Annotated in this window: 43 protein-coding genes (1 of these 43 running past the window's edge); 23 read left to right on the forward strand and 20 right to left on the reverse strand. The window is 50.0% G+C overall.

The window, feature by feature from the left end; all coding sequences use genetic code 11:
- Nucleotides 1-659: 659 nt before the first annotated feature.
- Nucleotides 660-920 (forward strand): phosphatidylserine decarboxylase, encoded by a 261-nt coding sequence (locus CX664_RS27555; protein WP_244910689.1) that lies wholly within the window; start codon nt 660-662, stop codon nt 918-920.
- Nucleotides 913-1197, forward strand: coding sequence for a phosphatidylserine decarboxylase (locus CX664_RS27560; protein WP_244910690.1), 285 nt, complete (start codon nt 913-915; stop codon nt 1195-1197). The genes CX664_RS27555 and CX664_RS27560 overlap by 8 nt, the downstream gene beginning before the upstream one ends.
- Here CX664_RS27560 and CX664_RS18290 read toward each other — a convergent pair.
- Nucleotides 1190-2329 carry a hypothetical protein gene (locus tag CX664_RS18290; protein WP_146000132.1) on the reverse strand — a complete coding sequence of 380 codons (1140 nt, stop codon included), beginning with the start codon at nt 2327-2329 and terminating at the stop codon, nt 1190-1192. The genes CX664_RS27560 and CX664_RS18290 overlap by 8 nt on opposite strands.
- A 421-nt stretch (nt 2330-2750) precedes the next feature.
- Between CX664_RS18290 and CX664_RS18300 the strand changes: the two genes are divergently transcribed.
- Nucleotides 2751-2966 (forward strand): hypothetical protein, encoded by a 216-nt coding sequence (locus CX664_RS18300; protein WP_101748120.1) that lies wholly within the window; start codon nt 2751-2753, stop codon nt 2964-2966.
- A gap of 66 nt (nt 2967-3032) precedes the next feature.
- Complete coding sequence (locus CX664_RS18305; protein ID WP_146000133.1) at nt 3033-3821, forward strand: hypothetical protein; 789 nt, start codon at nt 3033-3035, stop codon at nt 3819-3821.
- 112 nt (nt 3822-3933) lie between these two features.
- On the opposite strand, the gene traF is transcribed toward CX664_RS18305, so the two are convergent.
- Nucleotides 3934-5094, reverse strand: coding sequence for a conjugal transfer protein TraF (gene traF / locus CX664_RS18310; protein ID WP_101748122.1), 1161 nt, complete (start codon nt 5092-5094; stop codon nt 3934-3936).
- Between the two features lie 645 nt (nt 5095-5739).
- Here traF and gshB point away from each other — a divergent pair.
- From gshB to ruvX, 4 genes are all read left to right on the forward strand, one after another.
- Nucleotides 5740-6672, forward strand: coding sequence for a glutathione synthase (gene gshB / locus CX664_RS18315; protein ID WP_101748165.1), 933 nt, complete (start codon nt 5740-5742; stop codon nt 6670-6672).
- A 161-nt stretch (nt 6673-6833) separates the two neighbouring features.
- Entirely contained in the window at nt 6834-7724 is an 891-nt protein-coding gene (locus tag CX664_RS18320; protein WP_101748123.1) for an energy transducer TonB, read from the forward strand.
- A gap of 73 nt (nt 7725-7797) precedes the next feature.
- A complete protein-coding gene (locus CX664_RS18325; protein WP_101748124.1) occupies nt 7798-8370 on the forward strand; it encodes a YqgE/AlgH family protein in 573 nt (190 codons plus the stop codon).
- A gap of 18 nt (nt 8371-8388) precedes the next feature.
- Nucleotides 8389-8838, forward strand: a complete 450-nt coding sequence (ruvX, locus tag CX664_RS18330; protein ID WP_101748125.1) for a Holliday junction resolvase RuvX — start codon at nt 8389-8391, stop codon at nt 8836-8838.
- 104 nt (nt 8839-8942) lie between these two features.
- On the opposite strand, the gene CX664_RS18335 is transcribed toward ruvX, so the two are convergent.
- Nucleotides 8943-9368: a hypothetical protein gene (locus tag CX664_RS18335; protein ID WP_101748126.1), complete on the reverse strand. Its 426-nt coding sequence runs from the start codon at nt 9366-9368 to the stop codon at nt 8943-8945.
- 41 nt (nt 9369-9409) lie between these two features.
- Nucleotides 9410-10195, reverse strand: coding sequence for an NRDE family protein (locus CX664_RS18340; RefSeq protein ID WP_101748127.1), 786 nt, complete (start codon nt 10193-10195; stop codon nt 9410-9412).
- A gap of 83 nt (nt 10196-10278) precedes the next feature.
- Here CX664_RS18340 and CX664_RS18345 point away from each other — a divergent pair, with 83 nt between their 5' ends.
- Complete coding sequence (locus tag CX664_RS18345; protein ID WP_101748128.1) at nt 10279-11079, forward strand: carbon-nitrogen hydrolase family protein; 801 nt, start codon at nt 10279-10281, stop codon at nt 11077-11079.
- A 237-nt stretch (nt 11080-11316) separates the two neighbouring features.
- Here CX664_RS18345 and CX664_RS18350 read toward each other — a convergent pair whose 3' ends face one another.
- The 3 genes from CX664_RS18350 to hemB form a co-directional block, all read right to left on the reverse strand.
- On the reverse strand, nt 11317-11952 hold the full coding sequence (locus CX664_RS18350) for a hypothetical protein (RefSeq protein WP_101748129.1): 636 nt from the start codon (nt 11950-11952) through the stop codon (nt 11317-11319).
- A gap of 304 nt (nt 11953-12256) precedes the next feature.
- Complete coding sequence (gene ppk1 / locus CX664_RS18355) at nt 12257-14446, reverse strand: polyphosphate kinase 1 (RefSeq protein WP_101748130.1); 2190 nt, start codon at nt 14444-14446, stop codon at nt 12257-12259.
- Nucleotides 14447-14672: 226 nt separating this feature from the next.
- Nucleotides 14673-15680: a porphobilinogen synthase gene (gene hemB / locus CX664_RS18360; protein WP_101748131.1), complete on the reverse strand. Its 1008-nt coding sequence runs from the start codon at nt 15678-15680 to the stop codon at nt 14673-14675.
- Between the two features lie 156 nt (nt 15681-15836).
- Between hemB and CX664_RS18365 the strand changes: the two genes are divergently transcribed.
- Nucleotides 15837-17975: an FAD-dependent oxidoreductase gene (locus tag CX664_RS18365; protein ID WP_101748132.1), complete on the forward strand. Its 2139-nt coding sequence runs from the start codon at nt 15837-15839 to the stop codon at nt 17973-17975.
- A gap of 38 nt (nt 17976-18013) precedes the next feature.
- On the forward strand, nt 18014-18742 hold the full coding sequence (locus CX664_RS18370) for a hypothetical protein (RefSeq protein WP_101748133.1): 729 nt from the start codon (nt 18014-18016) through the stop codon (nt 18740-18742).
- Here the strand turns inward: CX664_RS18370 and CX664_RS18375 are convergent.
- From CX664_RS18375 to nagB, 6 genes are all read right to left on the reverse strand, one after another.
- Nucleotides 18737-19225, reverse strand: coding sequence for a hypothetical protein (locus tag CX664_RS18375; RefSeq protein ID WP_101748134.1), 489 nt, complete (start codon nt 19223-19225; stop codon nt 18737-18739). The two genes, CX664_RS18370 and CX664_RS18375, sit on opposite strands and share 6 nt — an antisense overlap.
- Nucleotides 19226-19589: 364 nt before the next feature.
- Nucleotides 19590-20816: a sterol desaturase family protein gene (locus tag CX664_RS18380; protein WP_101748135.1), complete on the reverse strand. Its 1227-nt coding sequence runs from the start codon at nt 20814-20816 to the stop codon at nt 19590-19592.
- 225 nt (nt 20817-21041) lie between these two features.
- Nucleotides 21042-21947, reverse strand: a complete 906-nt coding sequence (locus CX664_RS18385) for an ankyrin repeat domain-containing protein (RefSeq protein WP_101748136.1) — start codon at nt 21945-21947, stop codon at nt 21042-21044.
- Between the two features lie 605 nt (nt 21948-22552).
- A complete protein-coding gene (locus CX664_RS18390) occupies nt 22553-23770 on the reverse strand; it encodes an ROK family transcriptional regulator (protein ID WP_101748137.1) in 1218 nt (405 codons plus the stop codon).
- The gene (nagA, locus tag CX664_RS18395) at nt 23767-24957 is read right to left on the reverse strand and encodes an N-acetylglucosamine-6-phosphate deacetylase (protein ID WP_101748138.1); all 1191 of its coding nucleotides are present in this window, start codon (nt 24955-24957) and stop codon (nt 23767-23769) included. The genes CX664_RS18390 and nagA overlap by 4 nt, the downstream gene beginning before the upstream one ends.
- Before the next feature lies 1 nt (nt 24958).
- Nucleotides 24959-25759 carry a glucosamine-6-phosphate deaminase gene (nagB, locus tag CX664_RS18400; protein ID WP_101748139.1) on the reverse strand — a complete coding sequence of 267 codons (801 nt, stop codon included), beginning with the start codon at nt 25757-25759 and terminating at the stop codon, nt 24959-24961.
- 242 nt (nt 25760-26001) lie between these two features.
- Between nagB and nagE the strand changes: the two genes are divergently transcribed.
- From nagE to CX664_RS25845, 6 genes are all read left to right on the forward strand, one after another.
- The gene (gene nagE / locus CX664_RS18405; protein WP_101748140.1) at nt 26002-27783 is read left to right on the forward strand and encodes an N-acetylglucosamine-specific PTS transporter subunit IIBC; all 1782 of its coding nucleotides are present in this window, start codon (nt 26002-26004) and stop codon (nt 27781-27783) included.
- The gene (gene ptsP / locus CX664_RS18410) at nt 27780-30344 is read left to right on the forward strand and encodes a phosphoenolpyruvate--protein phosphotransferase (RefSeq protein WP_101748141.1); all 2565 of its coding nucleotides are present in this window, start codon (nt 27780-27782) and stop codon (nt 30342-30344) included. The genes nagE and ptsP overlap by 4 nt, the downstream gene beginning before the upstream one ends.
- Nucleotides 30345-30574: 230 nt before the next feature.
- Nucleotides 30575-33067 carry a DMSO/selenate family reductase complex A subunit gene (locus CX664_RS18415; RefSeq protein ID WP_244910691.1) on the forward strand — a complete coding sequence of 831 codons (2493 nt, stop codon included), beginning with the start codon at nt 30575-30577 and terminating at the stop codon, nt 33065-33067.
- 21 nt (nt 33068-33088) lie between these two features.
- The gene (locus tag CX664_RS18420) at nt 33089-33724 is read left to right on the forward strand and encodes a DMSO/selenate family reductase complex B subunit (protein ID WP_206679327.1); all 636 of its coding nucleotides are present in this window, start codon (nt 33089-33091) and stop codon (nt 33722-33724) included.
- 2 nt (nt 33725-33726) lie between these two features.
- A complete protein-coding gene (locus CX664_RS18425) occupies nt 33727-34575 on the forward strand; it encodes a dimethyl sulfoxide reductase anchor subunit family protein (RefSeq protein ID WP_101748142.1) in 849 nt (282 codons plus the stop codon).
- Between the two features lie 391 nt (nt 34576-34966).
- Entirely contained in the window at nt 34967-35362 is a 396-nt protein-coding gene (locus CX664_RS25845) for a hypothetical protein (RefSeq protein WP_146000134.1), read from the forward strand.
- A 1079-nt stretch (nt 35363-36441) separates the two neighbouring features.
- Here the strand turns inward: CX664_RS25845 and CX664_RS27100 are convergent.
- On the reverse strand, nt 36442-36870 hold the full coding sequence (locus CX664_RS27100) for an HNH endonuclease family protein (protein ID WP_206679326.1): 429 nt from the start codon (nt 36868-36870) through the stop codon (nt 36442-36444).
- A gap of 703 nt (nt 36871-37573) precedes the next feature.
- Between CX664_RS27100 and CX664_RS18445 the strand changes: the two genes are divergently transcribed.
- Nucleotides 37574-39178, forward strand: coding sequence for a glycosyltransferase (locus CX664_RS18445; RefSeq protein WP_101748146.1), 1605 nt, complete (start codon nt 37574-37576; stop codon nt 39176-39178).
- On the opposite strand, the gene CX664_RS18450 is transcribed toward CX664_RS18445, so the two are convergent.
- Nucleotides 39179-42457, reverse strand: a complete 3279-nt coding sequence (locus tag CX664_RS18450; RefSeq protein WP_101748147.1) for a hypothetical protein — start codon at nt 42455-42457, stop codon at nt 39179-39181.
- Between the two features lie 454 nt (nt 42458-42911).
- Between CX664_RS18450 and CX664_RS18455 the strand changes: the two genes are divergently transcribed.
- The 3 genes from CX664_RS18455 to CX664_RS18465 are packed head-to-tail and all read left to right on the forward strand — an operon-like array spanning nt 42912 to nt 46842.
- On the forward strand, nt 42912-45341 hold the full coding sequence (locus CX664_RS18455) for a DMSO/selenate family reductase complex A subunit (RefSeq protein ID WP_101748148.1): 2430 nt from the start codon (nt 42912-42914) through the stop codon (nt 45339-45341).
- Between the two features lie 20 nt (nt 45342-45361).
- Nucleotides 45362-45997, forward strand: a complete 636-nt coding sequence (locus tag CX664_RS18460; RefSeq protein WP_219622232.1) for a DMSO/selenate family reductase complex B subunit — start codon at nt 45362-45364, stop codon at nt 45995-45997.
- 2 nt (nt 45998-45999) lie between these two features.
- Nucleotides 46000-46842, forward strand: a complete 843-nt coding sequence (locus tag CX664_RS18465; protein ID WP_101748149.1) for a dimethyl sulfoxide reductase anchor subunit family protein — start codon at nt 46000-46002, stop codon at nt 46840-46842.
- A 281-nt stretch (nt 46843-47123) separates the two neighbouring features.
- Here CX664_RS18465 and CX664_RS18470 read toward each other — a convergent pair whose 3' ends face one another.
- The 4 genes from CX664_RS18470 to CX664_RS18480 all read right to left on the reverse strand — a co-directional run bounded on the left by CX664_RS18470 (nt 47124) and on the right by CX664_RS18480 (nt 52706).
- On the reverse strand, nt 47124-50318 hold the full coding sequence (locus tag CX664_RS18470; protein ID WP_180966545.1) for a PilC/PilY family type IV pilus protein: 3195 nt from the start codon (nt 50316-50318) through the stop codon (nt 47124-47126).
- A gap of 194 nt (nt 50319-50512) precedes the next feature.
- The gene (locus tag CX664_RS18475; RefSeq protein WP_101748151.1) at nt 50513-50923 is read right to left on the reverse strand and encodes a hypothetical protein; all 411 of its coding nucleotides are present in this window, start codon (nt 50921-50923) and stop codon (nt 50513-50515) included.
- Between the two features lie 37 nt (nt 50924-50960).
- Nucleotides 50961-51119, reverse strand: a complete 159-nt coding sequence (locus tag CX664_RS26550; RefSeq protein ID WP_180966546.1) for a hypothetical protein — start codon at nt 51117-51119, stop codon at nt 50961-50963.
- Between the two features lie 60 nt (nt 51120-51179).
- Entirely contained in the window at nt 51180-52706 is a 1527-nt protein-coding gene (locus CX664_RS18480; protein ID WP_101748152.1) for a hypothetical protein, read from the reverse strand.
- Between the two features lie 501 nt (nt 52707-53207).
- Between CX664_RS18480 and CX664_RS18485 the strand changes: the two genes are divergently transcribed.
- Both CX664_RS18485 and CX664_RS18490 read left to right on the forward strand, forming a co-directional pair.
- Nucleotides 53208-56891 (forward strand): ankyrin repeat domain-containing protein, encoded by a 3684-nt coding sequence (locus tag CX664_RS18485; protein WP_146000135.1) that lies wholly within the window; start codon nt 53208-53210, stop codon nt 56889-56891.
- A gap of 16 nt (nt 56892-56907) precedes the next feature.
- A complete protein-coding gene (locus CX664_RS18490) occupies nt 56908-57480 on the forward strand; it encodes a M20/M25/M40 family metallo-hydrolase (protein ID WP_101748154.1) in 573 nt (190 codons plus the stop codon).
- Between the two features lie 131 nt (nt 57481-57611).
- On the opposite strand, the gene CX664_RS18495 is transcribed toward CX664_RS18490, so the two are convergent.
- Nucleotides 57612-57671, reverse strand: partial view of a hypothetical protein gene (locus tag CX664_RS18495; protein WP_146000137.1) — the end only. It continues 1788 nt past the right edge of the window; the window shows 60 of its 1848 coding nt (coding positions 1789-1848); its start codon lies beyond the right edge, outside the window — the gene reads right to left on this strand; its stop codon occupies nt 57612-57614.

Here is a 57671-nt window from a genome sequence, read left to right on the forward strand (position 1 = left end):
TACAGTAATATGCCTTTACTGGGTGCTGAATAGTTACGATATATCTTCTGAACCTTTTACCTCCGCAGGATTATTATCTGAAGTAGGGGCCTGATGACTCTCTTTCAGAGAGGATGTGCTTGCTCGAATATCCACAACAATTCCACCCAATACGTTGTTTGACTGTTAGTAAGTTCTGGACCAAAAAGCGCAACCAATTGTAAATATGTGAAATTTATCCTGACAAAAAATTAAAACACCTCTGCTTTTTGACAGCCAGAAAATATCAGGAAATGCTAAGAGCAGATGGCTTCAAATGCATCAAAAATCATAGTGTAGTATGGAGCTCCATTACTTTCCAAATGAAATCTGGTAATTGAAATAATTTTAAAATCCTGAATTCAGGTATGGATAGAGGCGGTGCTGGTATAAGTTGGAAACACACGATATCCGGTAATGATTATAAACAACCGACGATCATGTCAGTGCTTCAGGGAGTGGGCGATACAGGCATGGCACAGTCAGGCAGGCGAACGAAATCTGGGGTCAGGTTTTTCTTTTTGAAAAACAAATGTCGTTTATCATAACTACTGATGTACAAACAAAGACCCGCCCCCACACTTCTTACTTTAATGCACAAAGAAAGACCTGACACCAATTCTGTTTTGCAATTCTGTTTTGTGGAATGCCAGATTCCATGGTTCACAAATGGCCTGATTCGCTGGGCTATCGATCGCTACCACGTCAATATGAGTGAAGCGAAACGGGAAGGCGCTGAAGAGTACCGTCACTTCAACGACTTTTTTACCCGGTCATTAAAGGAGGGAGCCCGTCCTTTACCCGAAGACCCGGAGATGATTGTCAGCCCGGCCGATGGTGTCATCAGTCAGATGGGGGATATCAAGAACGGCAGAATATTTCAGGCCAAAGGCCATGACTAAAGTCTGGTCGAACTGCTGTGGTGATCTGGAGCTTGGGCAGGAATTTATGGGGGGAAAGTTTGCCACCATTTACCTCTCCCCGAAAGACTACCATGGTGAGGCGAGCCAGTCGGTTGAATTAAGCCGTGGTGATGAACTGGGCCGCTTCAAACTGGGGTCCACTGCGATTGTGCTCTTTGGCAAAGACCAGATTGAGTGGCTGGAAAACTGGCAACCCGGCCTGTCGATCAAGATGGGGGAGGCCCTGGCCCGGGTCGATGCTCCTGACATCAAATAGTGCCTTCTTTATAGTGGGGATTTTTATCACATAGAGCCTGGTATTCAGAACCTCCGGGAGCGTAACGAATCCGTGTCAGGAACTCAGTTGCTGAAAGACGTGTGTTCTGCCCCCCTCTACATTCGACCAAATCATCCTCCCGGGAAGGTGCCGTCGTTTCCGGATTGATCAAATCGCTAAGGAAGGCAACTTTTTCGCTGTCAGGCCCAGGGCTATGCAGGGTATGCCAAAAAATGCCGAGAGTTCCGGTTAAGCACTCGGCCACTTTATCGGCTAAATACTTTTCATCATCCGTTTTAACCGTATATCCACCTGCTTCATGACTTTGAATTTCCTCCATCAGAATGTATCTTGGGTCGATTAACGGTTCAGGATAATCAATACTCCTTTCTGCCTCGGCAGGTAACCATTGTTGTTTAGGTTCATTGAAATATTCAAACACGTCGATCCCTGGCTTAAATACAGTGGGTTTAAAAATATTATCCTCGGCATATTTCATAAGATGAACGATTACCTTGTGATTAGCGATGTAATAAAGATGATCAAAACTCAGGTGAGGTGTTTGATTGAGCGCAGATTTACCAGTGGTGTGATGGAGAGCATTTTTCACGTCGTCAATAGAGAGGCCATCGTCATACATACGTTGTTTTGCTGACTCAGTTAAACGGACCGCTCTATTGGGGTAGGCGACATAAAATACCGGTAAGGTTTTACATGCCTTTAACTCTTCATAGGTCTTGAGCCTGATTTGATCGGTCAACTCCTTTGGTGATAACAATAAAGAGTGAGGGCTGGTCATTTTCCGGGCAGGGATTTGTGACGGTTGTCCTGACACAACGGAAGATGACATTGGGGATTGAAAAGAAACTGTCGTATGTTGTTTAACGTGTAACGGCTCAATTTTTCCTGACAAAAAGTCAGTTTCTGCCATTGCTTTAGCGATTTTAGTGAGTGGTAGAAGATCGCATGTGGAATCTCTCGGTCTTTTTTGATCAGTTACTTCAACGTCTCTCCCTGAGAAATATGAAGGACTTGATATATTGTCTGAACCTTTTACCTTCGCAGAATTATTATCTGAACCAGGGGCCTGATGATTCTCTGCCGGAGAGGATGTGCTTGCTCGAATATCCACAACAATTCCACCAAATGAGTTATTTGATTATCAGTCAGCTCTGGACCAATCAATTCCGGACCAAAAAGTACAACCAAATGAAAATATTAGTGACTTATCCTGATAAATAATTGAAGCACCTCTACTTTTGTACAACCATTAAACATCAGTGAGTGCTAAGTACAGATGGCTTTAAATGCACAAATAAAGACAGTATAGTATGGAGATTCATTACTTTCCTCATGAAATCTGGGAATTGGAATGATTTAAAATTCTAATTTATTACTAACGTTCACCTTTAAAACAGCTCCACTCATTGCCTTTTCTGACTTAACTAATTATCATCCGCCTCAAACCTGCCGACAAGGCATCAACCAATTAATCTGCTTTTTCAAATTCCAATAAGTAGAAAATATTATTATTCGAGATTGTATGTGTTGTTATGTCTCTACCTGTTAAGGCAAACTTTCAACTGGTTAATACCGCAACGGATGGCAATGCTCTGCCATCAGTAGAAGATGCTAACGGGATTAACTCCAGAAAATATACGGAATATTTATGCCATGGTGAATCTGAAGCAGCCACCCTGGTTTCATCATTTTATCATAACCTTGGCTTGACTATACGTGTTATTGATGTAAATAAAATATTGGCTTAAAAAAAAATTACCGACTTTGCCACATTGAAAGAGAAAACAATGGAATGCCGGGATGAATCATTATTCGTGGCTTGCTCCTCAGGCCATGTCAGCCTTGATGGTTATTTACTGCATCAGCCATTATTGCAAAAGGTTGATCTTGCCAGCATCACCGGGGGCTGGCATCATCACACCGGTGTCAACCCGTTCTCACGTAAATACGGCCTGTCGGTTGATAACGATAAACGACGGTTACGGATTGAACGGGCACCCGAGCCTTATGTGTGCCTGCGCGAAAGTCTGGATGACCTGGTGCGGCTCGTTATCGCGCAAAAAGCCGGGGTTCAGCCCTGCTTTGCGGAGCATTCCAGACACAAGGATAGTACTAGAGCACCGGATTGCTGGGACCCGGGTATCGGCTTCGCCGGTGCCTACCGAAAGCTGCACAATGAGCAGGAGCTGCGGCAAGTTCGGTTACCCACCATGACCCTGAAGGAAAAGATTATTGTCGTTGCCGAGGAACTGCCCAGCCTGGAAACAAAATGGCTATCGTCAGCTACCGGCAGGGCTTTTAAGGCAGAGATCAGGCGACTGCAACAGAAGGGCATCTTGCCTGCCATTGGTACGCCGCGACAATATGAGCTGGAACAGATACTCAAACAACCGGACTGTATCGGCGCTAAGATACTTAATGAGCGTGAGCTTGCGGTGGTGGCTGATGACCATGAAGGGAGAGTCTTTTACCGAATGGTGCCAAAACGACGCAAAAGGCAACGCGCCGGGCCTGATAATGACGCCGGTCGCCACAATACCGGCCCTGCCCCTAAACGACGGAGGAGTAGTTTTATACAAACGTCCGCTGTAATTATGCCTTGATATATTTCATTAGTTGTCAAAAATGCCACAGAAGTTACACGAGCGTGTACGTCTGTGGCATTTCCCCGGGTTCATCCTTTCACATGTTGTTATAGTAAATTGCGGCCCTGGCTTAGAATTTTGCACTGAATTGCAACGCACCGCCGTAGGTATTATCCTCGCCCACCATAACCGCCACATTCAGGCCAAACAAATCCAATGGCGACAAGCCGACACCGGCTGTCAGCACATCCCCTGAATTATCTGCAAGGTCAGTCCGGTAGCCAGCCGAGAGGCGTGCTTGCTCCCAGAAGTCCAGGGTAATGCCCAGACTTGCATAGCGACTCTCCTGAACAGCGCCGTAGCCACCGGTCGAGGTAAGCTGCAGGTCACCCATGACGGACGCGATACCGTAATCCACACCCACACCAGCCGTTAACTCAGGCTCTACCTTATACTCAGAGGTTGAGTATTTTGACTTATAGGCTTTGCCAATCAGGTTTTTCGCCGTAAGACCAAAAGACAGTATATTATTCAGTTGATAGGCGGCTCCAAGGTCGATATTGAAGTTACTGTGACTGGACTCTGTATCCAGCAGAGCATCATCATCGAATGCCGCAACGGCCTCACTGTAGTCGATCAATGTTATTTGCTGGTATTTGAGCACTCCACCAATATTCAACTTGCCAGGCAATTCGGTGCTTACTTCATTGGCGACAGCGATACCAACGTCAACAGTCATTACGGCGCTGGCTTCAACCTGGGTTTCCAGATCATCGACCGTTACAGCACTGCTATTACCGTTGGTTATGGCATCTTGTATATCATCCCTGTCGTCAGTGCTAATCTCACCAACTCCTGCCGACATTTTCAGCACACTGCTCACATACAGGCTTGCTGGCATAACACTGTTCGGAATAGCAATAAATCCATTCCCTCCAGCTTCGACGCTCAGGTATTTATTGGCCAGGTTATCTAAAGAGTCCAGAGCCAGTTGCGCCTTTGCCTGATAATCACCATTCAGGTCACCAAGTGCATTCACGGCATCAGATGCTTTGTCGGCTGTGTCGACCAGATCATCTTTATCCTGTAAAAGCACGCCAAAACCAAGATTCACACCAAGATCATCATCCTGATCAAAGGACGCCAAATGCGCTGGGTTGAGAATATGCTGTGTGTAATCCCCGGCAGCCACTCCAGCGCCACCTTGAGCTATTGTCTTGGCATCAAACGCCTGAGCAGCTCCGGAGAGAAAGACGGCTGTGGTCGCAACGGCTATTTTGTTAAGTTTCATGAAATGCTCCCTGCTTTGTTAGTTTTATTGTTGTCCGTTATTACCAGACTATCACGGCACAAAGAGTATTGGCAGGTTATTGATGGTTGAATAAAAGCAATGGATCCGGCATTGGTCTTTTATAAAAACGACACAGCATTAGTACTCAACCAATAAAAATGATTTTTATATTTCTTTAGTGATCTGGCTTCTGGTAATAGATTCAAAATGTAAATTTATGATGTTGATTACATCTGCATCACTTTTAATACGATAAAACGAATCAACAACGCATTATCCTATGTCGTGTAAAATAGCAAGATGTCAAAAGGTAAGTGGGCCATATTATTTATTTTTGTATCACCAATAATAAGATTTTGCAGAATGGTTAGCTCATGCGGTAAATAAGGAGCTCTCAGCCGCAGTGATTGACTGTTCAGCATATTTTGAGCAATATGTGAATCCATCAGCGGCCAGTACCACTCGATTATTTTTCGTTGCTTGTCTGACATACAACTCGCCAAAAAGTTCATAGCAATAACGCTCAGCAGACACTGAAACGCAATGTCTTTATGTTCTGATGTTTGGAAATAGAGAAGTTAACCTGAATCCTGCTGGATAGTATAAAAGGTATATATTGTGAAAGCGTTGAAACTCGGCATTGTGATGGATCCTATAGCCTCCATCAATTACAAAAAAGACAGCTCCCTTGCCATGCTGCTGGCGGCCAGTCAGAAAGGCTGGCAGCTGTTTTACATGGAACAGGCCGACCTTTATCAGAAAGAAGGTATTGCCATGGGCAGCGTTAAGCCGTTAACCGTCAATGCTGATCCTGAAAACTGGTTTGTACTGGATGAGCGCCGGGAGATGCCGCTGGATGCACTGGATGTCATCCTGATGCGCAAGGACCCGCCCTTTGATATGGAGTTCATTTACAGCACTTACCTGCTGGAGCAGGCTCAGGCGGCAGGTACTCTGATTGTGAATAACCCCCGCAGTATTCGTGACTGCAACGAAAAAATGTTTGCCACACTGTTTCCACAGTGCACGCCTCCGGTGATGGTTTCCCGCAGTCCAAGGCTGCTGAAAGAGTTTGCGGCCGAACATGGTGAAGTGGTGCTGAAGCCGTTGGATGGCATGGGCGGCAGTTCTATTTTCCGGACCCAGCCAGATGATCCGAACTTAAGCGTGATCCTGGAAACCCTGACGGAAATGGGCCAGCGTCAGGCCATGATTCAAAAGTTTATCCCGGATATTAAATCCGGTGACAAGCGCATCCTGATGATCGATGGGGAACCCGTCCCGTACTGCCTGGCGCGCATTCCTGCTGCCGGGGAACTCCGGGGCAACCTGGCCGCAGGAGGTAGCGGTGAGGGACGCCCCCTGAGTGAGCGGGATCTGTGGATTGCCCGTCAGGTAGGGCCAGAGCTTCGCAAGAAAGGCCTGATCTTTGTCGGGCTGGATGTTATTGGCGACTACCTCACAGAAATCAATGTTACCTCACCGACCTGTATCCGTGAGCTGGACAACCAGTTTAAACTCAATATCGCCGGTCAGTTGATGGATAAGATCGAGGAAAAACTCAAGGCCAGGCCCTGACCAGACGATTATTCTATAGACTGTTTTTTTCCAGCAGAATCTTGCCTATAGTCTTAAGTCGGTCAGCCTCCCGGGAGCCCTTTGATAGAAGGGCTTATATTGTAGTAATCAGGACGGCTCTGCCATCGGGCTTTACCAGGGAAAGCAGTAATCAGAAAGCTATGACTCAGCCAGCGACCATTTCATCAGCAGCAGTATCGACGGCAGACCGTCTGGGTTTTACCCTTTTTATGGCGGGGGTTCTGCACGTTCTGATCGTGCTGGGCGTAACGTTTAGCTTTAATGACAAGCCTGCCCCTCCGCCAACCCTGGAAGTGACTCTGGCCAGCTATCAAAGCAAAGAGAAACCCAAAGAAGCCGACTACCTGGCCCAGATCAATCAACAGGGCAGCGGTACTCTGGATGAAAAAGCATTACCCTCCAGTGATCAGCAGGCACAGTTTCAGGAAGACACCATCAAGGAAGTCCAGCCACAGTCACAAACCGCGGCTCAACCAGAGCAAACCGTGACAGAACAGACCCGTATTACCACCAGGGCAAAGAGCCAGCAGCAAGTTTCGGCAACCGATGACCGTGAAAAGCAGGAACCCATTGCCGTTGAAAAAGACACGCCACGCAAGCACATTGACCTGAAAAATGAAATTGCCAGCCTTGAAGCTCAGTTCCATCAGCAGCGCCAGGAGTTTGCCAAACGTCCTCGTATCAAAAGGCTGACCGCGGCCTCAACCCTGCAGGAAGCCGGGGCATTTTACAAAGAGTCCTGGCGGCGGAAGGTTGAGAAGGTGGGCAACATCAACTACCCGGAAAAGGCACGTAAGCAGAAGCTCTATGGCGAGCTGCGCTTGATGGTTGCCATCAACCGGGATGGCACATTGTCCAATGTTGAGATACTGGACTCATCGGGTTATCGGGTTCTGGACGATGCTGCGGTGCGCATTGTCAGAATGGCTTCCCCCTTTGCCCCATTCGACGACACGCTCAAGAGCTATGATATCGTCGAAATCATCCGTACCTGGCGCTTTGAGCCCGGAGACCGACTGTTCAGTCAGTAAAGGCCTGTTGTATTGCGGGAATATATAGGTATCAAGACTTGCCATAAATGCCCTTTACCCTGATACTGCCGCTATGAGCAGTGTCCCTTTCCAGAATTTCAAAAGCCACTTTCTTATTGCCATGCCCGGCATGGCCGACCCTTCTTTTGCTGAAACGCTGACCATTATCTGTGAGCACAGCCCGGAAGGTGCCCTGGGTATTGTGGTGAATCGACCAAGCACTCTGCCGATGAGCGAGATATTCCGACAGATTGGCATTGATCACCATGAGCAGTCAGGCGTGAGTCAGCACGCAGTATACTCTGGAGGCCCGGTATCCCAGGAGAGGGGTTTTGTGCTGAATTCAGGGGAATCCAGCTGGGATGCCAGCTTGCAGATATGCCCAGGGCTGCAACTGGCTACATCAACCGATGTACTGGTGGCCATGGCAAAAGGCAAAGGTCCCAGGCAGGCACTGGTGGCTCTTGGATATGCAGGCTGGGGCTCAGGCCAGCTGGAAAAGGAAATTTCCGAGAATGTCTGGCTGACCTGTGAGGCTCATCCATCCATTGTTTTCGATACTCCTTACCACCTGAGACTGAGTGCCGCTGCCAGTACACTGGGTGTCAATATCAACCTGATTTCTGATCAGGTTGGCCATGCATAGGCTTCTTTTGAAAAAGCAATGACCGATAAGAAATTAAGTACCGTACTGGGTTTTGACTTCGGAACCCGTAACATTGGTGTTGCGGCCGGGCAGGTGATTACCCGAACCGCCTCCGCCCTGCCATCGTTAAAAGCAAAAGATGGAATCCCGGACTGGAGCCAGGTTGAAGCCCTGATCATGGAGTGGAAACCCGATGCCATTGTCGTCGGTATTCCATTGAATATGGATGGCTCAGAATCGGATATGTCGCGCCGCGCCAGAAAGTTTGGTAACCGGATTCATGGACGCTTCAACCTGCCATTTTATCCAGCGGATGAACGACTGACGTCTTTTGAGGCCAAAGAATGGGCCAGCAAGCTTGGCCATAAAGGGCATTACGGATCAAACCCGGTGGATGCCATGGCCGCCCAGATTATCCTGGAAGCCTGGCTGAATGATCCTCAGAATGAACATCTTATGAGTCATTAAGACATTGTCTCGCAATAAGTTCCGCATTTGACTGAGGCTTGTTAAGGTCGCTTCCCGCAAAGGCGCAAGTAATCTGTCTTTTACGGGAAGCGCTTATTCCCATATCAGGTTACAGGCACACCAAGCAACTCAACAATGACCGGCTGGGTTGCCAATTGCTGCTGTTTGAATTTATAGAATACCTTGATCTTCGCCAGGGGGCTCTGCTGTGAACTGCTCAGTGGCACTGTCCTTGAGTAATCCTGTACCTCATCACCGTTTCTTTTACCTCGGATGGTTTTTTGCAGGTTGATATGAAATACCTCACCTTTAGCCAGATAGATACGAGCTTGACGCAAGATGATATCGCCATTGGATATATGGAAACGAAGCTTGCTGTAGGACTCTTCCATCTGAGGAAAAATGGTTAAGGTATTTTCACTGACCCTGGCTTTCGCTGAACCAACGGCTATCCAGTTATCGATAGCCAGGGTACTGATCGGTAGTGCCAACAAAGAGAGAAGCAGTAACGGGCAAAAGCGGTTAAGCATAGGAAATCCTTAGATCAATCGGGCAACTTGCAATTGATGTACTAGCTTAGCTGATTCTGCTCCAGTGTGAATTTGAACTGACGCTGTTCACCGACAGCGCCTTCCGGCAGGTACTCCTGTTCCACCCATTGCAGCTGATGGTGGCGATCAATCATCAATACGCTGGTATTGCGGGTACCGTACTCTTTACTGGCAATAAAGCAGCTGGAAATCAGTTTCTCTACCTCTTTACTGACCCCGGTATCCGGTAATTGTTCCTCCGGTGGTTGATAATTATCGTGCATCAGTTCAATCAGATGTTTGCTACCGGGGGGGATGGACTCTTTGATTGCCCTGGTAAAGCCGGTACGTGCTCTCATAAGCTTTGGCCATGGTGTGTCCAGCAGGTGGTTGCTCAAACCATAGATCCCGGGGGGAAGAGGAGCAATAATGTGGTCTTTTGTGCGGTTGCTCAAGTAATAAAGGCCGGTTGAATCCATAGTCAGGAGATTGAACCCTGACCATTTATCACTCTGTTGCTGAACCGACTGTAAATAGTCAGATGCCGACTGAGAACCTGTGACAAAGTTGGCCACCAGCGCCCCCCTGGAATATAAACCGGCAGGGCTGGGAACTTCCCTGTAGTTGGTAACGGCAGCAAAGCGGCCATTTTTGTTAATGGCCAACCAGCTGCCGCCAGCTTCCAGGTCCCGGCCTCCAAAGACATCGGGCGAATCGCCCCAGAAGTCGGTTGCCTGTGTCGGGCGTTGATAAAATTCATCTCGATTGGCCGCCAGAATCAGTGGATACTGGCCATCAGGCTGCCATGAAAAAACTATAAGGCACATGTTGTTGACGATCTTGTGGTGTTATGAAGTCACGCGAGAAATAAATTATCATCCATCCAGCGAAAAAGCACAGGCAAATAATAATGAGTAGACTCAAGGCGGCGGTGGTTCAGGTTTGCTCGGACCGGGTTGTGGCAAAAAATCTTGCGGATATTGACAGCCAGTTAATGGCTTATCAACAACAGCAAATAGACATTATTGTATTACCCGAATGCTTTGCCATGCTTGGAGGCCCCCAGGCTGAAGCGGCTCTGCAAGCGGATGAAATAAGGGAATGGATGGCATCAACAGCCAGAACATTGGGTAGCTGGCTTGTGGGCGGTTCAGTGCCTGTCCCGGATATTAGTGACGGGCGCAACCATGCCTCATGTCTTGTCTATAGCCCGGCAGGGGATGAAGTCACCTGCTACAACAAAATGCACCTGTTTGATGTAGAGGTATCTGACAGTAAAGGGCGGTATAGAGAATCCGATGATTTTATCCCCGGAGCCGGGCCAGGGCTGGTGGATATTGGTGAGGCAAAGATTGGCCTGTCAATTTGTTATGACCTTCGCTTTCCCGAGTTATTTCGCACTCTGGTGGCGCAGGGAGCAACCATATTAACCGTACCTTCCGCCTTCACAAAAGTAACCGGTGCAGCCCATTGGGAAGTGCTGTTGAGAGCCAGGGCGATTGAAAACCAATGTTATGTGTTGGCAGCCAATCAGGCGGGTAGCCACCCTGATGGCCGACAGACCTATGGCCACAGTATGATCATTTCACCCTGGGGGGATATTCTGGCACAAGCCCCTGCAAAAGGGGCTGCGGTGATTATGGCAGAACTTGATCTGGATGAACTGGCGAGAGTTCGTCGGCGAATGCCTTGTTTAAACCATCGCAGATAGATCGTGCCAAGCACCCTTCGACTCCGCTCAGGGTGAACGTGGTGTACGGGTAATAACGCTCAGCCGCATAGTACATGGTTTCAATGCGTTTGACGGGTTGTAGTGCCTCCGCACTCCGTTCGTCCTGAGCCTGTCGAAGGGCGGAAACTCCGGACTCTGATAGATCGTGCCAAGCACCCTTCGACTCCGCTCAGGGTGAACGGGGATCGTACACGTCAAACTGATTGAAACCATGTACTAGCTCTGCCATTTACACAGCTCCACAAGATCTCTACTGCATAATTTACTGGCAGAACTTTCAAGATTAATTGTCGGCGAACATATACTGCCACCTGTAGAAGTATATCCACCAAGAGAGCTACAAGTATCTGCATCCATACGAACGCACACAGATTCATCAATATACTGTCGCCAGGTAAGCCCTTGATTGATACATTCAAAGGTGTTCTTTGCACCATGGTAAATTATGTTTCCTGCGTGCTCAATTACGCTAATGATTCCGTGATTGATTAATTCGGCCATCTGTTCGGGCAGGGTTTTATCAGTGTAAGTGCAATAAATATCATTGTCATTGTCATTGAAGGGATGTATGCCGGTAAAATAGGTGAACTGCTCGGTATTAAGGCATCCTGGAGTAATTAATCGTTCACTTAATGACGACGGTTGAACACTGTTTTGGTTGCTAGCCAAATAATACAGTGCTCCCATAGTGGCTATTGCTGAACCGAGAGCTAGTGCAACAACACATGTGCGGCTGGAAAACGCTCTGGTTTTATTTTGTGAGGCGTCATTCTGATCAAAATTTTGCTCAAGGTCAGCCAGCCTTGATGGTCGACTCTGATTGACATCGGCTCGATAATTTAAGTTGTGCATTTCAGGAATCTCATAAAATATTGATATATCCCAGTCGTGTAGCGCAGTGGCTTAGAGATAGAGTCAATTCTCAGGAAATAATTCAAACACTTCTTAAAAATTGTCAGTGATAAAAGAATATGAAGGGAAGATTGGCTATAAAGTAGAGTTAAGTCCTGAACTACGACCAGAGAGGGGGGCAATTACATAAAAAATTCCTGGCTCGCTATCCGCAAAAGCACAAGCGACCTGTCTTTTTCGGATAGCGGGTGGCGGGAAGCGGGCAGCGCTTACTAAAATGTCAAAGTTATCAAATGACAGTCCCTTAATCAGTCGACGGCTTGTTAGCAATAATCGCCAACGCATCCATCAACCGTTCCTGGGCATTACGTCGACGCTGACTCCGGACTGGCCGGTTTTTCTCATACTCACCGTCACTTTGCAGTTGCCAGCTGCGGGTGTTATCGGACAGGTAGTAGTCCAATTCCTTTTTGATGCGAGCGGCCAGTTTCGGGTCTTCAATGGGGAAGCAGGTCTCAATACGCATGTCCAGATTTCGGATCATGGCATCTGCACTGGAACAGTAAACCAGTGCGTCATCGTCGCCATTTTCAAAATAGTAGATACGGGTGTGCTCAAGAAACCGTCCGACAATGGAGCGTACGCGGATATTTTCCGACAGCCCTTCGATGCCGGGCCTCAGGCAGCAGATGCCCCGAACGATCAGATCCACCTCAACACCGGCCTGAGACGCTTTGAACAACGCCTTAATGATATGAGACTCAGTGAGTGAGTTGATTTTGATGATGATCCGGGCCTGTTTTCCCTCTTTGGCGTTACTGGTTTCCTGGTTGATCAGATCAATCAGACTCTTCTTCAGCGTGAAAGGCGCATGGAACAGCTTACGGACACGAACCGCACGTCCCATCCCGGTCAGCTGCTGGAAGATTTTATGAACGTCGTTGGTCAGTATCTTGTCACAGGTCAGCAGGCTGTAATCGGTATAAAGACGGGCATTGCCAGCGTGATAGTTACCGGTGCCAAGGTGAGCATAGCGCTGAATATGCCGGCCTTCACGACGAACAATCAACATCATTTTGGCATGGGTTTTATAGCCGACGACACCGTATACGACGACGGCCCCTGCTTCCTGCAGGCGACGGGCCAGGGCCAGGTTTTCCTCTTCATCAAACCGGGCACGGATCTCTACCACAACCGTCACCTCTTTACCCTGCCGGGCGGCTTCTACCAGGGCATCCACCATTTCTGAGTGAGCACCGGTGCGGTACAGCGTCTGGCGAATGGCCAGCACATCAGGGTCTTTGGCGGCCTGACGGAGCATATCCACCACCGGGGTGAATGACTCAAAGGGGTGATGGAGCAGGATGTCCTGTTTGGCCACCAGATCCAGCACGTTGTTGCTGTGCTTCCGTTTACTGTGCAGACCTTTCGGGTAGCCGGGGGTAAACGGCGGGAAGACCAGATCCGGTTTGTCATTGGTGTCGCAGATGGACATCATGCGAGTCAGGTTGACCGGTCCACTGACCTGGTAAACGTCTTCATTGGTCAAACCGAATTCATTGAGTAGAAAATCCACCAGCGGTTGTGGGCAGTTGTCGGCTACCTCAAGCCGTACCGCTTTACCGTAGCGACGGGAGAGCAGTTCGCCCTGCAGTGCCTTGGCCAGGTCTTCAACCTCATCTTCAAGGTCCAGGTCACTGTTACGGGTCAGTCGGAACTGATAACAGCCTTTGATATCCATGCCGGGGAACAGGTCGCTGACATGGCGATGGATAATCGAAGAGAGAAATACATAATCATTCTCCCGGCCATCACAGATATCTTCAGGCATTTTGACGATGCGTGGTAACGACCGGGGTGCCGGGATAATGGCCATACCGGTATCACGGCCAAAAGCATCTTTGCCTTCCAGGGAGACAATAAAGCAAAGCAGTTTGTTTGCCAGCCTTGGGAACGGGTGGGCAGGGTCCAGCCCGATAGGGCTGATAATGGGCATCACTTCATGGTAGAAGAAGCGCTTGATCCATGCCTGCTGCTTTTCCGTCAGCTCATTACGGCGCAGAAAGCGAATACCCTCTTTTCTCAGAGAAGGTAACAGGCTTTCATTCAATATCTGGTATTGCAGATCAACGTATTCTTTGGCCTTCTGGCTGATCTCTTTCAGGACCTGCTGTGGTCCCATACCATCGAGGCCCACCTGCTCACGGGAGAAGTCGATCTGCTGCATCAGGCCCGCGACCCGGATTTCGAAATATTCATCGAGGTTGGAGCTGAAAATCAGCAGAAACCGGAAGCGCTCCAGCAGCGGGTACTCTTCGTTTAACGCCTGCTGCAGCACCCGGAAATTAAACGCCAGATGGCTGAGTTCACGATTAATGTAATAGTCAGGGTTCTGATAATCACTGACCTTTGGGGGCTTGCTGGCCATTGGCTCGGCAAGCTCAGATGATTGGGCCCGGGGTTCCTGAACATCCGACTGTTGGGGGTTATCCATACGACCTCTTTCTCAGCAAAATAGCACTGGCTTATGATGACCGGTTTCAGTGGCTTTTGTCATGGATCCTGTCAGTGACGTATGTCAGAGATTCAACCAATGGCCCGGTGAACAGGCGACTCTCGGAGCGGAAGTAATAGGGCAGGGAGAATGTCGCATTATTCATTTTATTCTAACAGAAATAATAAAGACTACTCTCCCGGCATGAACGTTTATTCTGCTTTTATCAAGAGCTCATTTTAGAGAGCGCTCTCGCCGCATCCTTGGCAAAGTAGGTCAGAATGGCATCCGCTCCGGCCCTGCGAAAACACATCAGGGATTCCAGTATCACGGCATCGCCATTAAGCCAGCCATTGGCCGCCGCCGCTTTGTGCATGGCGTATTCACCACTGACCTGGTAGGCAAAGACCGGTACCTTGAATTCATCCTTAACCCGGCGAACAATATCCAGATAGGGCATGCCTGGTTTTACCATCACCATATCGGCACCTTCTGCCAGGTCGGCAGCCACCTCGTGGATTGCCTCATCACTGTTGGCAAAGTCCATCTGAAAACTGAACTTATTGCTTTTGCCGAGATTACCGGCTGAGTCCACCGCATCCCGGAACGGGCCATAGTAATTGGAAGCATATTTGGCCGAGTAGGCCAGAATGCGGGTATTGATATGACCTTCTTCTTCCAGGCGCTGGCGGATGGCACCAATCCGGCCATCCATCATGTCTGACGGGGCCACAATGTCTGCGCCGGCTTCGGCGTGGGACAGGGCCTGACGGACAAGGGCCTCAACCGTTTCATCATTGACCACATAACCCTCTTTATTGGTCAGGCCATCAAGACCGTGGGAAGTAAAGGGATCCAGCGCGACATCGGTAATCACACCCAGCTCCGGGAACTGGTTTTTCAGCGCTCGAACCGCGCGCTGGGCAAGGCCCTCCGGGTTCCAGGCTTCTTCCGCCAGCTCGGACTTCCTGTCAGCGGGTGTCACCGGAAACAGGGCAATGGCCGGAATGCCCAGCGCCACCAGCTCAGCGGCTTCCTCAAGCAGTAAATCAATGCTGAGGCGTTCAACACCGGGCATGGATGCAACGGCCTGGCGCTGCTGATGACCGTCCACAATAAACAGTGGATAAATCAGGTTGTCCACGGAAAGCTGACTTTCGCGCATCAAACGGCGGGAGAAGTCGTTGTAGCGCATCCGTCTTGGGCGGGCAGCAGGAAAGGGGCGATGAATCATACTTCTTTATCCTTTTGAGGTCGCAACGAAGCATCAACAGGCCAAACAGCCACAGTTTCTGATTTGACAATAATGGCTGGCATTATACGGGAAAAAACGTATGATTTTGCAGGGATTGTCGTATCAAACAGATGTTTGTAGCTACTGGAAGGTGTTATGAATAACAAGAAATGGCTTTTGCTGACAGTGCTGGCCGCAGCAATTGGTGCATTTTACGCCCTGGACGGTCAGCAATACCTGACCCGTGATTTCTTCCAGGGCCTTTATCGTGATGATCCGGTACTGACGGCTGTTGCTTTCTTTATCATCTACGTGGCGGTAACCGGCCTGTCACTGCCGGGAGCGGCAGTGCTGACGGTGGTGGCGGGGGCCATTTTTGGCCTGTTTCATGGTGTGTTGCTGGTCTCTTTTGCCAGCACCCTGGGAGCCACTCTGGCTTTTCTGTTTTCCAGAACCTTATTAAGAGACTGGGTAGCGCAAAAGTTTTCCGGTTATCTGGAGACCATTAACAACGGCGTGAACAAGGACGGAGCCTTTTATCTGGCAACGCTTAGACTGATTCCGGCGGTGCCGTTCTTTGTGATCAACCTGGTGATGGGGCTGACCTCCATGCGGGTCCTGACCTTCAGCCTGGTCAGTCAGCTGGGAATGCTCCCGGGCACGGCGGTTTTCGTCAATGCCGGTGCCCAGCTTGGCCTGGTGGAGGAGCTGTCTCTTGAAGGGATTTTAACGCCACCATTGATCGCTTCATTTGTGCTTCTGGGTATTTTCCCCTGGATTGCCAGAATGGCGATGGAGTGGTTGAGACGTCGTCGTTTATATCGCAGCTACCCGCAGCCTGCACAGTTTGATAATAACCTGACCGTGATTGGCGCCGGTTCTGCCGGTCTTGTCAGCAGCTATATTGCTGCGGCGGTTAAGGCCAAAGTATCACTGATTGAAAAGCATAAAATGGGGGGCGATTGCCTGAATACCGGGTGTGTGCCCAGCAAAGCCCTGATTCGCTCCGCCAAAATGGCCCATTACCTGAAGCGGGCCGATGAGTTCGGTATTGAACATGCGTCCGGGCAGGTTAATTTCGCCAAAGTGATGGAGAGGGTTCAGGGAGTTGTTGACAAGGTTGAGCCCCACGATTCTGTGGAGCGTTATTCCGGTCTGGGGGTTAACTGTATCAGTGGCTCCGCGCAGCTGATCAGCCCCTGGGAAGTAGCAGTGGACGGTCAAAGAATCACGTCCCGAAATATTGTCATTGCCAGTGGTGGTCGTCCCTATGTGCCACCTCTGCCGGGTCTTGAACAAATTGAATACTACACATCGGACACCATTTGGGGCTTGCGCAAGAAGCCCGGCCGCATGCTGGTGATTGGCGGTGGCCCTATTGGCTGTGAACTGACTCAGGCCTTCACCAGACTGGGGGTTCAGGTTATTCAGGTGGATCACGGAGCCCGGCTGTTGCATCGTGAAGATGACGATGTTTCAAAACTGGTGATGGATCAGTTTATTCAGGATGGCGTCGACCTGAGGCTGAAACACCAAGCCCGATCGTTCCATAAGTTGCCGGACCCGGACACCGGCGTCGAGCGTCAATTTCTGGCAGCGGAGTTTGCCGGTCAGAGCGTAGAAATTGACTTTGATATCGCCCTGTTTGCCACGGGTCGCAAAGCCAATACGGCAAATCTTGGCCTTGAAGCGCTGGGTATCGAGTTAACTGAGCGGGGAACCATTGAGGTTAATGATTACATGCAGACCCGTTACCCCAATATCTACGCCTGTGGCGATGTTGCAGGACCTTACCAGTTTACCCATACGGCGGCACATCAGGCCTGGTATTGTGCGGTGAATGCACTGTTTGGCCGCTTCAAAAAATTCAAAGTGGATTACTCAGTAATTCCCTGGTGTACCTTTACCGATCCGGAAGTGGCCAGAGTGGGTTTGAATGAGCAGGAGGCCCGGGAACAGGGCATTGCCTATGAAGTGACCAAGTACGGTATTGATGACCTGGATCGAGCCATAGCGGATGAAGAGGCACGGGGCTTTGTGAAAGTGCTGACCGTGCCGGGCAAGGATAAGATCCTGGGAGTCACCATTGTTGGTTATCATGCCGGTGAGCTGATTACGGAGTATATCAGTGCCATGAAACACGGTCTGGGTCTTAATAAAATCCTGGGGACTATTCATATCTACCCGACACTGAGCGAAGCCAACAAATACGCTGCGGGTGAGTGGAAAAAAGCCCATGCACCCCAGGGGGTATTGTCGCTGGTGGAAAAATACCACGCATGGATGCGCCATTGACTATCATTAAGGGGTTATTATAAACATAAGGATGTTTAATGAGTGACCCGGACCCGTCTGATGGTGGCCCGACAGAGGATCCCTCAAAGGATTCTGTAAATAACAGCCCAAGGTTAGCGTCGGCTGCCATCAGCGAAGATAAGAAAATCTTCAAAGAGCTGAAAAAAATCCTCAAGAACCGAAGTGTTATGCTGGCTGAGCCTACTTCCCGAAAGAGTCTCAAAACCAATAACAACAGCCTTCTGGCAAGAATCAAAAACTTTCTGCCAACCTCTGTCTATAAGATGCTCTCCCGCCTCAAACCCGTTGATAAACAGAAAAAGATTGGAACGATGATTGCGCTGGTCCAGCAGAAGAATCAAATGGCCTGGCAGCGCCTGGGAGAAGGCAAGGCTGAGGGTGCCTGTGATCAGGCGTTGCGCAAGCTACAGCTGGATTGTGAGCAGTCACAGCTCTGGCTGGATCTGCTGGAGGGCCGTGGGCAGTCCAAGGTGACTGAAGAGCGAGCTCGGGTGGTTGACTGTCTCAAGGACTGTGTTGCCGCAGACGTTGCCAGTGACTTCAGGCAGGCGGATGAAGCTTACGTCGAAGCCGTTCACTATCTCAAGCTATCCATCATTCATGAAAATGATCTGAAAATTGAGCTACAGGCACCTAAGGCGTCTTCTCCCCTGGCCGGGGAGCTGAGGCAATTTGAGAAAATGCTGGTGGATGAGGCATCAGCCCTGGAAGCATATCGGCTGTATGGGCAGAATCAACGGTCATGACGGGTTTCTGCTGTTGGTTCGATCAACTTCTTTGGTCAAACTACAAGTAACCCGTTTCCCTTCAGCATTCGTTTTAGTGGTTATTTTCAGGCATAACATGTCAGTCTCATTCCACTTTATGTGAAGCCACTTCGCTTCCTGCAGAAGCCTCGTTTTTTCCTGGGCAAATGCTTCGGCAGATTCAAAGTCGCTGCTATGACAATCCAGTATTTTTTCCAGGTTGCCAAAAGGAAAAACTGCAGTAGTTACGGTCTCCTTTACATGGTAACCAGGCTGAGAGTGGGTTGAAGAAACAGTACGGTCTGAAATATCCTTTTGCTGCACGTCAGAACTGTCATTTTGGTCTGATCGTTTTGACAGGAAGTTGGAAATATTGTGGGCAATGGCCACCACTCTTCCACAAAACCAACGCACAATGTTAAGTGGCAGTTTAATTGCCGCCTTAACATAATGAGTAATATTTTCAATTGTGTTGTTAATCATTATTTAAATTCCTATAAATTCCAATAATTTGCCCTCTAATATCAAAAGACCTTGTCAGGGGGAGATTTTTACGAGAACGCAGCCCTTCAACTTAGACTGTGTACGGCCAAGTAAGTTCCATATGCCCCCCTGCCAGGACAGGCCTGGAGGCATAAGTGTTCTGTGGGTAATAAAGATTAAAGCTGGGCTTCAGTCGGGTCCGGGATCATAAGTAGTTAACCAAATGAAATCGTATTTTCTGACTAAGTGGACAGTCACTCTGCGGCGTTACAACTACGGTCACATAGCTACGGCTATGCTCCCTACGTTGTGCCTTGCATAGTAACTGCCCACTTAGCCAGAAAATACGATTCCATTCGGCCAACTACTTAGAATAGGTAGAAGGGCTGGCAATGCCACTGGTTTTCAGCACCAGCAGTGACATAACTCCGCTAACTAAAACAAACTGCCAGGTCCAGTCTGGCATCAGATCAATCCATATACCATTGGATACAACGATGGTTGCCCCGGTAAATACAAAGCGTATGGCTTCAATAACGATCAATCCGGTGAATTTTTCCAGCAACCAGCCAATACCGATCAGGTTCAGTGCAAGAACAAATGTCCAGAGTGCATTGAAGCCGTAAGGCGTGTTGTGGCTGATGGCTAACAATACCGTGGTTGCCAGCACAAGCATGGCAAAGTGGATCAGTGCATAGACTTTCAAGCCCATGCTGACGTCAGGGTTATAGTTCTTATAGCCGTGAATATCCGGCATCTTCATCGGTGAGGCGATGTCTGCAGGTCGATAGCCTGTGCGTCTGAACCAGAGTGTGAGTTTGTCTTTCCAGCTTTTGGTATTAAAGGCATCCCTGAACATCCCGGTATAAAGATGCAGGTTTGCCCACACCGGGTTCCAGCTTCTCAGAGGTGTTAGCGTGCCGTAGCGAATGGGCTCATAGTTTTCATCTTCTTCGATAAATGTGCCAAACAGTCGGTCCCAGATAATAAATACCCCGCCATAATTTTTATCCAGATACTTCCGGTTTTTGGCATGGTGCACCCGATGGTTTGAGGGGGTAACAAACAGCCGTTCAAACCAGCCAAGCTTTGGAATATGGCGGGTATGCACCCAATATTGATAAAGCAGATTCATCAGGCTTACCGTCAAAAAGACATAAGGTGGGATGCCAAGAATGGCCATGGGCACGTAGAACACCCATGAGAACAGAAAGCCGGTGCTGGTCTGGCGCAGAGCCGTGGTCAGATTGTATTCCTCACTCTGGTGATGCACCGAGTGGGCGGCCCAGAGCAGGTTGATTTCATGGCCTTTGCGATGATTCCAGTAATAGAAAAAATCCTGCAAGACAAACCCAAGGACCCATACCCAGAGGGCGTTGCTATCCAGTGACAGGAGCGCTGCATGATTATAAATAAGGGTATAAATACCCAGTTTGAAAATAACACCCGTGGTGACGTTAAGCATCCCCGTACTCAGGCTGTTTATGGCATCGTTAATTCGATAGTAATCCTTCTTGCGAATGATGGTGGCGATCACTTCAATAAGGATCATCAGCAAGAAGATTGGTATGGCGTACACAATCGGATTCATGGGGCGAGCCTGATTATTGTTGTTATAGGCTTGTTTTTAACATGAGTCCCAACGAAAAGCATGGTTTTTCATCAATTGAACACGTCTTATGCTGCCTGGATTTTAGATTGGAACCAGAATTAGCCTCTTGCTGGCAATTGACCGGTAGGACAATTACGGTTGTCTGAAATTTTAAACTTCCATTAAAGAATGCTTTCATCCAAAATCGTCGTAAACTATTTTTCCCTATAGAGCTGCAGCCGGTTCCTTTTCCTTTCCTGACTGCAGAGTTGCCGCCTTGCGTGACTGAATCGCTTTATTGATCAAGGCAGCAATATCCTTGTTGCCACGTTGGCCTGCTACCTGAAGGGGGGTATTCGATCTCCGGCATGTTCCCAGGACGCAGCCAACCTTTGCCTGTTCCGGGTCAGCACCGTGCTCCAGCAGCATCAACACAATAGGCCTGTATGGGGCCGAAGCTGCAACATAGAGCGGGGTCATCCCGTCTTTGTTGGCGGTATTCACCAGGGCATTGCCAAGCTCGGCTTTTTCTGAATCCGGCACTCCACTGATGACCGCCATTATGTGCTGGACAATCCTGACAAATCCACCATTTGCAGCAATTAATAGCGGAGTAGCACCATGAGCGTCAGTGGCATTCACCACCTGCCTGGCTACCTTGCTCCGCTCTGATTCCGGTACCGCTGAAACAGACTCCAGCAGTAACTGTATGATCCTGCTATTGCCCATGCGGGCAGCCAGATGGAGCGGCTGCCTCTCGCCCTTGCCCTTGCTCTGCTTTTCAGGGGCCAGCACCTCAATCATGGTATCGGCTCTTTTGGCCTCCGGCGAGGATTCCAGGACCTGCAGGAAGCAGGATACCATTCGGTCATCGCCTCTTATGATCGCTTCACACAGTGGGGTTTGGCCATTTTTGTGGGCAGCATTCATGACTGCCACCAGGGCCCGGGGAATATCTGCCTCAGGCAATGCCAGCAAGTAGTTCAGGAAAGTTGCCAAGATCCACTCATGGGCATTCTGAGTGGCAAGATAAAACGGGGTCACGCCATCTTTTTTATGGCGGTGTGTCATGAGCATGATGGCGACATCTGCCTTTTCTGCCTCCGGTACATCCTGCAAGGCGGTATTCAACAGGCATTTTCATAACTATGAACCTGGTGGCATGGATGAAATGGATAAAGAACGTTTGCAACTCATAGTATGGTCAGTAGCTGGTTTATTATTGGAGTTTTATCAAATTGCTATTTAGCTGAATTCATTATTCTTTTAGCTATTAATACAATTGCTTTATCGAGTCCTGCAATGGAGACTTTGTGAGGGCCAGGTGAGGCACCTGATATCCAATGTTGCAGAGTTGCATTGCGTTAATATCCTCCATTGTTTATCAACAGCAACTGACAACAACCTGCTAAAGTAAGTTCGATCATTTGAAAAATTGAGTGGAATGATCCAAATGGCAGATATTTAATTATGGAAGCCCTGAACTCTCCCGGCTTTGCAGGTGACTACATTGGTGGCCAGCGACGGTTTTGTTCGATGCACTGATTGTTGGCTTTAACAGCCAGCTGTCTTTCCTGACAGCATCGCAAAACCATGTACCAGCCGGTACAGGGTTTGAATGTAATTGATGGGTTCCTTTTATCAATGGCATCCAAACTCCGTTCGTCCTGAGGAGTCGAAGGGCGTTAGCTCCGTACCCTGAATAAAGACTGTGCCAATCACCCTTCCCCGCTTTCTTACTGGATAAGTTGCAACAGTAGCCCTTCTTCCAGAAGCGCCCTTCTTACCAGGGTAAACCCGCCATACCATGGGCTGTCATAAAGCGTTGAGTAAACGACGCTGGTTTGAAGATTTTCATTGATTGAAACCGTCTGTGTTTTCAGACAGTGTTTGATCACCGGGTGGATAATCGTGGCAGCGGCACAGATCTCACCGGCAAGCACCACTGTGTCCGGTCGCAGCAGGTTGACACTCATGGCTATTGCCCTGCCAAGGTTACCAGCGGCTTCTTTCAGTAGATCATTTGCCAGCTGATCGCCCTCGTTCGCAGCGTGACAGATTGCCAGGATATCCGCCTTTTTGGTCTGGCTCTTATTTAACAGACTGGGAACACCCGACGCCAGCAGCTTATGACAGCGCTTTTCTATGGCCGGATTACAGACCAGGGTTTCCAGACAGCCAAAGTTACCGCAGTAACATCGTTCTCCCAGCGGATCGATCTGAATATGGCCAATCTCGCCAACGGCCAGGGTGCTGCCTTCATAGAGCTTATCGTCCAGAATCATACCGGCTCCCACCCCGTTATGGACGCTGACAAAGAGGCTGTTTTTAAATCCACGGCTGACACCAAAGTGGTGCTCGGCCAGCGCCATGGACGAAATAAAGTTGTTGATAAAGCAGGGAATCCCTAATGCGTCAGACACCTGCTCTGCCAAAGGGAGATTGCTGACAGACAGGTGGGGCATGAAAGTAATAATTCCTTTGGCTGAATTAACCAGGCCCGGTGTTGTTATGCCAACACCGGCCAGACAACGAATATGCTTCTTATGGGTTTTGAGGAATTTTCTCAGCGAGGCAATCAGCTGTTTGGTAAATTCAACCTGACTCAAAGGCTGAATCGGCTCTGAGTATTCAGCCAGCAGCTTGCCTGACAGGTCACACAACCCCAGGTGGAGTTTGGTTCTGCCTGCCCTTGCTGCAAGAATCTGGATCTGGCCCTGCCGGGGAGCCAGCGATGTGGCCCGACGCCCCCGTTCAGAGGTCTGCTGTTCCTGTTCAACAATCAGGCCTGCTTCCATCAGTTGTCGGGTGATACGGGTCACGCTACCGGCAGCCAGACGACATTGTCTGGCTATCTGGATTCTTGAGATGGAGCCATGATCAACAATCGCTTGGTAAACCGCAGAAATGTTCCGCTCTTTTACGAAGTCCAGATTGGCAATTACTGTCGTCATTTTTGTAGTTTCAGCTCGCCACCGCTTACCGTACCCAGCAGGGTAAAGTTGTCATCGAAAATGGCAAGGTTGGCAAACTGCCCAACCGCAATGCTGCCCATCTGACTGTCAACATGAATGGCTTTTGCTGCATTGACGGTAGCCATGCGAATCACCGCCTGAGGCTCAATCCCTGCCCGAATGCTATTGGCGACCGCTGCAATCATAGTGAGTGCGGATCCGGCCAGGGTGCCATCCGCATTGGAGCACTTGCCATCCTGGTGGTAGATGGTTTGTCCGGCGAAGACAAAGGTGGCCATATCCGTACCGGTCGGCGTGGTTGCATCGGTCACCAGCACCAGACGGTCCTGCATCAGACGATGGGCGATACGCAGGTTTTCCCAGGACAGGTGAAGACCGTCAGCAATGATACCGGCACCCATAGCATGGCTGTCAAAGACGGCACCTACCACACCAGGCTCGCGGCTGCCCAGGGGGCTCATGGCGTTATGCAGATGAGTGGCAAAGGTTGCCCCCGCCTGTTCTGCCGCTTTAGCCTGCTCACAGGTGGCATTGGTGTGGCCGATGGACACAACAATGCCCGCTTTACTCAGCGTTTCAATGGTGCCTTCAGGGCAGATTTCCGGTGCCAGTGTCACCATGGCAATGACGTCGGCATTGTCACAGAAAAAGTCGATCATTGCGCAGGATGGCCCACGGATGAAGTCCGGATCATGAATGCCTTTGCGCTGAGGATTCAGGTAAGGACCTTCCAGATGGATGCCGGGTACACGATCCGGATGCCTGGCCATGTATTCACGGGTGACCTTAACCGCTTGTCGTATATCCTCATCACTGGTGGTAATCAGCGTAGGCAGAAATGCCGTACAACCTGAGCGGAGGTTGGTCACGTGCATGATATCGAGCGTATTGATGGAGATATCACTGTTAAAAAGAACACCACCACAGCCGTTTAATTGCAGGTCGATAAAACCAGGACTTAACGTAAGACCGCCGAGGTCTATTTTTTTCAGGCTATCGGCACCCTGATGATCACCGGCAATATCCTCTGCCTTGCCAATGGCCGAAATTCGGCCATTCTCTATAATGATGGTATCAAACGACGACTGCTCCGGGTCACCGGATAACGGTTTGAAATTAACCAGTGCGTAACTCTTTTCCGGGCTGATGACCAGATCCGCAGACATATCAAAAGTCCTTGATGTTTTCAGACTCAATATCCTGGAAGTAGCGCAGAGTGCGAACTTTCAGATCCAGGGTGGCAGGGTCATCACAGATCATCATCGCTTTTGGATGAAGCTGCAGGGCAGATATTGTCCACATATGGTTTACTGACCCTTCAACCGTGGCCTGAACCGCACGGGATTTATCAGAACCAGTGGCCAGAATCATCAGCTCACGGGAGTCCAGAACCGTTCCGACACCCACGGTAAGCGCCAGTTTTGGTACCTGGCTGATGTCCTGATCAAAGAAGCGCGCGTTGGCTTCACGGGTTTCCGTGGTCAGCGTCTTCAGGCGGGTCCGGGAGGACAGTGAAGAACCGGGTTCATTAAATGCGATGTGCCCATCGTGTCCGACACCACCCATAAACAGCTCAATGCCGCCATAATTTTTAATCGCTGTTTCATAATGCAGGCATTCGGCTTCCAGATTTTCTGCGTTACCGTCCAGAAAGTTAATGTTTGCTGCCGGGATATCCACATGATCAAAGAAGTGGCGGTGCATGAACATTCGGTAACATTCCGGGTGATCGGCAGGCAGGCCAACGTATTCGTCCATGTTGAAGGTAACAACATGGGCAAAGCTGACTTCTCCCTCCCTGTGCAGGCGAACCAGTTCCTGATACGTCGGGATGGGTGTGCCGCCGGTTGGCAGGCCAAGAACAAAGGGGCGTTCAGGGGTCGGATTAAATGCCTTGATCCGGCTGACAATGTATCGAGCAGCCCAACGACCAACGGCTGGCTTGTCTTTCAGAGGTATAAAGCGCATGTCGTAAACTCCAGTCTTCGCTAATCTGCTCAGGGTGATGTTATGCATCATAGTCTATTTATTTTTTGATGGAAAATAAAGGCGGTTGGCAATGTGCTCAACGGGTAGAAAATGTCTTTAAGTGATGATCTGAGTCAATGTATTCGCTTTTTTATTTTTCTTTGAAAAATAAATCAGTAAAATTCCGCGCCACACAGAACGAGACACACTCTCACTATAAAGAATTAAATGGTTGATCAATCATGAACATTTTGGGTTACTTGCAGAAACTCGGTAAGGCACTGATGCTGCCTATTGCCGTTCTACCTGTCGCAGCTTTGCTGCTGCGTCTGGGCCAGCCTGATTTGCTGGATATTCCCTTTATGGCGCAGGCGGGTAACGCGATTTTCAGCAATCTGGCGCTGCTGTTCGCCATGGGTATCGCCCTGGGCCTGGCGGTAGACGGCGCTGGTGCAGCAGCGATCGCGGGTGCTGTTGGCTTTTTTATTCTGAAAGCCACAACGGCAACCATTAATCCTGACATCGATATGTCCTTCTTCGGCGGTATCATCAGCGGTATCGTTGCCGGTCATTCCTATAACCGCTTTCATGGAGTGCCGCTGCCGACTTATCTTGGCTTTTTCGGTGGACAACGTTTAGTACCCATCATGACGGGGCTGTTCATGCTGGCGATCGGCTGGGCCTGTGGTCATATCTGGCCTGCTATTCAAAATGGTATTGATGCTTTTGGTCACGGTGTGGCCGGCTCTGGTGCGGTTGGTCAGTTTGTTTACGGTACCCTGAACCGTGGCCTGATTCCTTTCGGCCTGCATCACGTTCTGAACTCGTATTTCTGGTTTGGTCTGGGTGACTTCACCAACGCTGCCGGTGAGGTGGTCAACGGTGACCTGCATCGCTTCTTTGCCGGTGATCCGACGGCCGGGGTGTTTATGACCGGTTTCTTCCCGGTGATGATGTTTGGTCTGCCGACAGCGGCCCTGGCCATGTACCTGACGGCAGACAAGAGCCGTCGTGCACAGGTTGGCGGTGTGCTGTTCTCGGTTGCCCTGACGGCATTCCTGACCGGTATTACCGAGCCTCTGGAATTCATGTTCATGTTCCTGGCTCCCGGCCTGTATGCCGCTCACGCAGTGCTGACCGGTGCTTCCCTGGTAGTGACCAATGCCATGGGCGTTCTGACTGGCTTTGGCTTTTCCGCTGGTCTGTTTGACATGGTGCTAAACTGGGGTCTGGCAACGAAGCCATGGACTCTGGTGGTTATTGGCCTGGTATTCGCTGTCATCTATTTCTGCGTTTTCTACTTCGCCATCAAGATGTTTAACCTGAAAACACCGGGTCGTGAAGACGACGACGGTTCTTCAATTGAGAGTGCTGCAGATATAAACAAGCAGGGTATGGGCGACAACGCTTACCAGGCTCGTCAGTTTACCAAAGCGATTGGTGGTCTGGATAACGTCACCAATATCGACGCCTGCATTACCCGCCTGCGCCTGACCCTGAAAGACCCTTCTGTGGCTGACGAGCGTGTGATCAAGGCACTGGGTGCCAGCGGTATGATCCGTGTCGGTGATAAGAGCCTGCAGATTATTCTGGGTCCACAGGCAGAAATCATTGCCGGTGAGATGAAGAAAATTGCGGCTACTGAAGATCTGGGTGCTATCCACTTGCCAGGTCAGGTTCAGCCGGTAGCGGCGGCTGTTTCTCCGGAGGCTGCTTCGGAGACAGTGAAAGAAGACGTGGAAGTAAAAGATACTGCTCTGTTCGCCCGTCAGTGCCTGAAAGTGCTGGGTGGCCACCAGAACGTGACTCAGATTGATGCCTGCGTCACTCGCTTGCGTCTGACGCTGAAAGATACTGCCAGCGTCAGTGATGACCGTATTAAGGCGCTGGGGGCCGCGGCGGTGGTTCGTGTGGGTGACAAGAACCTGCAAATCGTCGTCGGTCCCCAGGCTGAAATAATTGCTGATGAAATGAAAAAGATCCCGGTGACGGATGATCTTGCCAATGTTGAGGTTTCTGCATGACGCTCTCCCATCAAGATGTCAAAAAAGAGGGCAAACCTTGCCAACTGTCACTGGTTGCGCCTCTGTCCGGAATGCTGTTATCCATCGAGGAATCCACTGACCCGGTATTTGCTGGTCGGCTGATCGGTGACGGTATTGTGATCAACCCGACGGACTCTGTGGTACTGGCACCGTGCACCGGTACCATCAGCCAGCTCCATGACGCCAGACATGCCGTGGCTATCAAGACAGATTCCGGTGTGGAAGTGTTGATCCATGTGGGCATCGATACGGTTGTTCTGCGTGGTGAAGGCTTTGAGACCAACGTCAAAATAGGCGACAAAGTATCTGTTGGTCAGCAGCTGCTGTCGTTTGATCCTGAGTTTGTCGGAGCCAGGGCGGCCAGCCTGCAAACCGCGATTATGATCACCACCGGGGAAACCGGTGTGGTGGTAAATCCCCGTACCGAAGTAACAGCGGGGCAGGATAGCGTATTTGCCATTGGGGCTGAGCCTGAAAAGGAGATGTCCACCGAAAGCAAATACAGCCGTCAGGACAGCATTACCCTGACAGACGATTTTGTGCTGATGAACCCACTGGGTCTTCATGCCCGTCCTTCTGCCACTCTGATTCAGATTATCAAACGCTTCAATTCTGATGTGATGATTCTGAACAAAGACACTGGCAAAGAGTGCAAGGCCAACAGTCTGACTGCTCTGATGGGGCTGCAGACGGTACTGGGTTCTAACCTGCAAATCACCGTCACCGGCCCTGATGCCAAAGAAGCGATGGCAGCCATTCTGGATGGTTTCCGCAGTGGTTTAGGTGAAGCTGTTGCCGACGTGCTGCCGGGCGCTGATGAAGCCATGGAAGAAGAAGCGCCACTGCTTGGACCGGTAGAAGGCTCCGATGGTCGTTTACCCGGCGTTAAAGCGGCACCGGGTATGGCTATTGGCAAGCTGCACCATCTGGTTCATGAACTGCCCAGCTACCCGGAAGAGGGTGTTGGTGTCAGCGATGAACTGGGTCAGCTGGGCTACGGTATCCAGAAAGCCCGGGAGTCCCTGCAGCAGCTGGTGACCAAAATGGAAGCGGATCATGTAGGTGGTCATGCGGAAGTATTTGTTGCCCATCAGCAGTTACTGGAAGACCCGGCGATCAGTGACCGTGCCCGTGAACTGATTGAAGCAGGCAAGAGCGCCATGTGGGCATGGCATCGAAGTTTTCTGGCCGAAGCGGATGAAATGCGCAAGCTGGATAACCCGCTGCTGGCGGCCCGGGCCATCGATGTAGAAGACGTTGGTCTTCGGGTTCTGCGCTACCTGATGGGCGTTGAAGGCGGCACCGATCAGCTGCCGGAAAACACCATTCTCTGTCTGGAAGACATTACGCCTTCCGAAGTGGTGACTCTGGATCGCCAGCGCGTGATTGGTATCGTGACCCTGCACGGCGGCGCGACTTCCCATGCGGCGATTCTGGCCGGTTCCCTGGGTATTCCTTACCTGGTCAACGTACCGGGCAGTGTTCGTCAGTATGAGAACGGTACCGATGTTATCCTGAACACCAACAAGGCTTACATGCTGGTTAATCCTACTCAGGAAGAGATCGACAGAACCGTTGCCCGCCAGGAACGTGCGGCGGCCGAACATGCGGCAGCGTTGAAAGTGGCTGACCAGCCTGCGGTGACTCTGGATGGCCATCATGTTGAGATCGCTGCCAATATTGCCAACCAGGACGATGCGGAAAAAGCGGTCAAAATGGGTGCTGAAGCGGTAGGTCTGCTGCGTTCCGAGTTCCTCTATATGGAACGTGCAACCGAACCCACCATGGATGAGCAGGTAAAAGCCTACGAAGGTATTCTGGACGCTATGGGTAAAGATCGTCCGGTCATTATCCGTACTCTGGACGTCGGTGGTGACAAGCCTCTGGCTTATCTGCCACTGCCAAGAGAGGAGAACCCGTTCCTGGGTGAACGTGGCGTGCGTATCGGTATTAACCGTCCCGCCATGCTGCGCAAGCAGGTTCGTGCGATTCTGAAGGCGGCTCATGCCGGTCATGCCCGTATCATGTTCCCGATGATCAGCTCCCTGGATGAATTCCGTGCCGTGAAAAAACTGGTGCTGGAAGAGCAGGAAACGACAGGCGTCACCGTTGAAGTGGGTATTATGATTGAAGTGCCGTCCGCTGCGCTGCTGGCCGATCATTTCGCCAAAGAAGTGGACTTCTTCTCTATCGGTACCAATGACCTGACTCAGTACACCCTGGCCGTTGACCGTGGCCATCCAAAACTGGCGGCACGTGTCGATGGTCTTCACCCGGCAGTATTGCGCCTGATCGATATGACGGTGAAAGCAGCCAACAAAGAAGGCAAGTGGACGGGTATCTGTGGCAGCCTGGCCAGTGACCCGAATGCGGTGCCTATTCTGGTCGGTCTGGGCGTTCAGGAACTGTCCATCAGTGTCCCGGCAATCCCGGTGGTTAAGGCCCGTGTTCGCAGCCTGAACTATAAGCACTGCCAGAGCCTGGCCCGTGAAGCGCTGACTCTGGATTCAGTAGAAGACGTAAGACGTTTGACTGCCTGATTGCAGACGATCGTCTATCTGACAGCCCCCTGGTTTTGGCCATGGGGCTTTTTTATTGCTGTCTGAAATATGTAGTTTTCCTGAGATAGTACGTAGTTGTACTTTAAATCACAGGGTCTTGATTCAGGTCATCTGTCGGTTAATTACTGCCCAATTATCATGCCTACCATTTGGTTGGCGGCACTTTTTGTTCACACCTTTATCTCTTCAGGGAAAGCAGAATCTGATAATTGTCTGAGCAATCTGTGATCACGACCAGTATTTATGATGGGTTGGCGATATCAATGAAAGAAATTGTGGATAAAGTACTGGCTTCCACGGTGAAGCGAAGAACGTTTATGAAGTGGGGAACCGCTGCGGGCAGTGCGGCAGTGGTCGCTGCGCACACACTGCCTGTGAAAGCTTCTGCGACAGAGGCCAAACCTGCGGTTGAAGAGATCAAGTCAGTCTGGTCTGCCTGCACGGTCAACTGTGGCTCCCGCTGTGCACTGCGTCATCAGGTAAAAGACGGTGTGATCATTCATACCGAAACCGATAACACCGGTGACGATACCTATGGTGACCACCAGGTTCGCGCCTGTCTTCGTGGCCGTTCCTTCCGCAAGCGCGTCTACAACCCTGACCGTCTGAAATACCCAATGAAGCGTGTCGGTAAGCGTGGTGAAGGTCGATTTGAGCGCATCAGCTGGGATGAAGCGTTTGACACCATCGCTGATAACCTGAAGCGCATCAAAAAAGAGTATGGCAATGAAGCCATCTATCTCAACTATTGTACTGGTACGCTGGGAGGCACGGTTTCCAAATCCTGGCCGCCAGCCGCCACACCGATCGCCCGTCTGATGAACTGCTGGGGCGGTTATCTTAACCACTATGGTGATTACAGCACGGCCCAGATTGCCGTGAGTTTACCGTATTTGTACGGCGGTAGCTGGGTAGATAATAACTGTACGTCAGATGTTGTGAATACCAGGCTGGTGGTCAATTTTGGCAACAACCCGGCGGAAACCCGTATGAGTGGCGCCGGTATTGTTTATCAGCTGTCCGAAGCCCGACAACGCAGTAACGCACGTATGATCACCTTTGATCCGCGCATGACCGATACGGTCCTGGGTGCCAATGATGAGTGGGTTCCGCTGCGACCGGGTACCGATGCCGCACTGGTAGCCGGTATGGCATGGGTGATGATTACCGAAGACCTGGTGGATAATGAATTCCTGGGCAAGTACACCATCGGCTACGATGAAAACTCACTGCCTGCCAGCGCACCGAAAGGCGCTTCCTGGAAATCCTATATTCTGGGCAAAGGCGATGATGGTGTTGCAAAGACCCCGCAATGGGCGGCAAAAATAACCGGTGTCCCGGCAGACACCATCATCCGTCTGGCCCGTGAAATTGCCATGACCAAACCCTGCAACATTATGCAGGGCTGGGGTCTGCAGCGCACCGCCAATGGTGAGCAGGCCAGTCGGGCTATCTGCATGCTGGCGGTGATGACCGGTAATGTGGGTATTCCCGGTGGTGGTACCGGTGCCCGTGAAGGCAGCTACTCCATGCCCTTTGCGGTCTTTCCGACACTGACCAACCCGGTATCAACGTCCATTCCCATGTTCCTCTGGACGGATGCCATTTACCGTCATGATGAAATGACCGCGTTGACCGCAGGTATTCGTGGTGCAGAAAAGTTGACTCAGCCCATCAAGTTCATCTGGAACTATGCGGGTAACTGCATCATCAACCAGCATGCGGACACCAATCGCACCCATGACATTCTCCAGGATGACAGCCAGTGTGAAATGATTGTGGTCATCGACAACCACATGACGCCCAGTGCCCGCTATGCGGATATTCTGCTGCCGGATTTGACTGCGGCTGAGCAACCGGATTTCGCGCCTAACGGGTACTGCGGAAATATGGGTTACACCATTTTCTGTGATACTGCGGTTGAGCCGTTGTATGAATGCCGTTCGGTCTACGACATGTGTACAGGTATTGCCAAACGCCTTGGGGTAGAAGCGCAGTTCACCGAAGGTCGGGACCAGGAAGCCTGGTTGCGTCATATTTATGCAGAATCCCAGAGGATGAACCCGACACTGGTGGACCTGGACTTTGCAACCTTCCGTGAGCAGGGCATTGTCAAGCAGAAGAACCCCGGTGAACCCCATGTTCAATTCCGTGAGTTCCGGGAAAGCCCTGAAAAGCATCCACTGGATACCCCCTCCGGTAAAATTGAGATCTATTCTGAACGTCTGGCGAATATTGCCTCCAGCTGGACGTTGGGGGAGAGCGATACTATTCGGGCACTGCCTGAATACGTCTCTTCCTGGGAAGGGCATGAGGCAGACCATGCGCAGCAGTATCCGCTGCAGATGTTTGGTTTCCACTTTAAAGCCCGTACTCACTCCACTTATGGCAACGTCGATGTGCTGCGGGAAACCAACCGGCAGGAAGTGTGGATCAACCCGGTTGATGCCCACAAGCGCAAGATAAAAGACGGTGACATGCTGAAGGTCTGGAATGACCGTGGCGAGATCCGTGTTGCTGCGAAAGTGACTGAGCGCATTATGCCCGGCGTGGTCGCCATGGGGCAGGGCAGCTGGTACGCACCAGACCGCAGTGGCGTGGACCGGGGCGCGTGTATGAATACGCTGACCACCCAGCGCCCATCGCCACTGGCCAAGGGCAATCCCCAGCACAGCAACCTGGTTAACATTGCCAGGGCATAACAGGACAGGAATTAAAGTTCGATGAAACAACCCTCAATAAAACAATTGGGATTTTATGTCGACACGGCCAAGTGTACGGGCTGCAAAACCTGTCAATTGTCGTGCAAAGATGAGAATGACCTGAAAGTCGGCGTGAACTGGCGCCGGGTCTATGAATACGGCGGTGGTAGCTGGCTTCAGAACCAGGACGGCACCTACGCCCAGAACGTGTTTGCCTATTACACCTCCATCAGCTGTAACCACTGTGCCAAGCCAGCCTGTACCAGGGCTTGCCCAACCGGTGCCATGCATAAGCGTGACCAGGACGGCCTGGTGCTGGTTAACGCCGACGTCTGTGTTGGCTGTCGTTACTGTGAAATGGCCTGCCCCTACGGCGCACCGCAGTTTGATGCCGAGAAGAAAGTCATGACCAAGTGTGATGGTTGTTTCGACCGGGTTGAGCAGGGCAAGCAGCCGATCTGTATCGAATCCTGCCCGCTACGTGCCCTGGATTTTGGTCCGATTGATGAGCTGCGTGCCAAATACGGCACGGAAGCGGATATTGCGCCACTGCCGGACTCCTCTCTGACTGAGCCATCGCTGGTAATGAAGGCGAGCCGTCATGCCAAACCTTCCGGCGACAAGACCGGACGCATTATGAACACACGGGAGGTATAACCATGCATGAGTTGCCACTGGTATTTTTTACGGTGCTGGCACAGGGCACCGTTGGCCTGTTCCTGGTACTGGCCTGCCTGCTGATGGTGAACAGTGATACTAAGCGTCAGCAGTTGTTGAATAAACTGCTGATGGTGGTTCTGGTGCTGCTGGGTATCTCCGGCGCTGCGGCCATGACTCACCTGGGTCAGCCATTGCGTGCCATGAATGTTATTTTTGGTCTGAAACATCTGTCGGCACTGAGTGTTGAGATCATCACCACTTCGCTGTTTGGTGGTGCTGTTTTCACTTATGTGGCCATGGTGCACTTCGGTATCCTGGCCAAGTTGCAGAAGCTGGTTCTGGCGGGAGCCATGGTATTGGGCGTGCTGTTACTGCTGGCCATTGCCAATGTGTACACCCTGGCCACGGTGCCCGCCTGGAACAGCGGCTGGACCATCTTCCAGTTTGTTATGACCGCTTTTGTGGTGGGTATCCCGGCGGCGGCGCTGATGCTGAGAAGTCAGTCGGCCACTTTGGGTGCTTTCCAGAAAAACGCTGATCGTGCACTGGCCACTCTGGGCTTTATCACTCTGGGTCTGGTGCTGGTGGGTTACCCGCTGTACCTGTTCTGGCTGGGTCAGGTTGACCTGCCTGCTAACCCGCTGGGTCTGTTTGACTACCACGGTCGTCTGATGCTGGCCCGTCTCGTTCTGCTGTTTGCCGGTCTGGGCGTTTGGGTGATGGCTGCCACTCGTGGTAATAACTCAGCGGCAGGTCTGGCAGGGGTGAGTACCGTCCTGGTGCTCACGGCTGAACTGTGTGGTCGTATCTTCTTCTATGACCTGCATATGTTTGCCAGTGGCATGTAAATAAGTACAAAGTTCCTCCTTCATAAATGAAAGGAGGAACTATTCAAAAACTCCGGACGCATGAACGCACAATAACTATTACCAGCTTCGCCTGATCAGGCCGTGGTCATAGCTACCCAGAATAGTCAGGAAGAAGACGCCCATATTTCACTGGAAGAAACAGGGGCTAATTTTGGCACTATCGTAATAAAAAGCACGAAAATCACAAGGTTTTTGCAATATTTACTTTTCGTCTTTTCTTGGTGTTTTGGTTGATTTAGTACTTTCGTATTATTTTTTTGTGGGGCAGGGTAATTAATTTACACCTTAAGAACAGTTGTTGAAACTTTTTAGTAAAAATGAAGTCTATGAAAGTGGAATATTCCGATAAACTTTTATAGAGGTAATTTTTATGGATGTATCATGCTCAACTGCTAAAAGTTTTTTCTGTCCCCCCGGCACTGAAAAACCATACGTATTTTCTTGCATGGCATGTGCAATGGAAGGTTATATTCTTGGTGGGCTTTGTACCTGTGCTAAGGTGTCAAAAACTTTCGCTTATTTTTGTCTCGGCGCTTCTGGGGGCACGGCAGCAGGAGGTGCAGCAGGCCTTGCTGTAATGGGTGGAGTCGTTACCTGTTGCCATTTAGCAGAACGTGAAATCGCTCCCCTATCTTCCATTGACCCCAAGGTGATCACACAACAGCCCGGTTCGCCCTTGATTATCTCTCATGCTCCTGAAGTAACTGTCGTACCGACAGAAATTCAAGGTGAAGTTGGATCCATCAATAACGAAACCGTGTTATGACCCCCACCCCGGGAATTCCAGCACCATGCACCATGATCTCTGAGTTTCATCGGGTATGGCGGTGGTGACCCGAGTCGGCAGTTATCCCCTGCGGGTGCGCATGGGAACCGACCTTCGTGAAGTGTTGTTCAGGGTTTTCGACAATCTCATTTACCTACAGGTAGCTAAGCCGACAGATAAATAGCATGAATTATCCGTGGCATTTCTGCTCTTCTAATTAATTCCCCGAGCTTCCGTTGCTCTTAATCCGACAGCCTCCAAGCCACGCGAGTGAATATGATGAGATGCTGGCAGCCTCTTCGTGGTATTGCGGTGCTTGTAGTACTATCTTATAGGAATTACGGTTACAGCGTAGGGAATTAATTTACAGATTAAGATAATTTGCAGAAACTTTTTAGAAAAAATGAAGTCTTAAAAGTGGAATATTCTGATAAATTTCTAAAAAGGTAACAAATATGAACGCTTTAGGCTCATGTACTGCTACTAAAGATTGCTTATGCCCCCCCGGCGCTCACGTTAACTACAAACTTTGTGGTGCGTCAGGTGTAATGATAGGTGGTGTTTTTGGCATGCTTTGTTCATGTTGTACAAAACCTATCGAGGTAAGTACTCTCATCTCTTTGGGAAGCGCGGCAGCAGGAGGTGCTTCAGGTCTTGCATTAATAGCTGCAGGCACGTCCTGTTATCACTTGATTCGGAACGATGATACCGTTCGTCAACCTTCCATTGGCTCAAGACTAATCACACAACAGCCCGGGATGCCCTCGATTATCTCTCATGCCCCTGTAATAACTGTCAAATTGACAGAAATTTCAGGTAAAAAGGGACCAACCATTAAAATAACCGTGTGATGCCCCCCGGGAATTGCCAGTACCATGCACCTGCAAACTAACCGCCATGGACCATGATCTCTGGGTTACACAGGGTATGGCGGTGAGGGACACGAGTCGGCTTTTATGCCCTGTGGATGTACATGGAAACCGACCTTTGGGGAGTGTTGTTCAGGATTTTACGACAATCCCACTTACCCACAGGGAGTTAAGCGATGGTGAGAATTAACGACAAATATATTGTATAAGTTATCCACGGCACTTCTGCTCTTCTAATTCCCTGAACTTCTGTTGCTCATAGTCCGACAGCACAAGACCATAGCTTTTTACCACACGAGTGAATCTGACAACATACTGGCAGTGGAAGGACTTCGAAGGTGGTAACCACTCAAGGACACCTGATGCCCCTTTTTGGCGGTTGACACTGGCCTGGACGGCAAAAAGGTTCACTTCATCATTGGCAAACTGCACTCTTTTTGCCTTCGACCACTGATCAGCCCCACGATCCCACGCCCATCTCAGAGGCACTAAATGGTCGATATCAACCTGGCGAGCTTCATAAAACGTCTTTCCAGTGTAGGGATCAAGCCATCTGCCCCGATATACGGCGCACTGGTTACCGGCGGTATCTATCGCGCTGGTACTCTGCTTCATCAGAAGCTCGTGGCGAGTGTTCATACAGTCCCTGTCTTCATCAGCCCAATCACCAAAATATGAACGGTCATATCTTGCCGGACTTTGACGGTACGTTGTCGCATTCGACTTTTTCAGGCCTGATCCTTTAGGAAGTCTGCCGCCGGAACTGAGGCAATCATTGAGAGAGTAGAAGGCAGTATAGTTTTTTGTTCTCTCATAGCTAGAGCTGGAGATATCGTGACAGATGCCTGACTTGCTCTTTTTTACCAGTTCTGCACTATTTACAGAGGCACTCAAGAGTGCCAGAAACGTTATCAGGAGGTGCTTCATCGAGCAATTAACACAGGATTGAATATTAGACGACAAAATACATCAAAAGGACTATTGAATAAATACCCCTATTATATGCTACCGGCTCAGGGGAGCGTTGGCTTGTTCCCGCTACTGGCCTGCCTGCTCCCGCTGGACCTGTTTGACTGAAATGGTCGTCTGGTCTGGTTTGTCTACAGAGTCAAACTCGGATAAATATAATTTTTTAAGCAGGGACGCTGGAAAGCTATAATGGCGTAGCGGGAAAGAAAATAAAAGCGACGTTTGTAGTATTACTATATGACCATTTCCTTATTATCAAACACTCGTACATTAAAATACGAGAGTCGAGTAATAAAAATATTTGATCACTATCGAATGAATAACCTACTGTTTAAGCCTAATGATAAAAACTTGCATATTTAGTGAGTGTTAAATGAAGCCAATTTCATCAACTCAAGTTACAAGTTTATGCCTGCCAGGTGATGATCAGAAAGTTAAACAAAACCACATACACATTTCTACAGAAGGTTACCGGTACACTGTTGGCGGTAACGGCGTTTTTGTAAACACCTTTTGTAAGGCATTTCACGAGCGTAGTTGTAAAAATATTGTGGTTCTGCCACTGCTTGATTTCGTAGAGGATACAGATGTAAAAAAATCAATCACTGCTGGCTGTCAGCTTTCTTCTGGTGAATTAATATTGGTTGAAAGATGCAGTGATATGCCTGAATGTGATGTCTATAGAGTCCAACCAACAGGAGGGCAGAAAAGGTATTTTGACAAGCATATTAATTCATACAATATAGAGCAAGAATACAAAGACTCTTTGGCAGAGGATCTTTACTTTAAAGAACAAGGAATTAATGATTCTGATGAAAGATTGAAATTTGCTGGTGCTATATCTCTAAAAATGTGTGTGTTTAACCAGATAGCGGCAAAATTTGTCAACGAAGTGCTTTTACCAACAATGGGAGGCAAAAATGTATATGTTCATGATCATTTTTTTGGAGGATCCCTTCAATACGTTAATCACTTCGAAAATGTTAAAAAAGTGAACTGGGTACATTGCTTAAGTCCCCATACGGGTTTTAGTGACTGTATGGCCAATAAAAAGCCTGTTTACACAACCCAAAGCTATATGAAGATGGATGAGAGCAAGTTCTGCAAGTTACCGGATCATGAAAAACCTGCAAGAGAGAGGGCAATTAAACATGCTGATGTAATTTTAACAGTATCGAAATATGCCCAATCTTTTTTGACATTTGAACATCCTCTCATATCAAAGTTCTTGAGGATTCACAAAAAGGAGATCAGATCAATCAAAAGCTGTTCAGATTTATCAAAGTTTAGCCTGAGCGCTACGGCCAAAAAATATGGGTTAGAGGGAATTCCGGGAAAAAATATCAAATCAAAACTCAGAGAACTGTTCTTTGCCGGAAAATTGCCTTTAAAGCCACCATTAAATAGCAAAGGATGTGTGAACCCGGTCGCTAAAAACTTACCAATTGTTTTTTTTATGGGCAGGCCTCATTTTGAGAAAGGGACAGAGCATGTACTGAATATGGTAAAAAAACTGGATTGTCTATTTTTTATTGTTTCTAACGGAACAGAAAAAGACCCATTTATTCAAGCTATTCACGAAACCAAAGCAGCAAGAAATAACCTCGTTTTACTTACTAAAAATCAAGAGCATAAGCAACTCTTAATGGCTGTTGCGGACTATGCCGTTATTCCTTCTCTGGCTGAGTCCTTAGGCTTGATTGCCGGTGAGTGTAATTCTATGGGGCTGCATGTCATCAACTCGGATATAGGGGGGCTGCCTGAGGCGTTACCTACTTGCGATGAATGCAGAACAGAAGTTCATTCAAATGCGGAGTATGGTCATTACTCAGAAGATACAGATAAAGCATTTCTCCAGGCAGTTAGTGAAAAGTTAAAAGCCGGAAGGCCCAGGTCATCGCATATTGTAAGGCATGCCAGTTATTTCCATTCAATGGAGAAATTTACTACTTCAATAGAAAATGCTCTTTCTAATTAATCAGTGCCTGCCTTGGTTATTTTCAGGCAAGGTAACAGGATCAGCCTCGTCATCATACTCTGGAGGCAGCAGCAAAGAGTTCCTTGCAAGTGTGGAATTGGGCATCATTTGGTGAAAAATTTTCCCGTCATGTACGCTCGACTTCACAAAATAGCCGCGCTCACTGAGCAGTCGGGCACCCGGAGAGTCCGGCTGCCGGAGCATCTGCTCCAGTTCAGATTGTTCCAAGGTACCAACAGAGGGCAGTATAGCCTTCTGCTGCAGCCGTATCGTCTCAGTTTCCAGGGCATCCCGGATGTCAGCCGATATCCTGTTTTCGAGCCCGGGCTGGTTCGCCGCCACGATCATCTTTTCTGCCAGGGTCATTGCTTCGGGTATCCTGACTTGTCGAAGTTCCCCTTCATTGTGCAGGCGTCGATAAGCGCCACCGGACCCGGTATCCGGATCCCAGCAACCAGGCGGTTGGGGATCTGTATGCCGCCGGTGGTGTTCTGCTAAGCAAGGTGAAATACCGGCTTTCTCAGCGATAACGAACCGGACCAGATCGTTCAGGCACTCACGCAAACACTGATAGGGGTCCGGTGCCTGCTCAATCAGTAATCGTCGTGTATGGTTATCAACCGGGAGATGGTATTGACTGGTGAACGGATTGGGCACCTGGTGATGCCATCCCCCGGTAATGCTGGCCAGATCCCGAAAGCTCAACATGACTGACTGGATCAGCAGAGTGAAGTCCGGGTTGTTGACTACGGACAGCAGTTCAATCTTTTCTGGCTGAAAATAGCCATCATGGATCATTTCACTGGTGTCAATTTCTGCTGAGTCCGGTGTCAGCCTGATCGTCGGAAAGTCCTCCCGTGGTGGTTTGACCCGCAGGATATCCACAGTATCCCCAAAGCGCAGTACCTGACGCAGCAGTAACTCTTCCTCTGTGCACTGGTGATCAGGAGTAAACGACGGATTTCCAGCATCCATCATTTTGCAGTTTTTGTTTCTCAGGGCGCTGGCCACCAGGGTAACCAGCTGCCCGGGGTTCTGTGGCAGTCTGGCCATATCACGCTGAAACAGTTCTGCTGCGCGCAGCTCTTCAACATTTTTATGCTCATCTTCAGCGACAGCATCGTGGTAGAGTTCGGCAATGGGTAGTAACTCTTGCAACTCGGGATGCTTCAGCAGTAATTCCCGGAATGGCTTATGAAAGTCGGGCAAAACCTTACTATCTATGAGGAATTCGGTGGCCAGTTGTGTGCGCAGGGCGTGATCCAGTCCGTGCCATTTGCGGTAATAGGGTTGTATGCCGTTCGCCAGGATGGTGTGTGCTCTGTTGGGATGGGGATATTGGTAATAATACTGACCGACTATCTGGGTAATTGACTTATAGCGACCATCAGGCAGGGTTTCCACGCCCTCAAAGGTTGGCGGTGATGCCAGAAAATTCACCAGCCAGTCCGGCTGGCATTCTCCTTGTTCCCTGCGCTGAACCACAACGGCAGGATTACAATAGTAATATTCCCCCAGAAAAATACTCAGCCTTTGGTCAATGGATCGATTGAGAGTCGCGGTACTCTTTAAATGCTCACGTAACTGTTCATCGTTGTATCGCCGGGTTGAAAATCTATTTTCCAGAAATTCTTTAACTGCATGCCCATAAACCGGCTCATTGGTAAAAAAATGATTATAAAACTCCTCGCCAAGCAGTCCAGCAGCCTTCCGATGTAGCTCTGAACTGTCCAGCTGCCGGTGATTCAAATGCTCGTGCAATGCTGTCCTCAGGATCGATACTCTATTAGCTATCATATAGTGTTTAGTAACGGGGCCGTCCCCATCATTGCAAAGAAGTTCCCACAGCACCTCGTTACGAATGGTATTGGCTTCATCGTAGGTCAACAGATTCGCCCGGAGAAAATGATTGGTAGATGTTAATATTTCAAGATGATCTGCAAGCTGGGCTGATGTTTGATAACTGAGATAGATTCTTGCGCCGTAAGCGATGAGCAGGCAACACACCAGTGGATTATAGTGGACAGGTGTTGAGTCTTTGTACCCTAATAAATAGGGAACAAACAAATTGTTATTTAATAACTCCCGGCAGATGAACACTTGTGCGGCAAAGGTGGGTCTGGCCTGTTCGAAAATGTAATCCCAGCTGGACTCGTTATCGTGTATCTCGAAATCATAATATAGCCAGGGAAAGTGTTTATGAAACGGGGTCTGCTCAAGCAAAGCTTCCAGTAATATATTCGGTAAACTCACTTTGCTGGTGACCTCGTCCGTCCGGACTGGAAGTTCGCTTATGAATGTTGCTGAATCACAGTTCTCGATGGCTGTCAGGATGGCTTTGATGTTGGTGCCAAGTGCCTTGACGCTGGCTGATACCGTGCTGACCTGCTCCGGAATATTTTTCAGTAGCTGCAGAAATCGTTCACCACCGGACTGACTCAATAACTGGTAAAGCCTGAGTTCCTGTCCGGTGAAGTTGCCATATTGAGAGAAGGCACGAATGTTTTGCCGCAGCGTTAGTGCTTGTGTACGGCTGATTTCCACCGGGGGAGACAACACCCCCTGTTGGCTGTTGTACAGGCACAGTTTTACAGGCTCACGGAACTCATCACCGGACGTGTTACCTTTATTCTGCTCAAGCGTCAGAATATTGCCCATGACTTCTTCAAGGCGGCGAAAAGAAAACTCCCTGGTAAAGTCCAGAAGATAGCCATAGTGCATGCGGTCAAAATTAATGTGACAGAGAATTTCCGGATATTTGCCTGCTCCTGTAATGAACCGTTCAGACGGTTGGTGCAGTAAATAGCCATTCACGCCAAGGTGTCCTGAGGTTAAAGGTGATTCGCTAAACAGGGAGTGCTTTCTGTGATAACTCTCTGCTATTTTCTCTGCCAGAACATGCCAGCTGGTAATTTTCTTGGTGTATGTGAACCTGCTGCACGGTTCCCCCGAGGCATTCGAACCGACATCTTTTTTATAAGCCCAGAGCATATGGCAGCCGGGCGCAGGTTTCAGAACCGTAATGACCTGGTCTGGCCTGGTGCCAAATTGATCCGGCCGCCTGGCTTCTATTGCATATTGGGCACCGGGTGACAATAAACTCACTGGCCTGTATTGATCGCCTGAACCGGCAGCTTGTAATGCATTGACAACACGAACTATCATCCCGCCAAACTGACCGAATGCGGCAACAGGATTGTATTCCTCTTTCTTGCCGCCTGTCGGTGGTGGATGAAATCCTGACGAACCAATGCTTGCTTCCGCCTGAGGTATGGACATATCAAGGGTCTCAATGAATTTAAAATCGTATATCGGACTGCACGGGAGTAAGGCTCCGCCTGAGTGAAATGAGCACAAACTTCAGACACCGAAAATATCGAAAGGTTCCCCGTAATCTGGCAGCCCGGGCAGGTGCCATGTAAGGCACAGCGGAGGAAGTACCGCCGCAGTCATGTCACCGAAGTTGCAGTGCAGCACATTCTTGTCCTCAATAATCATTATCAATTACATGGCGCGCCGTGCTCTGTAGCGTGCTCGAATAAGTTCCTACCCTCTTCAGTAATTGCCTCAAACCCTGCAAAAAATTGATCCAGGTCAATCGGTTGTTTGTTGACTGGCTCGTATTATCAGCACTATTTCACCAGTTCATTATTTGTACAGAGATGCATTTTGTCAGGGGTAACACTACCTGTTTGTGTGCTGGTTTCCGGTTTTAGTGATAACGGTAAAATAAATGAAGAAACTTCTCGATAGTGCGCTGTCGTCTGTCATCAAGCGAAGAACGTTTATCAAGTGGGGGACTGCTGCGGGCAGTGCCGCTGTTGTCGCTGGCAATGCGCTGCCTCTGAAAGCCATGGCAACGGATTCAACACAGGCAAAAGCCGCTGAAGACCAGGTGACCTGGTCTGCCTGTATGGTGAACTGTGGCAGCCGCTGTCCTCTCCAGGTGCATACCAAAGATGGCATTATCACCCATGTTGAATCGGATAACCGGGGCGATGACATATACGGTGATCATCAGATTCGCGCCTGTCTGCGCGGTCGCTCCATCAAGCAACGGGTATACAACCCTGATCGTCTGAAATACCCCATGAAGCGGGTTGGCAAGCGTGGGGAAGGCCGCTTTGAGCGCATCAGCTGGGATGAGGCGCTGGATACCATCGCCAGACAGTTGCAGTACACCATCGATACTTACGGTAACGATGCGATCTATTATCAGTATGGCTCCGGAACCCAGGGTTATAAGACCGACGGGCCTTTTGCCTCCAAGCGTCTGCTGAATATGCTCGGTGGCTTTCTGCCTTACTACGGTAACTACAGCTGGGGACAGATTCAGCGTGCTCTGCCGTTTACTTATGGCGGTGGACGTCCAGCGGCGTTCGGCAGTTTAACCAGTGAAATCGCCAATGCAGAATTGCTGGTCATGTTTGGTTACAATCCGGCAGAGACCCGCATGAGTGGCGGTGGGGAAATCTACGAGCACATCAACTCGGTGAACAGCAAAAATGTGCGCACCATCATCATTGACCCGCGTTATACCGACACCATGCTGGGCAAAGAGTCTGAGTGGATTCCAATTCGCCCGGGGACCGATGCTGCCCTGGTAGAAGCCATGGCCTGGGTGCTGATCAACGAAAAGATGGTGGATGAAGCATTCCTCGAGAAGTTCTGTGTTGGCTATGATGAAAAAACGCTGCCAGTCAGTGCACCGAAGAATGGCCACTACAAAGCGCACATTCTGGGCCGGGGTGCGGATGGCATCGAGAAAACCCCTGAGTGGGCGGCAAAAATTACCGGTATTCCAGCGAAAAAAATCATTCAGCTGGCCCGGGAAATTGGCAGGGCCAAACCTGCTTACATTATTCAGGGTACCGGTATTCAGCGTCAGGCCAACGGTGAACAGGCGAGCCGTGCCATCTGCATGCTGCCAATTCTGACCGGCAATATTGGCCTTGCTGGCACCAACACCGGCGAAATGCCAGGCAACTATGGCTTCCCGGTGAAAACTCTGCCCATGGGTACCAACCCGATCAAGACAGCGATTCCATTCTTCAAATGGACAGATGCGATTCATCGTCACCATGAAATGACGGATAAGACCGATGCCCTGCAGGGCGGCACGTCACTGAAGAATCCGATCAAGTTCATCTGGCAATATGCGGGCAATATCACGGTTAACCAGCACTCTGATATCAACCGGACCAAAGAGATCCTGTCTGATGAGAGCCTGTGTGAGTTTATCCTGGTGTTTGAAAACCATATGACACCCACCGCACGGTTCGCGGATATTCTGCTGCCGGATATCACCACCATTGAAAATTATGAAGTGGCCAGCAACGGCTATGCCTCGGGCAGTCTGGGGGCGGTGATTCCGCTGGTGCCTGCTATTGCCCCGATGTACGAGTGCCGCAGTGCATACGACATCTGTGCAGGTATTGCCAAACGCTTTGGTCTGGAAGCGCAGTACACAGAAGGCAAGACCCATGAGCAGTGGGTGGCGGAACTGTACGAACAGATGCGTAAAGAACAGCCTCAGTTGCCAACACTGGAAGACCTGCGTCGTGACGGCCCCTACAAACAGCTGGCACCGAAGCATATTCGCATCGCTCTGGAAGGTTTCCGTAAGGATCCTGTGAACCATCCTCTGGGTACCCCATCCGGGAAAATCGAAATTTACTCCGAACAACTGGCGACCATTGCCGCTGAGTGGAAGCTGCCGGAAGGGGATGTGGTGACACCGCTGCCACAGTATGTCACCACCTGGGAAAGCCATCTGGATCCGCTGACTGAGAAGTATCCGCTGCAGCTGATTGGTTTTCACACCAAGGGCCGTGTGCACTCCACATACCACAACGTCGCTTTCCTGCGTGAAGCAGTGACCGATGCCGTATGGCTGAATCCGGCAGATGCACAGGCCCGGGGAATCAAAGATGGTGACATGCTGAAAGTCTGGAATGACCGTGGCGAGACCCGGGTTCCGGCTAAAGTCAGCCCCCGGATTATGCCGGGTGTTGCTGCCCTGGCAGAAGGTGCCTGGTACGCACCGGGTAAAGACGGTGTTGACCGTGGTGGCTCATTCAACGTGCTGACCACTCAGCGCAGTACGCCGCTGTCCAAGGGTAACCCGATGCACACCAATCTGGTTGAAATTGCCAAGGCATAACAGGATAGGAATAACGTTCGATGAAACAACCCTCAATAAAACAACTGGGATTTTACGTCGACACGGCCAAGTGTACGGGCTGCAAAACCTGTCAATTGTCGTGCAAAGATGAGAATGACCTGAAAGTCGGCGTGAACTGGCGCCGGGTCTATGAATACGGCGGTGGTAGCTGGCTTCAGAACGAAGACGGCACCTACGCCCAGGACGTGTTTGCCTATTACACCTCCATCAGCTGTAACCACTGTGCCAAGCCAGCCTGTACCAGGGCCTGCCCAACCGGTGCCATGCATAAGCGTGACCAGGACGGCCTGGTGCTGGTTAACGCCGACGTCTGTGTTGGCTGTCGTTACTGTGAAATGGCCTGCCCCTACGGCGCACCGCAGTTTGATGCCGAGAAGAAAGTCATGACCAAGTGTGACGGCTGTTTCGACCGGGTTGAGCAGGGCAAGCAGCCGATCTGTATCGAATCCTGCCCGCTACGTGCCCTGGATTTTGGTCCGATTGATGAGCTGCGTGCCAAATACGGCACGGAAGCGGATATTGCGCCACTGCCGGACTCCTCTCTGACTGAGCCATCGCTGGTGATGAAGGCGAGCCGTCATGCCAAACCTTCCGGTGACAAGACCGGACGCATTATGAACACTCGGGAGGTATAACCATGCATGAGTTGTCACTGGTATTTTTTACGGTGTTGGCACAGGGCACCGTTGGCCTGTTCCTGATACTGGCCAGCCTGCTGATGGCGAACAGTGATGCCAATCGTCAGCAGTTGTTGAATAAACTGCTGATGGTGGTTCTGGTGCTGCTGGGTATCTCCGGCGCTGCCGCCATGACCCACCTGGGCCAGCCATTGCGTGCCATAAACGTGATCTTTGGTCTGGAGCACCTGTCAGCACTGAGCGTTGAGATCATCACTACTGTGCTGTTTGGTGGAGCTGTTTTCACTTATGTGGCCATGGTGCACTTCGGTATCCTGGCCAAGTTGCAGAAGCTGGTTCTGGCGGGAGCCATGGTATTGGGCGTGCTGTTACTGCTGGCCATTGCCAATGTGTACACCCTGGCCACGGTGCCTGCCTGGAACAGCGGCTGGACCATCTTCCAGTTTGTTATGACCGCTTTTGTGGTGGGTATCCCGGCGGCGGCGCTGATGCTGAGAAGTCAGTCGGCCACCTTAGGTGCTTTCCAGAAAAACGCTGATCGTGCGCTGGCCACCTTGGGCTTTATCACTCTGGGTCTGGTGCTGGTGGGTTATCCGCTGTACCTGTTCTGGCTGGGTCAGGTTGACCTGCCTGCTAACCCGCTGGGTCTGTTTGACTACCACGGTCGTCTGATGCTGGCCCGTCTCGGTCTGTTGTTTGCCGGTCTGGGCGTTTGGGTGATGGCTGCCACTCGTGGTAATAACTCAGCGGCAGGTCTGGCAGGGGTGAGTACCGTCCTGGTGCTCACGGCTGAACTGTGTGGTCGTATCTTCTTCTATGACCTGCATCTGTCGCCTATGTGATCAATATAATTATCATGTAAGCGAGTAAATGCAGAACACCTGAGTTATAAGCATAATAGCCTGAAAATCCCTAGGAGCCTGTCCGAGAATAGCGCCCGTAGCGAGGATGGCAGAAAATTGAGGATAAAAATTTCGTTTTGTGAGGTGAATAGCGGGGCTATTTGCCGAACAAAACGGAATTTTTAGACCAATTTGCTGCCACCGCAGTAGGGCAGTCTATTCTCGGACAGGCTCCTAGACAGGGCTTTTCAGGTTCTGCTGGTTCTTTTTACCGCAACTGTTCACCGGTTTTCTCTCCAGAAACTTCGCTTAACACGTTTCAAGTTGGCCGGTTCCAAACGGCGGTCTTCACCGACAAGACATTCAGAACCGATGCACACCTGCATTTCTGCACCCTTGGAGATCACAGAGGGCTGGGGCGCAATGGAGCGACTGTTCAGTATCATTCTTCTACCGTGCGAGCCCATATGCTCCATAACGGATACGTTCAACACGCTAGTACCATCCTCAATATTCACGGCATAAAAATAATTGAGCCCGACGCCCGGATTACAACTGCTAGAGGAAATTTGTGGAACAAAAGAGCTAAACAGCAGCATGCCATTGATCAGTGAGGCCCGGCCCAGGATTTTCTCGCCGGGATCTTCCAGTCTCATAAACCAGCCAGCAGCTCCGCTCAAAGAGCCCAGTGCCGCATTTTTATCCCACTGGTTACCGTGTTGAATGATGTTGGAGGTCGCATCGTACAGTGACGCCTCAGTAATGACCTTACCGTTGGCATACCGGTAAGTGGTCGGCTTGTTAAAGATATTGCGGTCACGAATCACATACATACGATCCTCCACCGCCGTATTCATGGGGCTGGGGCGGGTACCGCTGCCTATGGCGATATTGAGATATTCACGATTGCTGTCAACGGCTACAGTGGGTGCCTCAAAAAACCGCCGGGCATCCACTTCAGAGTCGCCTGCCAATTGGGCAATCACACCACCGTTGGCGAAATTCCAGGACCCGGTATTATCGGGATTGATATCAATACGGAATACCTGACCGCCAATATCCACCGCATAAAAGTAATCGGTCAGGCCATCCTGGTTAATATCAACCAATGTCAGATCTGCCGGAATACTGTATTTCATTTCCGGGATTTTCAGGAAACTGTGTTCGCCGGCATGCCAAAGCATTTCACCGGAATAGGCATCAACCATATATATTACCCGGCCTATGTCGTTGGTCTCAATTTCCTCCTGCTGGTCAGCATCTTCGTCATAGCCCCCTCCAAACAGCAACACATATCGTTCAGACCCCTGCCACTTGACCTTCGTTACCTGCACTTTTGACCAGGTTTGCCCCAATTCCGGAAAGTCGGGATTCCTGGATGAATCGTCGTCATGCGCGTTGTTGGAATCCACATCCCCTTTGATAACCCATCTAAGCTTTGGCGCACCCCGGTGAGTAACGTCCAGAGAATAGATATTACTGCCCCCCCTGCGCATGGTCAGGTATAAGTAGGCATGCCCATGACCGTCCGTTATGTTGCCATCGCCGTTCCAGTCCTTGAAAAAGAGCGTTATCGGCCCATCCATGCCATATACTTTGGCTCTGCCAGGATCGGGCTCCGGTGGTGGAGCTGGCCATTCATGCCTGGGTCTGATGTCACAAACAGTGTCGCCAGTAAAGAGACCGTTGTAATGCCATTTACAATACTCAGGATGAGCACACTTTGCTTTTGACCAATCCCAATCGCATTCATCATCGTTCGTGGGTGTCGGGGGGATAAGACGACAACTCTCGCTCAGGGTTAAATCTCCCCACTCAAACCTTTCTTCACAATAACGGGCCGGCACACAGGCACCGGGTACCTGGTAATTCCACACACACTGTGAATCCGAGGTTGGCGCACCGGATATCGCCGGGCGAACTGTCCCCTCCCGGTACATTCGCAGGTTGCCCAGCAATTTCTTGGGAATGAACGAGAAAGTAGTGTAACCAGCGTGATCCACAGCATGGAGAAAACCATCATTGGTGGTAAAAAAAATGGTTTTATCCACTTTACCATCCCACCCCCAGGGGTTATAAGTAACAACGACCGGCTGGGTATGAATAGGGTCACCCATACTGAACCGTGGTTCTATCAATACACCATCGCCATCGTCGTCATCAATATCAAGGCCCCGTGCCCACTGCAGCAGCTCTATTTTCTCCAACATACCAGTAACGCCCAGAGTACCGTCAGGAAAAGAAATAAAATTGCCTTCGTTGACCCCATTTGAATCGCTTGACAGCTCCACATCCCTGTCGCCAGTTAAATTGGTATAAATCGGTCGCGCCGGATCCAAAAGCGAGGCAGCCCCACCGGCTGTAACGACTTTACCATCCGGGGCAGCGCTCCAGAAACTCTGGGCATTGTCAGAAAAAAAGCCAGTCACCGGATCAATGGCCAGATTCCCGTTGGCATCGTATATCTGATTATCATCACCCAAACGGTAACGTTTCAGGTTGCCCGTCCAGTCTGGCCCGGAGCTAGGGGCAAAAACGGTGTAGTAAAGCTCATCGGTGGACTCAAGGGAGTTAAAAGCATTGACGGGGACGGTCGGTGCGGCAAATGAGGTGGATTCTGAATTGACCCGAACCATGATATCGGCAAACGCCTGGCTCAGCTGGTTAGCATCCTCGGCCCGGTAGTACTTCCCGCTACCGGCACTGACGGAATTGGCCAGTACTTCTTGCGCCCATCCATCCATTTCACCAAAGCCAATAACGCTTAAGAAGACGTTCTGGTCGCCATCAAAATGGCTATTAACATCGTTATTGGCCATATACCAGATAATTTCATTAAGGCATTCGTGACAATCGTGGAAGATATGATTCGGAATGGTCTTACCCGCGATCAACCGCTCAATGTCAATATCAGCACCGGTATCATAGGAAGGTGCGCCATCAGTCAGCAAGATGATATTGTTCTTTTGGCATTCTGAGACAATGGGGGAACGATAACTCCCGCCTAGATTCCAATTGATGGCACTGAAATCTAATCCCAAGGGGCTAAACCCGAATTTGAAATTCTGCCCCGAAAAATAAAGGTAGGCTTCATACAACGTTTCAGCCATTGGTGAAAAGCCATTGGGCATCAAACGATCAACGGCATCCATAGCTCCCTGTCGGCCAGTGTCAATATCTTCAGATGCGAAAATTACGTAGCCGCCCTCATCATAGTTAAAGCCCATTACACTGATATTGATATTCTGTGCATCACTGATAAAGTCCTTGGCTACTTGCTTGGCTATATCCATGCGGGAGGGGCCAAAACCCTGACAAAAACCTAAGATACCACATACCTGACCCCCGGGCCCGTCCCTCGAGTTCATGCTCGCCGATGTATCCATAATCAGCATCACATTGGGCTGGGCTCCAGTGGGAAGGTCGGCAACAAACAGATCAATATCATTTGCCGCCAGTTCACAAGAGAAAATCAAGGAGAGCAGAAAACACCCTGACGTCCATAACCGTCGAGAGCTTGTCTGCGAGTATTCTGAACATTCATATTTTGAATAATCGTTGCTAAACATTCCTGACATTTTTATCCACTGTTCTGTTGTTATGCCCAGCCAATGCTCATATCTACGAAGGGTGATACTTTTTATCAGGCAATAGCAGAATTGACAGTTCCTTACTCCGGTGCCGAACTCTGCGGTGGTGTGATCAACAGAACCTGCAAGGCTTGAGCCGTATTTTCAATCCAGATCACCAGCGCAGGCTGCTCCGGGGAGTCCCGGGACTCCTGTAAGTCCTCCAGGTCCCGCAAGTCCTGCAAGCTTGCCTTCTGACTACCAGCGCCTAGCCTGCCCACTTGCAACCGCTGGTCAAAGGCCAATCGTTTTGGCAGACAGGTTGCACAGGGGTAGGCCCAGATCAAGCCACTGGACTCATTGCGAAATTCAACTTCTATCTTGCCGAACTCCTGGTCAACTTGCCTGCCCGCTGCGTTGCCATGGACCGCCTGGCATGACAGCCATATTCCTGTCATGGCAGCCAAAAGCCAGTAGCGGATATGACTATCATGGTGTTTGCTCAGTAACATAAATCACCCCCATGCTCTGGCCTGAACGGGAACCGCTTCAATGATGGCATTGTTCTCTAGGTAAATCAGACCAGCCACTGATTCCCCGAACCAGCTTCTTCTCACTGACGGCAGCAGCCGTCATGTACTGATCGATATCGGCAGTCCCCCCGGAAACAACACCATTAGCCACCTGCAACCGTGCCAGGCCATGCATTGGGGGAGCGGCATTATTTCCTGACCTGGCCAGGCCCTGAACAGATATAGGCTGGCCTGTTTATTCAGCCAGTTGACCCATTGCTGGTTGTTCCTGAAGTGCAGGGGAGGGTTTATCAATGCGTTCAATACCCCATTGCTCCAGCTTTTCTTTCCATGTTTTTCGAAAATCCGATGAAGTCTTGATCTTTCCCAGTGTCAAAACAGGTTGAGGCATTCCTTTTCTCAGACACTCGCCAACCAGATTCATAAACCATGCGGAGTTTTCAGCGGCTTGTGCAAGGCTGTCAAACCCTTTAAGACTTTCACCAAGGGCGTTCAAGTGCTGAAGGTCATCGAGCATTGATTCCCGCCCTTCCTGCTCCCGCGCGTACCGGGAAGCAAACAGTCGTGACTTGAGCAATCCACCCGATCGACAGGTTTGCAGTGCAGGCTGATCCAGTATTGCAGTTGCTTCAGTCAGTACCTCCTTCACGGAATAATGGTCTTTAAACTGAACCAATGGGCACTGGCGCTGATCCGATAGAACGGGAAAACTCTCCCATATTAAAGCGATGTATTCCTGCAGTTTCTGATTCTTGAACTTAAGCGAGTTCTCTTCAGCCACTAGCATTTCCAGACTGAGTTTTTCAAGGTCATCGGCAGTGCTGGCAACATGAAATTCCCGATAATCGGACAACCCCACAGGCTCTTGCCAACAGGCATCAAAACGAACAATCTCTTCAGCAACACGCCTGGTTATTGTGCATTTATCAAATGCGAGCCCATTCTCCTGGCGCAGTCTCTGTATGTTGCCTGCCAGCTCTTTTTTTAAATTTTCTTCTTTTATTTTTTTTTCTTCCAATGCTTTGTTTCTTAATCGTTCCTCACTATCGGTGCGTTGAAATTGACTGACGCCCGGTGGGCTGTTGTTATCACAAGCAGTCTCAGGCTGCACAGACGAATCGGCAATCCCCGGGGCTTTCATATACACTGACCAGGTTCTTGTTGTCATTGCCGGAGACAACGACAAACCCAAAGGCTCAAGACTTTTTATTAACTCCTTTGCTAATGTTCCAGCCGACCCGTGCCCTTCCAGTAAACTTGCTATTTCTTCTGCAAATGCTTCAAATGTTGGCCGCATTTGTGTCACTGTAACGGCAGGCTCGTCCTCAGCGCTTTCCGGGAGTCTGAAGACAAAATCTTCCGGGTTTTCTGCCAGATAACCCTTAAGATATTGGTAATGGAGGCAATTTTTCTGCACGTAGGCATTCAGGGCGTCTTGATAGTGTCGGGCAAATGCAGGGATGTTTTTACTGTATAAACTTTCAGCAGTTTCAGAGTCGAGGTAGCCCTTACTGGCAAGTTTCCTGAATCCCTGTTCACCAGCCTCCCGGAGTTGCTTCAATGGCTTTTTCAGTGCTGACGACCCTGTTCTGATGCTGCCCTTGTCTGGTGCCCGCTTCCTGGCACCGGACACTGCTTTTGCTATCTTGCCTTTAAACCGCCCTTTACCCGGCTTCCCTTTCTCGCCTGATGGAATATCCGGCATCGATGTAGAAATATTTGCACTTGCTGCCGCCTGCTGACTGAGTGATAGGTTATTCATAAATTCCGGATTCGTGAACGCACAATAACTGTTATCAGCTTCGCCTGATCAAGCCCTGATCATCGGTACTCAAGATAGTCATAAAGAAAGAAAACACCCATATTTTCCCGGCAGACAAACGCCTCAACAGGCCCTGAAGATAAACGTAATAATCATTTCAGGCTTAAACGAAACTAAAGAGGCAGGGATAATGAACTTTGACTATTAGAAATTGTCACAAGGTGCGTTGATACAAATTTAAGATCAACTTTAAAAACAACAGTGGAGTCATTTGTGGATTCAGTCAATGCACCACCAACTAGAGCTACTAATCTGGAGCTACAATGCCATTTATGCTTCGGAGAGTTGGAAGGTAAGTTTAATGATTTTGTCGTGACCCATTGTTGCAAAAAAATCATTCACTCCAGTTGCTTGCAAAAGTGGAGATCAGAACGAGGAAGCAGTCTTGGCAAGAGGGCCTGTGAGGTTCCCGTCAAACCAAACCGGGCTTATGTGAGTTGTATGCTTTGCAAACAGAATGCCCTGCCTGCCGTTAATGTGAACACCCTGGTTTATAGCAACAGTGGCAGTACCAATTACTGTAATCCGGAAATTGCTGCCTATCTGCAAAAGCATATTAAGAGTGGGCAAGCAAGCTCATCTGGAAACGATCAGTCTGGCCAATGGGGGGGCAGTTACAGCACAACAACAATGGCAAGTGGCTCAACGAGCTCGTCAGCAAGCTCAGAAAATGGTGCGAATAGCAGGGGCAGTGACGACCATATTCCTGATTTGCCGACTCTGGTTCGTCAGGGGTTGAAACGCAATCTCGAAGATTTGCATTCTGGAATTCAAGAGCCACTGGCGGTTCAGGCCTGTGTCATTGGCGATCAGAACATGCTTCAGGAGATCGCACGTCAAGCCCCGGCTACTCTTCGCACTCCGCAGGAAAGTGTTTTTTATCGTGGAGCTGTACCTCCGGCTCTGGTGGCTGCTGAACATAATCATGAAACGTGTGTTAAGAAGATGGCCGTTAACCCGAACATGTTTCGACAGTCACTGACGCATGCCCTGGAAGACAATGATGAAGGCACATTGGCAATGCTGATCAGGAGCGATAAATTGGGGTTTGCCAAATTGCGCCTGCTCCAGGCAATTGAACGAAAGGACAAGCAAAAGGCGAAATTGCTGTCGGCCGCTGGCGTTGATCTCTTCTCGGTAGCCAAACATGCCATTGAGGATGACCACAGCCCGGCAATGATAAATTTCCTGCACAGCATCGGACTCAGTGGTAGCAAGATTGTTCTCATAGCCGCAAAGGCAGCGAACAGGAGGCTGCTCCGTGATTTTAAGGAATCGTCTGAGTTTCGCAACATCATCAGGGATGGCCATTTCGTTGAGGCCATAATCCTTGCTGCACAACAAGAACACCGCGGCGCATTGCAGGAACTGACAGCGTTTGTGACGCTGACAGACGCACTGTGCCTCTGTGTCCGTGAGCATAATGAACCCGCCATTGCTGCGTTGCTCAAATCAGGGGCGTGTTTGCTGGACGCCATGGTGCTGGCCGTTTCTAAAAGTCAACTGGAACTGTTTGAACAATTACTGGCCAGGAACATAGATGACGGTGGTCACTATTTAAGGCTTGCTGCGCAAAGTGGTGATGAAGGTCTGGTGCAGGCCCTGCTCAATGCCGGCATTGATGCCAGTGGCGGGGATGGTCAGGCTGACACGCCACTGGTTATAGCCACACGCAATAGCCATGCCAGGGTGGTCAGTATGTTGCATGACGCTCTGGGGCCTGACCAACGCGTCAATATTATTGTCCGGTCGACCAGGGAAGGGACTGAAACGGAATTGCGATCACTGCTGGCTTCCTACCCGGGGGCAGGACAAATGTTCCGTGAGATGCAGCAGGTCATTAATTATTTACGTAATCAACCTGGCTACGGTGAACCGGCTATCAGACAGCTGTTAGATAAAATGGATGTCGGTAAAACAGTGATCATTCTTTCTGAAGCCCTGAAAAATAACGATGACAAAATGCTGACAACGCTTCTGGCGGTCGGGGTCGATCCTAATATCACTGATTGCAATGGCTTGCCTTTGCTGCACGCTGCTGCTACCAGAGGAGACCAGCAGATGGTTCAGCTATTGCTGGAGAGGGGGGCAATAGCTGATCTGCTGAATATGGAAGGGAAAACCGCCTTTTCCATTGCTGTCCGAAAAGGCTATAAATCGATCGCTGACCAGCTGATCAAAGCGACAGGTGGCGTAGATATTGAAAGTGAAGTAACTGCAGCGGTTGCTCGGGCAGACGTTGAAATGCTCAGGCCTTTGCTGGGTATGGCTGACCTTGGCGGCACAAAGTTCCGGCAACTGTTCCATCAGGCTGCTGTGAGCGAACAGCGTCAGGTGGTCAGTGTCTTCGCCACGCAAACAACCATGAGCGTTGAAATTGCCTTTGCCATGGCGCTTGGTGATAACGAGTTGAAGGTAGCTGATGAATTTCTCAAGGCCGGTATGGATAAAAGCCGTTGCTGGTCGGCGTCGGGTTTGCTGATAGCGGCAGCTCGCAAGGAGGAAGAGAAGGTTAAAATGCTCATTCGCAACGGTATTGATCCCGCTAATGACATTAAGCTTGCGGCACAAGCCCGGGAAACGGAAGCTCTGTCAGTACTGCTATCGTCTTTTGATGATATTGAGGCAAGAAACAGCCAGGTTAAGGCGCTGATGTTCAGTGAGGTGGACAATCCGCCAGTGTTCTCATCGCTGGTGGATGTTGAGCGTGAGTCCGGAGCTGCTGGTCTCAGGACTATCCTGGTGTCGATTTTGGCCAGAAGCAAACAAGTCCGTACTGATCTGGAGAGTGTGCTGACAGTAAGGCAGATCATTTTGGCTGAGGACAGGGATGAGAACAGAAAGGGGAAGCCGGAAGATTCCCCCGCCCTTAACCGACAGGGAGGCTGGCAGCGGGATCGAGTTGAGGAGCCGCCGGGTCATGGCAATGTGAGGATAAAATCCTGTGATGATGCTATCAACGACCATCGGGCTCATCTGGAAAGGAATGAAGCTGTTATCCGGGCATTGATTCGCGCCGGAGCTGATCTTGATATCACCGACGAGACCAGGGGCTCTCTCCTCTCTCAGGCGATACAGGGGAACTGCCATGACAGTGTCCGGTCCATTCTGGCTTTCCTGACACGTTCAGGCTCGACTGCCAACATCCCTGCTGCATCGAGCCAACAGTCCGGTGGTTACATCAACAGAGATCTTTCAAGGGTATTGACCGATGCTTTGGTGTTGGCCATTGGTCTGGACCGGCAGCCAATGGTCAAGCTGCTGCTGGACGCTGTGCATAAGATGAAACATGTTGAATGGGATCTCTCCCGGCTCAATGGCAGTAGCGACCTCCTCCCTGGCGTTGCACAAACGGGAAATACCGATCTGTTGCGAGAACTCTGGCAACTGGGTGTCCGGGCTACCCCGAGTCTGATTCAGATTGTGCAGGGCGCAGACAGGAACAAGTTGCAACAGTTTGTCAGGGCCGGGATTAAACTGAACGCTGCGGATGTTGGCGGAGATGTGCATCCGTTGCTGCTGGCCGCCATTCTGTTCGCTGAAAATAGCCTTATATACTTGGTGCGTTCCATTGTCTCGATCACTGACAATGTTGACGACGTTATTTGTGACCAGCAACTGACATTACAAGAATCGGTGCGGTCAAAGCTTTGGCAAATTGTGGCTGAACAGCATGACCACATGATGAGTTTGCTGGTTCGCGCTGCTGATGGAGGAAATCACCGACTTTTTGAGACACTCGCGGGCAACCAGAAGATGGCGGGTCCCCTTGGCCGGTGCCTGAGCGATGCGGCACGCCGTGGCCATCGCAAGGTGGTCAGTGAACTGATCAACATTGATGTTGATATCAACTCCGAACCGGAGGTATTTCTTTATGACGTAGCCCTTGAGCATCCGGATATTGCCAAAATGGTGGTGAACTATTGGGCAGGGAAAGCGAACAGAAATCCCCAGGTTATTATCAAGTCGGCGCTTACTTTGGCAACAAGGAAACTGACGGAGCAGCCCAGTGCTGATCGGCAGCAGACAGAGCAACTTTGTGTCTTTTTAAAGGGCTTATTAAGCAGCAACACCTTGCACTCTCAATCGACAGACTATCAGCAGCCCTTTCGAGCTCAGCGGTAAAAGCCTGTTGCGAACGATGGTAATGCTCCTTGCTGACATTGCCAACAAGTTTACCGCAGAGGTCGATACCCGGCATCTGCAGCGGCGGTTAGAGCGAATACTGAAGTTTGGCCCCAGAGATAATGTTCATAAGTTCTCCAAAGGGGAATACAAAAAAGTGGTCAAACAGTTGGAGCGTTTTCTTGACAGGATGGGGGTCGCTTCTTTCCGACAGGATTTCTCTTACGGCAACGGGAGACGCGATTTTCGTAAAACGTTTGATTTAAATTCGGCGACCCCCAAATCTGCCCTGGATAAAGGCTGTAATCTATGTGCCCTGATTCCCGGCAAATCCAGTAACGTTGTGGTGGCTGGTGCTCATCTGGATACTTTCCGGAAAAGTCCCGGTGCCAATGACAATGGCTCCGGTGTTGTGGCGCTGCTGGAAGCGATTCGGATTTTCAAAAAGTCCGGACTAAAGCCCAATAACCCGGTGCTCTTTTGTTTCTGGGGCAGTGAAGAAAGATCACCACGCAACTTCGACAACGACAGGCGCCGTACTGGCAGTGGTCTCGCCTTTGGGTCCCATTACTTTGCCCATCTCTACTGAGCCAATCGCAGCCCTGGAGGCCCCATCTGTCGTTGAGACCTTTACGTCTCACTGTCAAATTCTGCATTTCCCTGTTTATTCTTTTATGACGACTCTTTTGATGCCAACGGTATATGATTCCATATGGCCAGCTACTTATCTGCTTCACTGTTTTTCACAGAACCGGTATCTTCCCGTTCACTCATCTCTTT

This window comes from Endozoicomonas acroporae (genome assembly GCF_002864045.1).
GTDB lineage: Bacteria > Pseudomonadota > Gammaproteobacteria > Pseudomonadales > Endozoicomonadaceae > Endozoicomonas > Endozoicomonas acroporae.

Bases quoted from the DNA above. Each gene is read 5' to 3' on its own strand.
- CX664_RS27560 (WP_244910690.1), top strand. From the start codon at position 913: ATGACTAAAGTCTGGTCGAACTGCTGTGGTGATCTGGAGCTTGGGCAG.
- CX664_RS18300 (WP_101748120.1), top strand. From the start codon at position 2,751: ATGTCTCTACCTGTTAAGGCAAACTTTCAACTGGTTAATACCGCAACG.
- traF (WP_101748122.1), bottom strand. From the start codon at position 5,094: ATGAAACTTAACAAAATAGCCGTTGCGACCACAGCCGTCTTTCTCTCC.
- gshB (WP_101748165.1), top strand. From the start codon at position 5,740: ATGGATCCTATAGCCTCCATCAATTACAAAAAAGACAGCTCCCTTGCC.
- CX664_RS18320 (WP_101748123.1), top strand. From the start codon at position 6,834: ATGACTCAGCCAGCGACCATTTCATCAGCAGCAGTATCGACGGCAGAC.
- CX664_RS18325 (WP_101748124.1), top strand. From the start codon at position 7,798: ATGAGCAGTGTCCCTTTCCAGAATTTCAAAAGCCACTTTCTTATTGCC.
- ruvX (WP_101748125.1), top strand. From the start codon at position 8,389: ATGACCGATAAGAAATTAAGTACCGTACTGGGTTTTGACTTCGGAACC.
- CX664_RS18335 (WP_101748126.1), bottom strand. From the start codon at position 9,368: ATGCTTAACCGCTTTTGCCCGTTACTGCTTCTCTCTTTGTTGGCACTA.
- CX664_RS18340 (WP_101748127.1), bottom strand. From the start codon at position 10,195: ATGTGCCTTATAGTTTTTTCATGGCAGCCTGATGGCCAGTATCCACTG.
- CX664_RS18345 (WP_101748128.1), top strand. From the start codon at position 10,279: ATGAGTAGACTCAAGGCGGCGGTGGTTCAGGTTTGCTCGGACCGGGTT.
- CX664_RS18350 (WP_101748129.1), bottom strand. From the start codon at position 11,952: ATGCACAACTTAAATTATCGAGCCGATGTCAATCAGAGTCGACCATCA.
- ppk1 (WP_101748130.1), bottom strand. From the start codon at position 14,446: ATGGATAACCCCCAACAGTCGGATGTTCAGGAACCCCGGGCCCAATCA.
- hemB (WP_101748131.1), bottom strand. From the start codon at position 15,680: ATGATTCATCGCCCCTTTCCTGCTGCCCGCCCAAGACGGATGCGCTAC.
- CX664_RS18365 (WP_101748132.1), top strand. From the start codon at position 15,837: ATGAATAACAAGAAATGGCTTTTGCTGACAGTGCTGGCCGCAGCAATT.
- CX664_RS18370 (WP_101748133.1), top strand. From the start codon at position 18,014: ATGAGTGACCCGGACCCGTCTGATGGTGGCCCGACAGAGGATCCCTCA.
- CX664_RS18375 (WP_101748134.1), bottom strand. From the start codon at position 19,225: ATGATTAACAACACAATTGAAAATATTACTCATTATGTTAAGGCGGCA.
- CX664_RS18380 (WP_101748135.1), bottom strand. From the start codon at position 20,816: ATGAATCCGATTGTGTACGCCATACCAATCTTCTTGCTGATGATCCTT.
- CX664_RS18390 (WP_101748137.1), bottom strand. From the start codon at position 23,770: ATGACGACAGTAATTGCCAATCTGGACTTCGTAAAAGAGCGGAACATT.
- nagA (WP_101748138.1), bottom strand. From the start codon at position 24,957: ATGTCTGCGGATCTGGTCATCAGCCCGGAAAAGAGTTACGCACTGGTT.
- nagB (WP_101748139.1), bottom strand. From the start codon at position 25,759: ATGCGCTTTATACCTCTGAAAGACAAGCCAGCCGTTGGTCGTTGGGCT.
- nagE (WP_101748140.1), top strand. From the start codon at position 26,002: ATGAACATTTTGGGTTACTTGCAGAAACTCGGTAAGGCACTGATGCTG.
- ptsP (WP_101748141.1), top strand. From the start codon at position 27,780: ATGACGCTCTCCCATCAAGATGTCAAAAAAGAGGGCAAACCTTGCCAA.
- CX664_RS18420 (WP_206679327.1), top strand. From the start codon at position 33,089: ATGAAACAACCCTCAATAAAACAATTGGGATTTTATGTCGACACGGCC.
- CX664_RS18425 (WP_101748142.1), top strand. From the start codon at position 33,727: ATGCATGAGTTGCCACTGGTATTTTTTACGGTGCTGGCACAGGGCACC.
- CX664_RS25845 (WP_146000134.1), top strand. From the start codon at position 34,967: ATGGATGTATCATGCTCAACTGCTAAAAGTTTTTTCTGTCCCCCCGGC.
- CX664_RS27100 (WP_206679326.1), bottom strand. From the start codon at position 36,870: ATGAACACTCGCCACGAGCTTCTGATGAAGCAGAGTACCAGCGCGATA.
- CX664_RS18445 (WP_101748146.1), top strand. From the start codon at position 37,574: ATGAAGCCAATTTCATCAACTCAAGTTACAAGTTTATGCCTGCCAGGT.
- CX664_RS18450 (WP_101748147.1), bottom strand. From the start codon at position 42,457: ATGTCCATACCTCAGGCGGAAGCAAGCATTGGTTCGTCAGGATTTCAT.
- CX664_RS18455 (WP_101748148.1), top strand. From the start codon at position 42,912: ATGAAGAAACTTCTCGATAGTGCGCTGTCGTCTGTCATCAAGCGAAGA.
- CX664_RS18460 (WP_219622232.1), top strand. From the start codon at position 45,362: ATGAAACAACCCTCAATAAAACAACTGGGATTTTACGTCGACACGGCC.
- CX664_RS18465 (WP_101748149.1), top strand. From the start codon at position 46,000: ATGCATGAGTTGTCACTGGTATTTTTTACGGTGTTGGCACAGGGCACC.
- CX664_RS18475 (WP_101748151.1), bottom strand. From the start codon at position 50,923: ATGTTACTGAGCAAACACCATGATAGTCATATCCGCTACTGGCTTTTG.
- CX664_RS26550 (WP_180966546.1), bottom strand. From the start codon at position 51,119: ATGCATGGCCTGGCACGGTTGCAGGTGGCTAATGGTGTTGTTTCCGGG.
- CX664_RS18480 (WP_101748152.1), bottom strand. From the start codon at position 52,706: ATGAATAACCTATCACTCAGTCAGCAGGCGGCAGCAAGTGCAAATATT.
- CX664_RS18485 (WP_146000135.1), top strand. From the start codon at position 53,208: ATGCTTTGCAAACAGAATGCCCTGCCTGCCGTTAATGTGAACACCCTG.
- CX664_RS18490 (WP_101748154.1), top strand. From the start codon at position 56,908: ATGGTAATGCTCCTTGCTGACATTGCCAACAAGTTTACCGCAGAGGTC.